This is a genomic window from Acidithiobacillus marinus, from assembly GCF_002847505.1.
In the GTDB taxonomy this organism is placed as follows: domain Bacteria; phylum Pseudomonadota; class Gammaproteobacteria; order Acidithiobacillales; family Acidithiobacillaceae; genus Acidithiobacillus; species Acidithiobacillus marinus.
Genome location: NZ_MXAV01000040.1, coordinates 1 through 52683 on the forward strand (window position 1 = coordinate 1; position 52683 = coordinate 52683).

The 52683-nt window shown below is 55.3% G+C and carries 71 protein-coding genes, 1 tRNA gene and 1 pseudogene (1 of these 73 only partly in view); 25 read left to right on the forward strand and 48 right to left on the reverse strand.

What is annotated here, in order from left to right; all coding sequences use genetic code 11:
* Positions 1–433, reverse strand: a 433-nt coding sequence (locus B1757_RS10600) for a helix-turn-helix domain-containing protein (protein ID WP_143484248.1), incomplete at its 3' end; no start/stop codon positions are given.
* A gap of 171 nt (positions 434–604) precedes the next feature.
* Here B1757_RS10600 and B1757_RS10605 point away from each other — a divergent pair.
* On the forward strand, positions 605–2407 hold the full coding sequence (locus B1757_RS10605) for a sensor domain-containing diguanylate cyclase (RefSeq protein ID WP_101538282.1): 1803 nt from the start codon (positions 605–607) through the stop codon (positions 2405–2407).
* A 40-nt stretch (positions 2408–2447) separates the two neighbouring features.
* Here B1757_RS10605 and B1757_RS10610 read toward each other — a convergent pair whose 3' ends face one another.
* From B1757_RS10610 to B1757_RS10645, 8 genes are all read right to left on the reverse strand, one after another.
* Complete coding sequence (locus B1757_RS10610) at positions 2448–2780, reverse strand: hypothetical protein (RefSeq protein WP_101538283.1); 333 nt, start codon at positions 2778–2780, stop codon at positions 2448–2450.
* 30 nt (positions 2781–2810) lie between these two features.
* Complete coding sequence (locus B1757_RS10615) at positions 2811–3503, reverse strand: glutathione S-transferase family protein (RefSeq protein ID WP_101538284.1); 693 nt, start codon at positions 3501–3503, stop codon at positions 2811–2813.
* A complete protein-coding gene (locus B1757_RS10620) occupies positions 3500–3967 on the reverse strand; it encodes an EVE domain-containing protein (protein ID WP_101538285.1) in 468 nt (155 codons plus the stop codon). The genes B1757_RS10615 and B1757_RS10620 overlap by 4 nt, the downstream gene beginning before the upstream one ends.
* A gap of 4 nt (positions 3968–3971) precedes the next feature.
* A complete protein-coding gene (gene cyaY / locus B1757_RS10625; protein ID WP_101538286.1) occupies positions 3972–4286 on the reverse strand; it encodes an iron donor protein CyaY in 315 nt (104 codons plus the stop codon).
* A gap of 84 nt (positions 4287–4370) precedes the next feature.
* Positions 4371–6179, reverse strand: a complete 1809-nt coding sequence (gene recQ, locus B1757_RS10630) for a DNA helicase RecQ (RefSeq protein WP_101538287.1) — start codon at positions 6177–6179, stop codon at positions 4371–4373.
* A gap of 69 nt (positions 6180–6248) precedes the next feature.
* The gene (locus B1757_RS10635; protein WP_101538288.1) at positions 6249–7091 is read right to left on the reverse strand and encodes a symmetrical bis(5'-nucleosyl)-tetraphosphatase; all 843 of its coding nucleotides are present in this window, start codon (positions 7089–7091) and stop codon (positions 6249–6251) included.
* Positions 7092–7095: 4 nt separating this feature from the next.
* The gene (locus B1757_RS10640; RefSeq protein WP_253253815.1) at positions 7096–7479 is read right to left on the reverse strand and encodes a DsrE family protein; all 384 of its coding nucleotides are present in this window, start codon (positions 7477–7479) and stop codon (positions 7096–7098) included.
* Between the two features lie 141 nt (positions 7480–7620).
* Positions 7621–9141, reverse strand: coding sequence for an FAD-binding domain-containing protein (locus B1757_RS10645; RefSeq protein WP_101538289.1), 1521 nt, complete (start codon positions 9139–9141; stop codon positions 7621–7623).
* Between B1757_RS10645 and B1757_RS10650 the strand changes: the two genes are divergently transcribed.
* From B1757_RS10650 to rpsT, 6 genes are all read left to right on the forward strand, one after another.
* Entirely contained in the window at positions 9140–9637 is a 498-nt protein-coding gene (locus tag B1757_RS10650) for a DUF2237 family protein (protein ID WP_253253816.1), read from the forward strand. The two genes, B1757_RS10645 and B1757_RS10650, sit on opposite strands and share 2 nt — an antisense overlap.
* 49 nt (positions 9638–9686) lie before the next feature.
* Positions 9687–10484: an ABC transporter permease gene (locus B1757_RS10655; protein WP_101538290.1), complete on the forward strand. Its 798-nt coding sequence runs from the start codon at positions 9687–9689 to the stop codon at positions 10482–10484.
* Positions 10481–11521 (forward strand): ABC transporter ATP-binding protein, encoded by a 1041-nt coding sequence (locus B1757_RS10660; RefSeq protein WP_253253817.1) that lies wholly within the window; start codon positions 10481–10483, stop codon positions 11519–11521. Before B1757_RS10655 ends, B1757_RS10660 begins: the two co-directional genes overlap by 4 nt.
* 73 nt (positions 11522–11594) lie before the next feature.
* Positions 11595–11852: an AbrB/MazE/SpoVT family DNA-binding domain-containing protein gene (locus B1757_RS10665; RefSeq protein ID WP_101538291.1), complete on the forward strand. Its 258-nt coding sequence runs from the start codon at positions 11595–11597 to the stop codon at positions 11850–11852.
* Positions 11849–12247, forward strand: a complete 399-nt coding sequence (locus tag B1757_RS10670) for a type II toxin-antitoxin system VapC family toxin (protein ID WP_101538292.1) — start codon at positions 11849–11851, stop codon at positions 12245–12247. Before B1757_RS10665 ends, B1757_RS10670 begins: the two co-directional genes overlap by 4 nt.
* 104 nt (positions 12248–12351) lie before the next feature.
* Positions 12352–12630 (forward strand): 30S ribosomal protein S20, encoded by a 279-nt coding sequence (rpsT, locus tag B1757_RS10675; protein ID WP_101538293.1) that lies wholly within the window; start codon positions 12352–12354, stop codon positions 12628–12630.
* A 73-nt stretch (positions 12631–12703) separates the two neighbouring features.
* On the opposite strand, the gene B1757_RS10680 is transcribed toward rpsT, so the two are convergent.
* Positions 12704–14686, reverse strand: a complete 1983-nt coding sequence (locus B1757_RS10680; RefSeq protein ID WP_172437682.1) for a UvrD-helicase domain-containing protein — start codon at positions 14684–14686, stop codon at positions 12704–12706.
* 30 nt (positions 14687–14716) lie between these two features.
* Positions 14717–15556 carry a prolipoprotein diacylglyceryl transferase gene (gene lgt / locus B1757_RS10685; RefSeq protein ID WP_101538295.1) on the reverse strand — a complete coding sequence of 280 codons (840 nt, stop codon included), beginning with the start codon at positions 15554–15556 and terminating at the stop codon, positions 14717–14719.
* Positions 15557–15763: 207 nt separating this feature from the next.
* On the opposite strand from lgt, the gene B1757_RS10695 reads away from it, so the two are divergent.
* Positions 15764–17014 carry an NAD(P)/FAD-dependent oxidoreductase gene (locus tag B1757_RS10695; protein ID WP_101538296.1) on the forward strand — a complete coding sequence of 417 codons (1251 nt, stop codon included), beginning with the start codon at positions 15764–15766 and terminating at the stop codon, positions 17012–17014.
* 5 nt (positions 17015–17019) lie between these two features.
* Here the strand turns inward: B1757_RS10695 and B1757_RS16105 are convergent, their stop codons facing one another.
* The 4 genes from B1757_RS16105 to B1757_RS16185 all read right to left on the reverse strand — a co-directional run bounded on the left by B1757_RS16105 (position 17020) and on the right by B1757_RS16185 (position 17819).
* Positions 17020–17157, reverse strand: a complete 138-nt coding sequence (locus tag B1757_RS16105) for a type II toxin-antitoxin system YafQ family toxin (RefSeq protein ID WP_216360862.1) — start codon at positions 17155–17157, stop codon at positions 17020–17022.
* Entirely contained in the window at positions 17097–17231 is a 135-nt protein-coding gene (locus tag B1757_RS15930; RefSeq protein WP_301179165.1) for a hypothetical protein, read from the reverse strand. Before B1757_RS15930 ends, B1757_RS16105 begins: the two co-directional genes overlap by 61 nt.
* Before the next feature lie 85 nt (positions 17232–17316).
* The gene (locus B1757_RS10705; RefSeq protein WP_101538297.1) at positions 17317–17598 is read right to left on the reverse strand and encodes a type II toxin-antitoxin system RelB/DinJ family antitoxin; all 282 of its coding nucleotides are present in this window, start codon (positions 17596–17598) and stop codon (positions 17317–17319) included.
* Between the two features lie 38 nt (positions 17599–17636).
* Positions 17637–17819, reverse strand: a complete 183-nt coding sequence (locus B1757_RS16185) for an HVO_A0114 family putative DNA-binding protein (protein WP_438263623.1) — start codon at positions 17817–17819, stop codon at positions 17637–17639.
* Between the two features lie 151 nt (positions 17820–17970).
* Between B1757_RS16185 and B1757_RS10715 the strand changes: the two genes are divergently transcribed.
* On the forward strand, positions 17971–18228 hold the full coding sequence (locus B1757_RS10715) for a FitA-like ribbon-helix-helix domain-containing protein (RefSeq protein ID WP_101538298.1): 258 nt from the start codon (positions 17971–17973) through the stop codon (positions 18226–18228).
* Entirely contained in the window at positions 18225–18677 is a 453-nt protein-coding gene (locus B1757_RS10720) for a type II toxin-antitoxin system VapC family toxin (RefSeq protein ID WP_101538299.1), read from the forward strand. Before B1757_RS10715 ends, B1757_RS10720 begins: the two co-directional genes overlap by 4 nt.
* 162 nt (positions 18678–18839) lie before the next feature.
* Here the strand turns inward: B1757_RS10720 and B1757_RS16190 are convergent.
* The 19 genes and pseudogenes from B1757_RS16190 to B1757_RS10800 all read right to left on the reverse strand — a co-directional run.
* Positions 18840–18947 (reverse strand): annotated as a pseudogene (locus B1757_RS16190) (hypothetical protein); the annotation flags it as partial.
* Between the two features lie 42 nt (positions 18948–18989).
* Positions 18990–20219 carry a glycosyltransferase gene (locus B1757_RS10725; RefSeq protein ID WP_101538300.1) on the reverse strand — a complete coding sequence of 410 codons (1230 nt, stop codon included), beginning with the start codon at positions 20217–20219 and terminating at the stop codon, positions 18990–18992.
* A 1-nt stretch (position 20220) separates the two neighbouring features.
* Entirely contained in the window at positions 20221–20529 is a 309-nt protein-coding gene (locus B1757_RS16110; protein ID WP_101538301.1) for a hypothetical protein, read from the reverse strand.
* Complete coding sequence (locus B1757_RS10735; RefSeq protein WP_172437683.1) at positions 20526–21014, reverse strand: class I SAM-dependent methyltransferase; 489 nt, start codon at positions 21012–21014, stop codon at positions 20526–20528. Before B1757_RS10735 ends, B1757_RS16110 begins: the two co-directional genes overlap by 4 nt.
* A gap of 16 nt (positions 21015–21030) precedes the next feature.
* Positions 21031–22497 carry a flippase gene (locus B1757_RS10740; RefSeq protein WP_101538303.1) on the reverse strand — a complete coding sequence of 489 codons (1467 nt, stop codon included), beginning with the start codon at positions 22495–22497 and terminating at the stop codon, positions 21031–21033.
* A gap of 118 nt (positions 22498–22615) precedes the next feature.
* A complete protein-coding gene (locus B1757_RS10745; RefSeq protein ID WP_101538304.1) occupies positions 22616–23182 on the reverse strand; it encodes a Uma2 family endonuclease in 567 nt (188 codons plus the stop codon).
* Complete coding sequence (locus tag B1757_RS10750; RefSeq protein ID WP_101538383.1) at positions 23175–23534, reverse strand: toxin-antitoxin system HicB family antitoxin; 360 nt, start codon at positions 23532–23534, stop codon at positions 23175–23177. Before B1757_RS10750 ends, B1757_RS10745 begins: the two co-directional genes overlap by 8 nt.
* A gap of 25 nt (positions 23535–23559) precedes the next feature.
* Positions 23560–23697: a hypothetical protein gene (locus B1757_RS10755; protein ID WP_216360859.1), complete on the reverse strand. Its 138-nt coding sequence runs from the start codon at positions 23695–23697 to the stop codon at positions 23560–23562.
* 4 nt (positions 23698–23701) lie between these two features.
* Positions 23702–24223 (reverse strand): hypothetical protein, encoded by a 522-nt coding sequence (locus tag B1757_RS10760; RefSeq protein ID WP_101538305.1) that lies wholly within the window; start codon positions 24221–24223, stop codon positions 23702–23704.
* A complete protein-coding gene (locus tag B1757_RS10765) occupies positions 24220–24522 on the reverse strand; it encodes a nucleotidyltransferase domain-containing protein (protein WP_101538306.1) in 303 nt (100 codons plus the stop codon). Before B1757_RS10765 ends, B1757_RS10760 begins: the two co-directional genes overlap by 4 nt.
* A 4-nt stretch (positions 24523–24526) precedes the next feature.
* Positions 24527–25042, reverse strand: a complete 516-nt coding sequence (locus tag B1757_RS10770; protein ID WP_101538307.1) for a hypothetical protein — start codon at positions 25040–25042, stop codon at positions 24527–24529.
* Positions 25039–25332, reverse strand: a complete 294-nt coding sequence (locus B1757_RS10775; RefSeq protein ID WP_101538308.1) for a nucleotidyltransferase family protein — start codon at positions 25330–25332, stop codon at positions 25039–25041. Before B1757_RS10775 ends, B1757_RS10770 begins: the two co-directional genes overlap by 4 nt.
* A gap of 5 nt (positions 25333–25337) precedes the next feature.
* Positions 25338–25826 (reverse strand): hypothetical protein, encoded by a 489-nt coding sequence (locus B1757_RS10780; protein ID WP_101538309.1) that lies wholly within the window; start codon positions 25824–25826, stop codon positions 25338–25340.
* Complete coding sequence (locus B1757_RS10785; RefSeq protein WP_101538310.1) at positions 25823–26122, reverse strand: nucleotidyltransferase domain-containing protein; 300 nt, start codon at positions 26120–26122, stop codon at positions 25823–25825. The genes B1757_RS10780 and B1757_RS10785 overlap by 4 nt, the downstream gene beginning before the upstream one ends.
* A 14-nt stretch (positions 26123–26136) precedes the next feature.
* Positions 26137–26283 carry a hypothetical protein gene (locus B1757_RS15160; protein ID WP_216360860.1) on the reverse strand — a complete coding sequence of 49 codons (147 nt, stop codon included), beginning with the start codon at positions 26281–26283 and terminating at the stop codon, positions 26137–26139.
* Positions 26284–26361: 78 nt separating this feature from the next.
* Complete coding sequence (locus B1757_RS10790) at positions 26362–26847, reverse strand: hypothetical protein (RefSeq protein WP_101538311.1); 486 nt, start codon at positions 26845–26847, stop codon at positions 26362–26364.
* Entirely contained in the window at positions 26844–27143 is a 300-nt protein-coding gene (locus B1757_RS10795; protein ID WP_101538312.1) for a nucleotidyltransferase domain-containing protein, read from the reverse strand. Before B1757_RS10795 ends, B1757_RS10790 begins: the two co-directional genes overlap by 4 nt.
* A gap of 5 nt (positions 27144–27148) precedes the next feature.
* Positions 27149–27340 (reverse strand): hypothetical protein, encoded by a 192-nt coding sequence (locus B1757_RS15165; protein WP_143484249.1) that lies wholly within the window; start codon positions 27338–27340, stop codon positions 27149–27151.
* Positions 27341–27358: 18 nt separating this feature from the next.
* Complete coding sequence (locus tag B1757_RS10800; protein ID WP_101538313.1) at positions 27359–27928, reverse strand: Uma2 family endonuclease; 570 nt, start codon at positions 27926–27928, stop codon at positions 27359–27361.
* 199 nt (positions 27929–28127) lie between these two features.
* Here B1757_RS10800 and thiS point away from each other — a divergent pair, with 199 nt between their 5' ends.
* Genes thiS through B1757_RS10825 form a run of 5 tightly spaced genes read left to right on the forward strand, consistent with a single transcriptional unit; the run spans position 28128 to position 31751 of the window.
* Entirely contained in the window at positions 28128–28328 is a 201-nt protein-coding gene (gene thiS / locus B1757_RS10805) for a sulfur carrier protein ThiS (RefSeq protein ID WP_101538314.1), read from the forward strand.
* A 45-nt stretch (positions 28329–28373) separates the two neighbouring features.
* Positions 28374–29156 (forward strand): thiazole synthase, encoded by a 783-nt coding sequence (locus tag B1757_RS10810; RefSeq protein WP_101538384.1) that lies wholly within the window; start codon positions 28374–28376, stop codon positions 29154–29156.
* Entirely contained in the window at positions 29137–29727 is a 591-nt protein-coding gene (locus B1757_RS10815; RefSeq protein WP_101538315.1) for a hypothetical protein, read from the forward strand. Before B1757_RS10810 ends, B1757_RS10815 begins: the two co-directional genes overlap by 20 nt.
* Positions 29728–29733: 6 nt before the next feature.
* Positions 29734–31128, forward strand: coding sequence for a UDP-N-acetylmuramate:L-alanyl-gamma-D-glutamyl-meso-diaminopimelate ligase (gene mpl / locus B1757_RS10820; protein ID WP_101538316.1), 1395 nt, complete (start codon positions 29734–29736; stop codon positions 31126–31128).
* Positions 31125–31751, forward strand: coding sequence for a flavin prenyltransferase UbiX (locus B1757_RS10825; RefSeq protein ID WP_101538317.1), 627 nt, complete (start codon positions 31125–31127; stop codon positions 31749–31751). The genes mpl and B1757_RS10825 overlap by 4 nt, the downstream gene beginning before the upstream one ends.
* Here B1757_RS10825 and B1757_RS10830 read toward each other — a convergent pair.
* Both B1757_RS10830 and B1757_RS10835 read right to left on the reverse strand, forming a co-directional pair.
* Entirely contained in the window at positions 31729–32535 is an 807-nt protein-coding gene (locus tag B1757_RS10830) for an ABC transporter ATP-binding protein (protein WP_101538318.1), read from the reverse strand. The two genes, B1757_RS10825 and B1757_RS10830, sit on opposite strands and share 23 nt — an antisense overlap.
* A complete protein-coding gene (locus tag B1757_RS10835; protein ID WP_101538319.1) occupies positions 32535–33641 on the reverse strand; it encodes an ABC transporter permease in 1107 nt (368 codons plus the stop codon). The genes B1757_RS10830 and B1757_RS10835 overlap by 1 nt, the downstream gene beginning before the upstream one ends.
* 71 nt (positions 33642–33712) lie before the next feature.
* On the opposite strand from B1757_RS10835, the gene B1757_RS10840 reads away from it, so the two are divergent.
* The gene (locus B1757_RS10840; RefSeq protein ID WP_101538320.1) at positions 33713–34219 is read left to right on the forward strand and encodes an LEA/WHy family protein; all 507 of its coding nucleotides are present in this window, start codon (positions 33713–33715) and stop codon (positions 34217–34219) included.
* Here the strand turns inward: B1757_RS10840 and B1757_RS10845 are convergent.
* The 7 genes from B1757_RS10845 to B1757_RS10875 form a co-directional block, all read right to left on the reverse strand.
* Positions 34158–34940 carry an endonuclease/exonuclease/phosphatase family protein gene (locus B1757_RS10845; protein ID WP_101538321.1) on the reverse strand — a complete coding sequence of 261 codons (783 nt, stop codon included), beginning with the start codon at positions 34938–34940 and terminating at the stop codon, positions 34158–34160. The two genes, B1757_RS10840 and B1757_RS10845, sit on opposite strands and share 62 nt — an antisense overlap.
* Positions 34933–35298 carry a hypothetical protein gene (locus tag B1757_RS10850; RefSeq protein ID WP_101538322.1) on the reverse strand — a complete coding sequence of 122 codons (366 nt, stop codon included), beginning with the start codon at positions 35296–35298 and terminating at the stop codon, positions 34933–34935. Before B1757_RS10850 ends, B1757_RS10845 begins: the two co-directional genes overlap by 8 nt.
* Complete coding sequence (locus tag B1757_RS10855) at positions 35295–36053, reverse strand: HesA/MoeB/ThiF family protein (protein ID WP_101538323.1); 759 nt, start codon at positions 36051–36053, stop codon at positions 35295–35297. The genes B1757_RS10850 and B1757_RS10855 overlap by 4 nt, the downstream gene beginning before the upstream one ends.
* Positions 36046–36489: a hypothetical protein gene (locus B1757_RS10860; protein ID WP_101538324.1), complete on the reverse strand. Its 444-nt coding sequence runs from the start codon at positions 36487–36489 to the stop codon at positions 36046–36048. The genes B1757_RS10855 and B1757_RS10860 overlap by 8 nt, the downstream gene beginning before the upstream one ends.
* Before the next feature lie 25 nt (positions 36490–36514).
* Positions 36515–37615 carry a lipocalin-like domain-containing protein gene (locus tag B1757_RS10865; RefSeq protein ID WP_101538385.1) on the reverse strand — a complete coding sequence of 367 codons (1101 nt, stop codon included), beginning with the start codon at positions 37613–37615 and terminating at the stop codon, positions 36515–36517.
* Between the two features lie 64 nt (positions 37616–37679).
* A complete protein-coding gene (locus tag B1757_RS10870; protein ID WP_101538325.1) occupies positions 37680–40187 on the reverse strand; it encodes an ABC transporter permease in 2508 nt (835 codons plus the stop codon).
* Positions 40184–40858, reverse strand: coding sequence for an ABC transporter ATP-binding protein (locus B1757_RS10875; protein WP_101538326.1), 675 nt, complete (start codon positions 40856–40858; stop codon positions 40184–40186). The genes B1757_RS10870 and B1757_RS10875 overlap by 4 nt, the downstream gene beginning before the upstream one ends.
* Before the next feature lie 164 nt (positions 40859–41022).
* On the opposite strand from B1757_RS10875, the gene B1757_RS10880 reads away from it, so the two are divergent.
* The 8 genes from B1757_RS10880 to B1757_RS10915 all read left to right on the forward strand — a co-directional run bounded on the left by B1757_RS10880 (position 41023) and on the right by B1757_RS10915 (position 48722).
* A tRNA-Ser gene (locus B1757_RS10880) sits at positions 41023–41115 on the forward strand.
* Positions 41116–41586: 471 nt separating this feature from the next.
* Positions 41587–41913, forward strand: a complete 327-nt coding sequence (gene trxA, locus B1757_RS10885) for a thioredoxin TrxA (protein ID WP_101538327.1) — start codon at positions 41587–41589, stop codon at positions 41911–41913.
* Positions 41910–43283, forward strand: coding sequence for a transcription termination factor Rho (rho, locus tag B1757_RS10890; RefSeq protein ID WP_438263624.1), 1374 nt, complete (start codon positions 41910–41912; stop codon positions 43281–43283). Before trxA ends, rho begins: the two co-directional genes overlap by 4 nt.
* A gap of 74 nt (positions 43284–43357) precedes the next feature.
* Entirely contained in the window at positions 43358–43564 is a 207-nt protein-coding gene (rpmE, locus tag B1757_RS10895) for a 50S ribosomal protein L31 (RefSeq protein ID WP_010639220.1), read from the forward strand.
* Positions 43565–43570: 6 nt separating this feature from the next.
* Positions 43571–44809: a malic enzyme-like NAD(P)-binding protein gene (locus tag B1757_RS10900; RefSeq protein ID WP_101538328.1), complete on the forward strand. Its 1239-nt coding sequence runs from the start codon at positions 43571–43573 to the stop codon at positions 44807–44809.
* Positions 44810–44815: 6 nt separating this feature from the next.
* Positions 44816–45868 carry an AI-2E family transporter gene (locus B1757_RS10905; protein ID WP_101538329.1) on the forward strand — a complete coding sequence of 351 codons (1053 nt, stop codon included), beginning with the start codon at positions 44816–44818 and terminating at the stop codon, positions 45866–45868.
* 217 nt (positions 45869–46085) lie between these two features.
* Positions 46086–47762 carry a dihydroxy-acid dehydratase gene (gene ilvD / locus B1757_RS10910; RefSeq protein WP_101538330.1) on the forward strand — a complete coding sequence of 559 codons (1677 nt, stop codon included), beginning with the start codon at positions 46086–46088 and terminating at the stop codon, positions 47760–47762.
* Positions 47763–47768: 6 nt separating this feature from the next.
* Positions 47769–48722 carry a LabA-like NYN domain-containing protein gene (locus B1757_RS10915; RefSeq protein WP_253253818.1) on the forward strand — a complete coding sequence of 318 codons (954 nt, stop codon included), beginning with the start codon at positions 47769–47771 and terminating at the stop codon, positions 48720–48722.
* 10 nt (positions 48723–48732) lie between these two features.
* Here the strand turns inward: B1757_RS10915 and argA are convergent, their stop codons facing one another.
* The 4 genes from argA to B1757_RS10935 form a co-directional block, all read right to left on the reverse strand.
* Positions 48733–50040: an amino-acid N-acetyltransferase gene (argA, locus tag B1757_RS10920; protein ID WP_101538331.1), complete on the reverse strand. Its 1308-nt coding sequence runs from the start codon at positions 50038–50040 to the stop codon at positions 48733–48735.
* 68 nt (positions 50041–50108) lie between these two features.
* Positions 50109–50420 (reverse strand): BolA family protein, encoded by a 312-nt coding sequence (locus B1757_RS10925; RefSeq protein ID WP_101538332.1) that lies wholly within the window; start codon positions 50418–50420, stop codon positions 50109–50111.
* A complete protein-coding gene (locus B1757_RS10930) occupies positions 50417–50719 on the reverse strand; it encodes a YciI family protein (RefSeq protein WP_101538333.1) in 303 nt (100 codons plus the stop codon). The genes B1757_RS10925 and B1757_RS10930 overlap by 4 nt, the downstream gene beginning before the upstream one ends.
* A 44-nt stretch (positions 50720–50763) precedes the next feature.
* The gene (locus tag B1757_RS10935) at positions 50764–51315 is read right to left on the reverse strand and encodes a septation protein A (protein ID WP_101538334.1); all 552 of its coding nucleotides are present in this window, start codon (positions 51313–51315) and stop codon (positions 50764–50766) included.
* A gap of 64 nt (positions 51316–51379) precedes the next feature.
* On the opposite strand from B1757_RS10935, the gene B1757_RS10940 reads away from it, so the two are divergent.
* On the forward strand, positions 51380–52243 hold the full coding sequence (locus B1757_RS10940) for an ATP-binding protein (RefSeq protein WP_101538335.1): 864 nt from the start codon (positions 51380–51382) through the stop codon (positions 52241–52243).
* Positions 52244–52279: 36 nt separating this feature from the next.
* Here B1757_RS10940 and B1757_RS10945 read toward each other — a convergent pair whose 3' ends face one another.
* Positions 52280–52683: the 3' portion of an inositol monophosphatase family protein gene (locus B1757_RS10945; RefSeq protein WP_101538336.1), read on the reverse strand. The gene runs 394 nt beyond the window's last position; only the last 404 of its 798 coding nucleotides appear in the window; its start codon lies off the right edge, out of view — the gene reads right to left on this strand; it ends in the stop codon at positions 52280–52282.

Below are 52683 nucleotides of genomic sequence, written 5' to 3' on the forward strand. Positions count from 1 at the left end.
GGGCTTCTGGCACATAGTGGTCAATCACCCGCCACAGGAGCGTGTCGGTCTCGCCGACTAGGCGGGCTACGGTCAATACCGGCATCTCCCGCACCAGGGTCATGATCAGCGCTTCGAAGAGCAGGGTGAAATGCGAGCCTTCCCGTGCCCAGGGAACAGATATCTGATGCACTCCATGCTCCTGGCACTTCACACGAGGTACGCGGGCATGGAGATAGGCTTCATGCTGGAAGAAATCCATGTGCCGCCAAGTATGGTCACGGGTATCATGTACCGGACACTCCTCACCACAGACGGAGCAAGCAAAGCGACTACCCTTGGGAAAGTTGATGTGCAGATCCAGGCGTTTCTCCTCCACCGTGAAAGTCACATGATCCACCAACCACGGCGGAACCAATCCTAACGCGAGAGAAAACAGCTCTTCAGGGACCATCAGCTAACTCCAATTCAGGGCACGACCGCTCCACAGCATTCTACCCCCTACCCACTCAATCTGACGAAGAGCCTGATTGAGAGCTCCAAGATTTTACTGGATTCCGATGGTGTTGATGGATCTGTATCCAGAACACTCAATAGCGGCAATGTGCAATGTCAGTCTTTATCGATGGATACTTCCTATCGGGGTTGGTCAATTGCAGATGACAGCGTTTTTCATACCAGTCTCAGCGTACCTTATCGCAGTCTGGATGGGGCCAAGGGCGTCATTGTTTTTTTTCTACCCAAACATGCGGAATTCGTTTCTCCCAATCATGCCTTGTGGTCGCGCCTTGCGGATGATTTTGCGGTTTATATGGAACGACGTAAAAATGCCGTCGATGTGAGTCGTATATCGAGTTATCAGTTAGCTGTAGTCGATTTGCTCAAAGATGTTTTGGAAGTGAAGGACATTTCGGCAGCACGTAATCTGGTGCTAACGATTTTAACGACGCGGGCTGAGTCTTGTTGTGCCTGGATTACTGCTGTTGGGCAACAAGAAAACAGCTTGACGCGATCGTTATTGGCGGCACGAGGGAACATGCCGGATGCCACCCTTCGCCATTGGTTGGAAAATACACCTGTGGGTCAGCGGTGGTTGGATGAGACCATCCAGCGGATGTCTGCAAGAGGGCACGCCTTTATTGATTCAGTCAGAAGCCACTCGCGTCTGGAAGCTTGGTGTGACACCCAAGCAGACATGAAAAAAATTGCAGTGATAGGCGCATGGCCATTATGGAATGAAGCGGGTCTGCAAGCGGTTTTGTTTGTCGGTAGTCATGACCCCGACTATTTCAGTACGCATATGCAGGTTTTTCTGCATCAGCTCGCAGAAATCCTGCATATGGCTGAACAGCAACTCCTTAATAAATCCGAGATTATCCGCCGTACCCGTTTGTATCAGGCGCTCTTGGATGAAGCCGATGCCGTGCTGAAAATGCAGTCAGAGCAGCCCTTGATTGAGGAGATCTGCAGAAGGTTAGTAGACAGCACGCTTTTTGAAGCGGCCTGGTTAGTACGCCCGGACAAAAATGATTGTTTGATGACGCTGGCTGTTGTTTCGTCTATACCCCGAGCCAATAACCAGCAATCTGATGAGCTGACTACAGAATCAGCACAGAATCTACTGTGGCATGTCTGGAAAACGGGTCAGGGAGTTTTCCCTTCTCCACCCCTACGGATCAAAGATGCATCCACTTTCAATTTTCCCATGGCTGTCTTGCCGGTGCTGCGTGGGTCGAGAATATGGGGAATATTGGCAGTCAGATGTCCCAGGGTGGAATACTTCAGTGCGGATGTGAACACACTCTTGCAACGGATTGTTTCTTTGTTAGGTCGTGGGCTGGATGAAATGGACCTCAAGAAACAATTGGCCAATGAACAGCATCGGCAAAGTTGGTTGGCCAGTCATGATGCACTCACAGGATTGAATAATCGTCGTGGACTTGACGCTTTTTTTGCCCATGCGGTGTTACGTGCTCAACGAAATAAGATGTTGCTAGCGGTGATGATTATTGATCTGGATGATTTCAAACCGGTCAATGATACTTATGGACATGAAGCGGGTGATCTACTGTTAGTGAAACTGGCCGAAGCACTGCAGGCAGCTGTTCGGAGTACGGATTTTCTGGTGCGTCTGGGAGGAGACGAGTTCGTCCTGTTGCTAGAGGGGTTACATAATACAGAGGATCTGCAACCGATTCTGGCCAGCATTCGCAGGGCAGTAGAAATGCCTGTATCGCTGGATGGAGGCATTGCGGTCTCCGTCGGCTGCAGTGCCGGACTCACCCTGTATCCTGAAGATGCCTCTCCTCCGGACCGGCTGTTGCGTCACGCTGATGAAGCCCTGTATGTTGCCAAACGCAGCAAACAGGAGCGCAGCCATTACTGGGTCAATTATCTGGATTTACCTGCCGCCGAAACAGATAACTAAAGTTGACTCCCCCAAGCGGGAGTCTTCAGGAGATGGCATTTTACTGTCGTTGTCGGATCAGTTCCTGATCAAAAGCGTTATCCAGCTCCTGGGAGAGTTTGAGGACCTTGCGGAACATGACCGGATCGGCGTCATCGGCCTGGGCGCGCAGACGTAGGCGCGCCAGTCCGTCAAAGCTGTGGGCCCGGTCAACGGGATCATTCACCGACTGGCACTGGTTGCCCTGATAAATTGCGTTCAGTATCTCTGCTGTCAGGGGATCATCCAGGGTATTGCCCCGGGCGGCTTCCAAGGCGGCGGCAGGACTGGATTCGTTTAGAAATGGATAGCCCAGGTGCTGGTTGAGAAATATTACCAATTCTTCATAAGTCATCATGCACTCCAAAAGTCATAGGGACAAATATTACAGCGACTGGCTCATGCCGTCGTTCAGCGAAAGCTGGCAGGCGTCGCTGACACGTTGAAAATAATATTGCAGATCCAGAGGAATGGTCACGCCATCCAGCAAGCGGAGCAAATGCAGATCTGCGGTCAGGACAATGTCTATTAAAGACAGCTGACCCGTATAAAAACGCTGACGGGCGAGAATTCTGCCCAATTCGCGCAAGCGCCCCCGGCTTTCAAGTTGTTGATAGGCTCCGTAACGATCATTGGCCAGGGCCTCCACAGACTGCTGGAAGCGGCGTTCGCACTCGTTGCGGTAGAATGCCATATCTTCTTCTTGATGACAGATTTCATCATAGGCCGGCAGAACCGGAGCGATCAATCTTTCCAGGAGCGGTGTCAGACTGCTCCGCCACTGGCAGAATGCCGTCCACTCGGCTTCGCCAATCGGGGCATGCAAGGGCAGCGTTTCCGGATAACGCTGATCCAGCGCGGCCAGTTCGGGCAGCGTGCCTTGTTGCTTGCATCCGTCGGTGTGAATCAATACAGGGAGGTCGCCATAACCGAGATCAAAAGCCGTTTCCTGATCCCGTAATGCACAGGGATGGTCCTGCCACTGCAAATTTTTGGCGCTCAGCACCATGCGCAGCATCTGCCCGGAGGCGGAAGACCAGCGGTGATACAGGTGCAGGTTGTTAGCTGAATCGATCATGATGCTTCAGTATGCTCAGCAAGCTGCAGCACATGCTGCCATTGGCTTTCTGTGATGGGCAGGATCGATAGGCGATTCCCTTTGCGGACTAGAGGGCTCTCTGCAAATTCTGGCATATGGCGCAGGCTTTCGAGGGAAATACACTGTGCGAAACTGCAACGATAGGCGACATCCACGAGATCCCAGCGCGGCTTTTCGAGACTGGAACCGGGATCGTAATAATGACTTTGCGGATCAAACTGGGTGGGATCCGGGCGGGCCGTACTGGCCACTGTGGCCGCCCCGACAATCCCCGGCACAGCAACCCGGGAGTGATAAATGAAAACCCCATCGCCTACGGCCATGCTGCGAATGAAATTGCGTGCCTGGTAATTGCGGATACCATCCCAGGGTTCCTGACCTCGCGCTTGCAGGTCTTCCAGAGAAAAAGCCTCGGGTTCAGTTTTCATCAACCAGTAAGCCATGACTTCAGTCCAGATTGACCGGTTCAGGCAAACGCCGGCTGAGCAGTCGCCCCAGCGCCGCTGTCAGAGTTTCCCCACTCTGGCTGTCCACCCATTGATCTTCCTGCGCAGAAAAACGCGCAGGGCCATCACTGCAAGCCAGCCAGATTTGCTGGACGGCTTCCTGACGGTTGATGATGATCTGGCTATCATCGGGCAGCAGCAGGGTCAGGACGCTGTCCACCAGATCACATTCCACATCAGGCGCCCGCTCTTCAATGCGGGTCAGCAGGTCGGTCAGGGTATTTTCGACAGCAACGGCAAAGCTTTTTTCATTCATTCCGGATTCCCTCAAATTTTCCCTATGATGGGGCCGGACCCGCTGCAGGGCAAGTTTTCACAACGGGCTGTTGCGGTTCATCCTTCAGGACTGCGCATCATGGCTCTGTAATATGGCGAGGAATGAGTCTCCATAAGCCGCCAGTTTGCGTTCACCCACTCCAGGGATATGGGCCAGGCCGGCCAGACTGCGGGGCCGTTGCCGGAGCATCTCCATGAGCGTGGCGTCATGAAAAATCACATAGGGAGGTACGCCCTGGGCTTGTGCCAGCTCACGACGATGCTGGCGTAAGGCTTCCCAAAGCGCCTGGTCGGCGGGCTGAATTTCCTGGTTTTTTTCCTTTTTGCGGGAAGGGCTGTTTTCATGCTGGCGCAGGGTAAGCGTTTCCTCGCCGCGCAATACAGCGCGACTCAGTGGACTGAGGCGCAGACCTCCATGCCCTTCACTGTCCACTTCTACCAGACCCCGAAGCAGCAGATGCCGGAACAATGCCCGCCAGGCATTAGCGGACAAATCCTTGCCAAGACCAAATACGGCAAGACGATGATGCCCCCATTGCTGGATGCGGGGATCATCCCTGGCCAGCAATACATCCACCAGGTATTGCACCCCAAAGCGCTGACCGGTGCGATAAACGGTGGATAACGCTTTTTGGGCGGCGATAGTCGCATCCCAGGTAGCGGGGGGGGTCAGGCAGTTATCACAGTTACCACAAGGAATGGCCAGCGTCTCACCAAAATAGTCGAGTAAGGTCTGGCGTCGGCAGGTAATGGTTTCACACAGCGCAAGCATGGCATCCAGTTTGTGTCCCTCCATTTGTTTGCGTTGCTGATCGGCTTCCGATTGTTGAATCATCTGCCGCAGCTGCACCACATCCTGGAGACCGTAATGCATCCAGGCTTCAGCGGGCAAACCATCACGCCCGGCACGGCCGGTTTCCTGGTAATAGGCCTCGATGCTTTTGGGCAGGTTCAGATGCGCCACAAAGCGGACATTGGGTTTGTCGATGCCCATACCGAAGGCAATGGTGGCGACAATAATGACCCCCTCATCGCGCTGAAAGCGTTGTTGATGACGGCGGCGCTCCTCGGCGCCCAGGCCGGCATGATAGGGTAGGGCGTCCAGGTGTTCGTCCTGCAACCAGGCCGCGATTTCTTCGACACGTTTGCGCGAGAGGCAATAGACAATGCCCGCTTCGCCATCATGGCGATCGCGGATGAAGCGCAGCAGGGCCTGGCGTGCGCCCTGGCTGCCGCTGTGAATGTGGTAGCGGATATTGGGGCGATCAAAAGATCGGCTGAATATGCGCGCCCGCTGCAAGGCCAGGCGCTCGATGATTTCCACCCGGGTTTTCGGATCAGCTGTTGCAGTCAGGGCGATGCGCGGAATGGTCGGAAAGCGTTCGTGGAGGAGTTTCAGTTGCAGATATTCCGGGCGGAAATCATGGCCCCACTGAGATACGCAATGGGCTTCATCAATGGCAAACAGATTGATAGAGCATTGCTGCAAAAGACGCAGGGTGCGCTCTTGCAGCAGCCGTTCCGGGGCAATATAGAGCAAATCCAGTTGTCCCTGGCGCAGCGCCTCTTCAGTAGCACGTATATCTTCAGCAGAAACGCTGGAATTCAGCGCAGCTGCCGCCACTCCCGCCTGGCGCAGTGCATTTACCTGGTCTTCCATCAAGGCAATCAGTGGCGATACCACCACTCCCGCACCGGGCTTCGCCATGGCGGGGATCTGAAAACATAAAGATTTCCCGCCACCGGTGGGCATCAGGACCAGTGCGTCCTGCGCCTGCATGAGTGTCTCAATCACTTCCTGCTGGGGCGGGCGAAACTGCTCGTAGCCAAAAGTGTGGCGGAGAATATCGAGGGGAGAGCGGGCGGCTTGCATGTTGCCAGAGGATAGCCGCAAAAGCGGACAGGGCCAACTGTATCTCGTGGACTTATCGGCGGGAGGTCATTATTCCTTGGTGCTGGGCTGGGCATATATGGGGCAGTCGATCTGATGAATTTCCGGAGTTTCCAGATCGATGCGGGCGGCACTCAGCTGGCGTCCCCAGACGCAGCCGCTATCCAGAGCCAGTAAACGTTCATGCACCAGCAAGCCTTGGGTAGCCCAGTGTCCGCAGATAATGGCACCTTCGTTCTGCCGTTCAAAAAACCAGGTATGCCAGGGTGCATAAGCCGAAGCACCCTCTTTGGGCAGGGTGCTGGGCCAGTTGAATTGCCCCTCGGCCGTCACATAGCGCGCGCGGGTGAACACGGCTACCCGAAAGCGCTGGGCATCGTCTTCATCGCGGCAATCTGCCCAGCGATTAGGCGCCGGTGCCGCCCACAGCATTTTCAAAAAGCGTTTCCATTGCCGCCCGCTTAAGGCGTTCTGCACCTCCTGGGCGTGGGCGGTGGCGGTGGCAATATCCCAATCGGGGTGAATGGCGGCATGGACCATAGTCCAGCCCAAGTCGCTGTCATGATGGAGCAGGGGCATCTGCCGTAACCAGTCCAGCCAGTCCCCGGCATTTTTATCGCCAAGCAAGTTGCCCAAGGTGTCACTTTTTTTGGTAGGAACGATGCCCCCCCAGCGGGAAAGCGCATATAAATCATGGTTTCCTAGCACTATTTGTAAGTGATCCTGCCACTGGAACAGTCTTTTAAGTAAAGATCGGCTGTCTGGCCCTCGATTGAGCAGGTCTCCAGCCAGCCACAAGCGATCTTCTTTAACATTAAAGTCTAATTTTTCTAGTAAGCTATTGAAAGGCGTACAACAGCCCTGCAGATCACCCATGGCATAAATGGCGGCCATGATTTTAGAGAGGGATGACCTGATCGGACATTTTCATCTGGCGGATCAGGGTTTTCATGCTGGCTGCCTCAATGCTCGCATTGAGCAGGGATTTTTCTGTCTGATGCAGCCACTCCAGCCCCACGACAAAGATCCTGGCGCCCAGCTCTTGCAACTCATGTATAAGGTCCTGCTGAACTTTTTGTTTGGCACCGGCATGTTCATCCTGAAAGGCTAAAGAAATAGCTTCTTGAGACAGAAAAATGCTGATCTCAACTTCATCCGCCAAAGCCGAAGCGGCCATGCGCAGCCCGTGAAGGACAGGATTACCCTTGGCTTCAGGGTCAGATTTAAGAAGAATAGTCCAGTGCATGTTGATGAGCTCTTTCATGTAATTTTGCCAAGACATTGTTTGTTTGATTTGTCCAGCAGCTTTAATGGTTACTTGCTAGATAATTATAGCATGATTTTCTATGGAGAAAGAATCGCTGCGAAAGTGAGTAGATTCGCCATTTTTCTGGAAGATTCTGTCTTCTTTGTTATTCGCCTTTCATTCAAATAGGGATAATTGCTGACTGGATGGCGGCGATCTCCGTGCCCTGGACTTCCGACTTCCGTGACGACCAAGAATCTCGCGACTCTGGGCGCGGGCTTGTGGATCACCATAAGCCTGGCGTAAACGTTGACGGGCGACTCTGGCGGCTTTTTCATGATCGACAATGGGCAACGGATAATCAACGCCGATACGACATTGATATACCTGTTGAATCATCTCAGGCATGCGCCAGGGCTCATGAATCCAATCATGAGGTACCTGTGCCAGTTCAGGAATCCAACGACGAATGAATTGACCTGAAGGATCCTGTTCATAGGATTGTTTGACCGGATTATATATGCGAAAGGCATTGATACCGGTACTTCCTGACTGCATCTGCATTTGGCTCCAGTGGATACCGGGTTCATAGTCAATAAAGAGGCGGGCCAAATGAAGTCCTGCCGCCTGCCAAGGCTGCCAAAGATGATAACAGGCAAAGGCTGCAAGCATGGCGCGCATGCGGAAATTGATCCAGCCAGTAGTGTGGAGCATGCGCATGCAGGCATCCACCAGCGGAAAACCGGTTTGTCCTTGGGACCAAGCAGAAAAGAGGATCGGGTCAATATGCTGCCTTTGATCTGCAAGCGCAGGATGCAGGTTGCGAAACTCCAGTTCCGGCTCGGATTCCAACTTTTGAATGAAGTGACTTTGCCAGGCAAGTCGGGCCTCGAACGCCCGGAGATTGCAAGCCCAACCCTTTGCTGCGGTAACTTCTCTATTTTTAAGGGCGTGGAAGACCTCCCGGACCGAGATTGTGCCATAAGCCAAATGCGGAGAAAGGCGAGAGCAGACCGACGCAGCGCTCAGGGGTGAAGACATGCCCCGGGCATAATTAGCAGCGCGTTGCTGCAAAAAATTCTCGAGCAGACGCATGGCCTCGCGACGTCCGCCCGCTTGGGCTTTTGCACACGCGTCTGGTCTGGTAATAAAAAGAGCCTGAACCTGCTCCTGCACCTGAGGCCAGGAATCAGAAGATAGCGGCGCGACGGTCAGATTGGCTGGCGGAGAAATCAACGCTGCTGAGGTAAACTTTTTCCAGGCTGTAGACCAGCCATTACGCGACTTCAGGCCACGAATGACTCCATTCTGTTGATATTCCCGCCAAGGGATTCCTTGTTTTTTAGTCCAGATACCGACGGACCGATCCCGGGCATAGCTCCAAGCATTTCCTGTTTCTTGATGGGACCATAGACCCAATATGGCTGTTTGGCGGTGGATGGCTTCCAATACTGGGATGATGTCCCCAACCCGCAGCACCAAGCCGCTGCCACTCCGTTCCTTGAGGGCTTGATCCAGTTCACCAAGGCTCTGCCATACGAAATGCCAATGCCGGGGTGCGGCATCTGCCTGACGCAAAGCCTCGGGTTCAACAACATAAAGGGGTAGAACCATACCCATGGCAGCAGCCTCGGCAAGGGGTTGATGGTCCGATAGACGCAAATCACGTTTGAACCAGACGACATGGATTCCGTGCATGACAGAGACCTCCACTAGTCATGATGACAAGCTCCCTGCCATTGCGCAAGGCCAGGTGTTTTGGCATCGTGGCACTATTATGGATGTCCGTCAGCTGGCGAAAAATGAGGTCTGCATGGAAAAGAATGTACTCGATACGGAATTACAGATTTGTAGCAATCGCCCCCGGACAGGATTTTACCGAGATGGTCTTTGTCGGGCCGGCGATGACGACCTGGGAACGCATACTGTTTGCGCGGTGGTCACCGAGGAGTTTCTGGAGTATACCCGGGATCGCGGCAACGATCTGATAAGTGCACGGCCTGAGTATGACTTTCCTGGTCTGCGACCCGGCGATCGCTGGTGTCTTTGTGCCCTTCGCTGGGAAGAGGCGCGCCTTGCTGGAAAGGCGCCTCTCATTGTTCTGGAAGCAACACACCAGCGAACACTGGAGCTGGTCGACTATGCCGAGCTGATTCAGTATGCCTGGCGTGGCTCTCTGCGAAGACCAGAATAGGCGGATCATACTTTGGTATTACTAGATTCATGATGTGTCTGAACAACAAATGACTGCCAGGCGTGGTAAAAAGCGACGAGAGGGTAACGCCTGGTTGAGCCGGGTTCTGGCGGTGGGTGTTTTTGTTTTTTTGCTGGCGCCGTTTGCGGCCCTGTTTTTTGCGACGGACTGGGCGGATTTTCACTTTGCCCAGGGCGATCTGGGCGCCATCCGCACATCGCTGCTCTACAGCGGGTTAGCAGTGCTCCTGGCGGTACTGGCCGGGACGCCCCTAGCCTGGTGGCTGGCGCGGGGACACTGGCGCGGCAAGTGGGTCCTTGATGCGCTGCTCATGTTACCCCTGCTGACCCCGCCCTTGGCGTTGGGCATTTTGCTCAGTAGTTTTTACGGGCCTTATTCTCCGGTAGGTAGTGTCTTCAGTCAGGCGGGTATTTATCTGACCAATACCGCACCCGCCTTCATTCTCGCCCAGATATACGGTGCCATGCCTTACTACATCATCGCCGCCCGAGCCGCTTTTGAGGGGGTTCCCCGGGAGCTGGAGCAGATCAGCCGCACCCTGGGACGCAATCGTCTGCAGACGTTTTGGCAGGTGACTCTACCCTTGGCACGCATCGGTCTTTCGGCAGGAGTGGCCCTGGCCTGGGTGCGGGCCATGGGAGAGTTTGGCATTGTCCTGATTGTCGCCTATTTTCCCCAGGGCATCCCCGTCAAATTATGGGTGAATCTCCAGGATATCGGACTCGATGCCGTGTACCCCCTGCTGTGGATATTTTTTCTGGTCGCAGTTCCTCTGCCCCTCTGGATCGGGTTGCGCGCCAGGCGTCAGACCCAGGCCCTGTTTTGAATCAGGCACCCGCAGCGCTGGACCTGCGCTGTCAACTGACGCAGCCCGTCGCTCTCGACTTGCGTCTGCAGGTCAGGGGTTTTACGGTGCTGCTGGGTGTTTCCGGGGCAGGCAAGACTTCATTGCTCCAAGCCATTGCCGGACTGCTGCCGGCCCGGGTCAGCCCGTTTGGCGATCTGCCGGTGGAACAGCGCCCCATTGGTTATCTTCCTCAGGGCTATGCGCTTTTTCCCCATCTGCGCGCCTGGGAAAACGTGGCATTTCCTTTGCCCCGTTCGGCCCGGCGCCAGACCGAAGCGTTGGCATTACTGCAGCGAGTGGGGCTGAAAGAGCTGGCAGAGCGTTTTCCTGCTGAATTATCCGGCGGCCAGAAACAGCGGGTGGCCCTGGCCCGGGCTTTGGCACGCAAACCGCAGTTGTTATTACTGGACGAGCCGACTTCGGCGCTGGATATGGCTACCCGCGACGAAGTTCTGGATGAGCTCATCCGTGAGGTACATGCTTTTGGGATTCCTCTGCTGGCGGTCAGTCATGACCCGCATCTGGCGATGCTTGCCGATCACATGGCCATTTTGCGCGAAGGCCGCATCGTTCAGGAAGGCCCCCCTGTCGAAGTTTTTGCCCGGCCCCATCACCAGACTACCGCGCGGCTGCTGGGTTTTCGTAATTTTCTGTCTGGCCATGTTGACGCACAGGAAAACGCTATCCTGCGGGTTGCCGGTGCTGGCTGGCAGTTGCAGGCTGAATCCCGCTCCAGCTTGCCCATGGGAACCCCGGTACAGTTGACCTGGCGGGCCGAAGACCTCTTTCTGGAAGAAGCATCAGGACTGCCCTGTCCCAATCGTCTGGTGGTCCGGGTGCGGGCCAGTCGTGCTGAAGGGTTGTCTACCCGCATTTACCTGGAAGGTCCCGCTCCCCTGGAAATGCTGCTTTCCCGCCAGCAGGCCGAAGCCGCGCAAATTAATCCGGGAAGCCTCCTGAAAGTCTGCGTACAGCCCCGGCATGTACAGATAATGATAGAGGAAGTCTCCAGCTAGCTTTGACATAGCTCCAGGTTTTTTTTACCTTGTGGTAAGGAATTTATACAAAGTAATACGACTCGGGGGGCTTATGCATTCATCTACATCTTCGATGACCAGTAAGGGGCAGATTACCATCCCAAAAACAATCCGTGACCGGCTCCATCTGGATCAAGGGGATAAGGTGGAATTTATTTTTAATGAAAACAATGAGGTGTTGATAAAGCCCATAACCAGAAAGGTTGCCGATGTGGCCGGAAGACTGAGCACCTATAAAAAGGATGCGGCCATCTCGACCGAGGCCATGCATGATGCGATCAAAAAACGCATCCAGAAAAAACGGTTATGAGAGGACTTGATACGAATGTACTGGTAAGATTCTTGGTTCAGGATGATCCGCAACAAGCGACCACCGTGCGTCACCTGCTGGAAGAGGCGGAAATCCAGCAAAACAGATTCTATATCAGTTTGCTGGTCGTTATGGAGCTTATCTGGGTGCTCGAAAGCGTATATGAGGTGTCAAGAGTAGACTTGCTGAATAGTCTCTCTGAGTTGATGTCCATGCCCATCCTGCAATTTGAACAGCAAGCGCTTTGCCGCAGGTTTGTTCAAGTGGCGCGGACGAATACATTTGACCTCGCTGACCTGCTGATTGGTCTTGCCGCCCAGGCTGGTGATTGTTCGAGCACTCTGACCTTTGATAAAAAAGCAGCTAAATCACCTTATTTTGAGTGGATAGGGTAATTCGATCCAATGGATAATCCATTGACAGCGTTGCAAGAAAGTGTAGAATTCCGAGCTTGAATTTTCTGCACTGACCTGCAATGCAAATACACGGAGAGTAAAACTTGGCGAATACAGCTCAGGCGCGCAAGCGCGTTCTACAAAATGAAAAGCATCGCTTGCACAATGCCAGCATGCGTTCACGTCTGCGTACCTATGTGAAAAAGGTGCTCAAGGCCGTGCATGACGGTAATCAGGAAGAAGCCCGCGTCGCGCTACGCACGGCGGAATCGGTGATCGACAAGTCTGCCGGTAAAGGCGTGGTGCATCGCAATGCTGCATCCCGGACCAAGAGCCGACTTTCTGCACGGGTCAAGGCCATGGGTTCTGTCGCCGCGCACTGAGCAGACAGCGCTGTACTGCTTCAAGCAAGGGGCTATCTTTGGATAGCCCCTTGGAGTATAGGGCTGAAAACGCTCACTGTTTCCCCAATATATCGCGTAAACGCGCAAAGGCTGTGGCCGGATCCATTTCCGGCTCCGCGCTTTGCTCACCCTGCCAGTCCAGGTGCTCCTTAGGAATCTCTTGCAGAAAGCGCGAGGCCTTGGGATTCACGTCCTGTCCATAACGCCGCCTTTTGCGGCAGCGGCTCAGGGTCAAGCGAAAGCGGGCGCGGGTCATGCCCACATAAAACAGGCGGCGCTCCTCGGCAATTTGTTCCGGGGTTTCGCTGTTGCGATGGGGGAGTAACTCCTCTTCGGCACCCACCAGAAAAACCTGAGGAAATTCCAGGCCCTTGGCGGCATGGAGGGTGGACAGGCGCAGCACATCGCGGTCATCGTCCTCCTCCCGTTCCAGAACATTGAAGAGCATCAGACGGTTGAGGATTTCCACCAGTGTTTGCGGGCCATCTTCCTGCTCCTGCAAGCGCTTTATCCAGGTCAGCAGCTCCTGGATGTTTTCCCAGCGCCGGGAGGCATCTTTTTCATCCCCCTCATTGTGCAGATACTGCAAATAGCCGATGTCATCGGGCAAGCTCTGCAAGGCCGGAAGCAGTTCAGCCTTTTGCAGCTCATCGGCCTTCAGGTTGACCCAACCCGCGAAGCTGCGCAGGGCGTTCCGGCCTTTATCGGGGATATCGAGGCCTTCTTCCCAGACCGCCGCGAACAAGGACAGGTTCTGGTTTTTGGCAAACTCCCCGAGCTTCTCCAAAGTACTGCTACCAATTCCCCGGCGTGGTGTATTTACCGCCCGCAAAAAAGCCGGATCATCATCGGGATTACTCAGCAAGCGCAAATAGGCGAGAAAGTCCTTGATTTCGCTACGCTCAAAAAACGACAACCCCCCCGAAATCTGATACGGAATGCGCGCATTGCGCAACGCCGCTTCAAAAGGCCGGGACTGATGATTGCTGCGATACAAAATCGCATAATCCCGATATTCCCCCTGACGTTGAAAACGATCACGGAGAATGGCATTGACCACCTGTTCGGCCTCGTCACTTTCATCGGCACAATTGAGCACACGAATGGCATGACCGTCTCCCAGGGTGCTCCACAGGCGCTTTTCAAACAGGTGGGGATTTTGCGCGATCACCGCATTGGCGGACTGCAGAATACGGCCTGTCGAGCGATAATTCTGCTCCAGCTTGATGACTTTCAGGGTAGGAAAATCCTGGGCCAGGCGGTGCAAATTGTCGGCTGCCGCCCCCCGCCAGGAATAAATGCTCTGATCATCATCCCCCACCGCCGTCAGATTATGACGCACCCCCAGCAGATTGCGGATCAGACGATACTGGGCGCCGTTACTGTCCTGATATTCATCCACCAACAAGTAGCGAATCCGGTCCTGCCAGGCCAGGCGGGCTTCTTCATTTTCCTGGAGCAGGCGGGTGGGCAGCAGAATCAGATCATCCAGATCCACGGCATTGCAGGCGCTCAATGCCCGTTGATAGGGCTTGTAGATGGCCGCCGCCTCCTGCCCCAGTCGATCATCGGCCTGGGCCTCCTGGGGCAGAAAACCATCATTCTTGAAGCGGGAAATGCGCGCCTGAATAGCCTCAGCCAGATCGCTGGGGCCGTTGGCATCGCGCAGCAGGTTGCGGACCATGCTCAGGCTATCGCCCGGATCAATCACGCTGAAATTGTCGCGATAGCCCAAACGGGTAATGTCCTTGCGCAAAATATCCAGACCCAGGCGATGAAAGGTCGATACCATCAGACCCCGGCTGTTCTGACCCTGCAAGGACTGGCTCACCCGGCTTTTCATTTCGCGGGCGGCCTTGTTGGTAAAAGTCACCGCGCAGATATGTTTGGGCGCGACCTGCTGCTCGCGAATCAAGTGGACAATTTTCCGGGTGATGACCCGGGTTTTGCCCGATCCGGCCCCTGCCAGCACCAGCAGGGGACCATGCACATGCCGGACGGCTTCCTGTTGCGGTGCGTTGAGTTCATCAGCCACTGGATCGCAACTCCCGTGAAGATGCAGTAATCAGTGTTCGCGGACGGTTTTGATGCTGGCGGTGGATTCTGCAGGGGAGGGGGATTCGGCAAAGCCGCCCTTATAGGCCCACCAGATGATGACCGGACCAAGAATGATCATGGGCACCGACAAGACCTGGCCCATGGTAAAAGGCCCAAATACAAAGCCCAACTGAATATCGGGCTGGCGGGCAAATTCGGCAACAAAGCGGAAAATACCGTAAAACAGCACGAACATCCCGCCAATGGCCCCGGCCGGACGGGGTTTGCGGCTGTATATGGCCAGAATCAGAAAAAGCAGGACGCCTTCCAGCAGAAACTCGTAAATCTGCGAAGGTTGTCGTGGTTGCGGCCCCCCCGCCGGAAACACCATAGCCCAGGGCAGATGACTGACCCGTCCAAACAACTGGTCATTGATGAAATTCGCTAATCGCCCCAGGCCCAGACCAATGGGCACCGCCGGGGCAATAAAATCCAGGGTCGGCAGAAAGCTGTGATCCTTGTGGGATCGGGCAAAGGCCCAGCAGGCCAGCACCACCCCCAGCAGTCCGCCATGAAAAGACATGCCACCATCCCAGATATACAGCATCTTGACCGGCTGACTGAGATAATAAGGCAGGTTGTACCAGATGATATAGCCGACTCGGCCGCCGAGAATGGCCCCCACCGCCACATAAAACTCCAGATCGACGACCTGCTCCTTGCGCCAGTGCCAGTGCGGCATTTTACCGCGCCTGATCAGCCACAGGGTGGCAATGACGAAACTGATGATTTCCAGCAACCCATACCAGTGAATGGTGATGGGGCCCAAGGGAAAGCCAACGGTATTGATATCCGGAAAATGCAGCATGGAGGTCCTCACAATTTCCCGCAACCATGGCCGAGGCACTGCTTTCTGTCAAGCGGCCTGATGGGCTGTAAACTTTCTATTCTGTCTTTCTGCTGATTGACGATGCCAGCCAAGGTCTCGCGGATGTTGCTGTAGGCAAGGTCAAGGATGCGCAGACTCGTAATATCTGCTGTTCAGTTTCCGGCCTGATTCAGGCAGAATCCATCTATGGCCCACCATCCCTCAGTCATTGTCTTAGGTGCCGGCATTGTCGGCGTCTCTATCGCCCTGCAATTGCAACTGCGCGGGCGGCAGACTCTGCTGCTCGACCGGCAGGGACCGGGGGAGGGGACTTCTTTTGGAAATGCCGGCCTGATTCAGCGCGAAGCCGTCATGCCCCATCCTTTCCCCCGTGCCCTGGCACAAATGCTGAGTTATGCCCGCAATCATTCCACGGAAGCCTATTATCGCGGCACCATGCTGCCCCGCCTCGCCATCCCGTTCATGCAGTACTGGTACAACTCCCAGCAAGAACGCCATCGCGCTATTGCCCGCCACTATGCGGCCCTCATTGCTCACTGTCTGGACGATCATTTGGCTCTGGCCGGGTTGGCCGGGGCGACGGATCTGTTCCATTCAGGAGGATGGTTACAGGTGCATGCCCATCAGGAATCTCTGGATCACGCTTTACAGGAAGCCACTTACAAGGCTGAACATTTTGGGGTGGCCTATACCGCCCTGGATACGGCGCAGGTGGCACAGATGGAATCCAGCTTGCGGCCCGGCCTGGCGGGCGGTATTCACTGGACCCAACCTCTGGCGGTGACCGACCCCCACGCTCTGACCCGTTCCTATCTGAATTACTTTACGCAGCTTGGCGGCGAATTTCGTACCGGCAATGCCCAAAGTATTCTGCGGGACCAGGCCGCCTGGCGGGTGCAAACTGCCCATGGCCCTATCGAAGCAGCGGAACTGGTCATCGCCCTGGGGGCCTGGTCACCGGATTTGACCCGCGCCCTGGGCTTTCATCCCCCGCTTTTTGTCAAGCGCGGTTACCACATGCATTACAGCCAAGCGGCCACGCCGCTCTGTCATCCGGTGCTGGATGCCGATCAGGGCTATGTGCTGGCACCCATGCAACGCGGCATTCGCCTGACCACCGGCGCCGAGTTCGCCCACCGTGATGCACCCCGCTCCGCCGTGCCCCTGACCCGCGCCGAAGCCCAGGCCCGGCAACTATTACCCGGTCTCGGTACCCGTCTGGACCCGGAAGCCTGGATGGGCGTGCGCCCCTGCACCCCCGACATGCTCCCCATCATCGGCCCCGCCCCCGGCCAGAATGGCCTCTGGTACGCCTTCGGCCATTGTCATCAGGGCCTTACCCTCGGTCCCACCACCGGCCGCCTGCTCGCCGAAATGATGGGCGGAGAAACACCGTTCACCGATCCGTTGCCGTATCGGCCGGAGCGGTTTGCGTAGTTGCTTCAAAACAGCTCAGAATGGGTACCGCAACGTACGAATACCACTAATCCGCTCTTGCTGGAGTCATCGAGCCTGTAGATTAGCAGGAAGTCTCCGCCAATGTGGCACTCACGATGGCCTGCCCAATCGCCCGCCAGCAGGTGATTGAGCCATTCAGGCGGAGAGGTCTGTCATTGGCGATGAGTAGCGTCATGGCCTTTTTCAGGCGGTTCATGTCGTACCGGCCGGAGTGGGACAGGCGCTGCCAGTCTTTGAGGAAGTTCTTTGTATAATCTGACGCGCGGGGCAGACTTGTCCGTTTACTTGCGGCTGGCTTCTTCGAGGTCATTCAGCAGGGTATCGGCGTTCGCGAAGCGGGCGCGACGGCTCTTGATAATTTGGTCGGCCTCTGCGATGGCAACGAGACTGGTGGCATTCGGCGCTTTGATAGCGAAAGGCATTTCCTTTTCGGCGACAACGCGGGTCAGGAACACGCGGATTGCATCGGATACGCTTAGACCCATCGAGGCCAGCGTTTCCGCAGCCTGCGCCTTGATGTTCTCGTCCACGCGAACGTGAATCATGGTGGTGGTAGCAGTCATGTCATCCTCCTTTTTGGCTGAATGAGATACATTGTATCTCACGCCATCCTCCGTTTCAAAATAATTTGAGGGGGGTTGCTCGAAAACCTTCTCTCCTGGTATTGCTTCGTCTTGCGGCCTGTGGCTTCGGCCAGAGCGGATATTGACTGTGGCTTCGTCTCCATGATGACCTTTAACAATGCGCGATTCTCATCCCTCAGCACTTCGGCGAGTGATTTCATGAAGGTGAACTAGACCTTGGGTTCTCCAGGTTTGGGTCTGTACTCGCCACGCGCAACCGCCAGCACCCGTGTTCGGAGTGGATTTTAATTGCGTTTTGGTATCATTTTCATACAATGGGTGCGTTGATAGATTTTTATGGAGATATATCAAATGGCAAATGTGAATGTCAGAAATCTGCCCGATGAGGTACATCGGGCCATCCGAATCCAGGCCGCCCATCATGGTCGCAGCACCGAGGCGGAAATCCGCGACATCCTGGAGCGGGCGGCTAAGCCGGAGGGGCGCGTGAAGCTTGGCTCGTTTCTGGCCTCTATCGCTCGCGAGGCGAGCGGTTTAACAGATGAAGAAGCCGCCATCTTCGAGAGCGCGCGCATCAAGACCCCAGCCCGAGCAGCGAACTTTGAATGATTCTACTCGATACCAACGTCATTTCGGAGCCGCAGCGCCCGGCTCCGAATACCCATGTCCTTAAATGGCTCGACGCGCAAGCGCTGGAAACACTTTACCTGTCTGCGATCACGGTAGCCGAGTTGCGTGCGGGTATCGCGCTGATATCGGCCGGAAAGCGTCGGGACAGCCTGCATGAAAATTTGGAAAAGCGCTTATTACCGATGTTCGCCAACCGGGTATTGTCGTTCGATATGGCTTGCACGAAAGCCTATGCTGAGCTGCTGGCCAAGTCCCGCGCTATCGGCTTGGCGATAGAAACGGCCGACGCCTTCATTGCAGCCGTCGCCCTCGCCAACGGCTTCACCGTTGCCACCCGCGACACCAGTCCTTATGAAGCTGCCGGGGTGAACGTCATCAATCCATGGGAGGCAAAGCAATCACCCGGGGTACGAAACCCCCGGCTTTAGCCGTGGGTAGGCTCAGGGCATCCTTTATCACACATGGAGCTGCGCGTCGGGTCCAGGTAACAACGCCAGACGCCCAAAGCGGTTCGTGAGCAGATCGATAAGCGTTCAGCGAACCCACCCAGCGAGTAGTTGCTGATCAGGCTAGTGCCGGATTTTTCCAGTCTGTCTCATCCCGCTGCAGGGGGTGACGCGGGAAATAGGTACACCGACCCACTGATATTGGGACTCCTGCCGATAAAGGGGCGGATGATCCACATGTTTGGCGGTCAAACTAAAGCTCCCGGCTTTGTCGGGAGATATTTACTCATTGTGCTAATCAGGTTTTGATTTTAGATAATTAATATCATTTATTATTTTTAAAGCTGAACTTTCACCAAAATACTCACTTAATATGGGTATGTTATTAACATGATCCCGATTGATGGTTAATTCATTGATGATCGCGGCGGCAAATTGCTCAGGAGTGTCTGCAATTATAAACAGATTTTTTATTTTCTCAGGCAATCCTAACAAGCTGTTTGAGCGGGCTATCATAGGTCTACCATGCTTGGCCATTTCTATATTTTTCAACTGTATTCCACCAGCGGATTCTACAGGATTTAAATATATTTGCCCATTTGAAAGTGCCAAAGAAGAGTCAGGAGGGTTTTCGTATAGTTTTATTTGTCCGTGTTTTGATATTTCGTGTATCAATTTTTTTGGGGGGTTTGATCCAGATATGATCAGGTTGACGCTACTACGTGTTTTCCAAACTATAGGCATTACTTTTGTGATAAGCCACATTATTCCGTTGACATTGTTTAAGGTATTAAGATTGCCCATAAATGAAAGGTTGAATTCTGGGGTTTCATTTATTAGGATTTCTTCATTTAGGTCTATGAAGGGAAGTATTGTTTTTCCTTTTTGATCGCCAAGGCGTTTAAAAAAATTGCAATCATTATCAGATATGTAATAATTAATATATGAATTATTGATGATTTTTAACTCAAAGGATTTTAAATGAAGGCAGCTAATTAAATTTACTATCTTTGCTCTTATGCTTTTTGCGTATCTGCCTTGGTTCTTGATATAAAGAAACTCAATATTGTGCGACCTATAAAATATCGGTGCTTTAGTTTTTTTATGAAGATGAAAAGCTAGAAGGGCACCATACCAGCCATGTAGAAATATAATATCAGGATCAAATCTTATCGTTTCTTCGGATATGGTAACTAATTGGTTTTTTTGGGGCCATCGAATGTTGGCAAACCATGGGTTTTGGAGTAAGAGGTGTGCTCGCTTTAATCTAAATAAAAACTTCCTTGATAGTTTAATAAGATGATGTATTTCGCAAACGGACAGGATGATGTTGTTATTATTAATGTTAAGCTCCTTGTCGTCCCATGAAATCATTTGTATTCGAGCGCCTGCTTTTGATAAAAGTACCAAACTATTCCACATATCAAGTTTTCCTCCATGAATAGGAGGGTATGGTGTATTATGGCACAAGACTAAGATTTTTACCTGAGAAATCTCTGTGTTTATGCTGTAATCAGTATTCATGTTAACTCTTCATCGCTATGATTGCATATACTAAATATGCTCTTGAGATATCGTTTCGCTCATCAAGTGAATAGGCTAACGGGCCAGTATAAATTATTTTAACCTCCTTAAATCCAACCCACTGTAATAGAAATACCAAATATTCCTGAGTGATTGGGCGCACATGGGTTGGGTCTGTGTAGAACGCATTAAATGCAAATTTGTTTTTTGGGTTGATGGTTTCAATGAGAATAATCCCGTCTTTTGTGAGTGAGTTGTATATTCCTTTTAGTAAATTTAAAATGTCATCGCTCGGTATGTGTTCAATCACCTCAATAAGTGAAACGCCTGAAAACTGTGTTGAATTGTTGCAAAAAACTCTAAAGCATTTGCCCTGATAACATTAATGTTATTATTTTGAGCCCTTACTACCTCTTGTTCATTTTCATCGATTCCAATAGCTTGTATTCCATTGGAAGTTAAAAAACTTAAAAATTCACCTGCACCGCAGCCAACATCGACAAAAATTTTTTTTGTGTTTCTTGGGATATGTGGTAGATATGTCTCATATTGCTGATGTAATCCGTTTTCATAACCATCTTCCCATATTTCACTAAAATAGCTATAGAACTGCTCTTTGCTTCGCTCTGGATCTGGTGGATGGCCAATGCGTGAGATAGCGCGATCCAAAAAAGGCTCTGCTAGGATAGTGGAGGTAAAAGGGAGAGGAAAGCTGCTCCTCCCCAGTAATGCTGCTAGCCATTTAACTGGTATAAAGAAAGGGGTCTTTCGCAAAATATATTTAATTTTTTTCATGTATTCAATCATCTATTCATGAGTGTTTTGATATGATGGAGGTTCTTTTCCAGAAGGATAAATTAATGCGTTGTGCCTCTGGTAGCAGGTAATATGAGATGCCTAGTGAAACTGCAAGAACCATAACTCCTGTTAAAATATAAATAGTGACTGTTAGCGATGAGGAAGCTATGATTGTGGCGGAGATAATAGGCGTCAATGTCAGGCTAGTTGCCCGTCCGAAAGTTTTGATGGTGCGGGTGGCTATAAAGCAAAAAACTGCATCTGCTCCGCTCCGCAGCGCCCAAGCTACTGCGGCACCGACAATTCCTTGCCAAGCGATGAGTGTCCATAAGATAAGTAAAAATGGCAGAAGCTCTGCAAGATAGAACTTAGTCATGAGGTCCGGTCTCCCTCGAGCAGGCATGTAGGTATAGGGTATTAATGAGGGCCCATTAATCCATATTCCTAGTAACAAAATGATGGCTACTGGAGTCATCTTCGCCGCCAAAGTTGCGCCAATCCAGAGTGTAAGAAATGGGTGTATGACCAGTATGGCAAGGACGATAAAGGGGGTCTGTAAGGCTGCGAGGGCCGTGACTGCCTGATGCAAGAGTTCTTTGGCATCTTCCTCTTTTGCTTGCGAGAACCGTGGGAAGAGGGTGGTGCTAAGGGCATAAGGCAGGTAGCTGAGGCGCTGGGTAAGATTGAAAGGAACGGTGTAAGCGGTGACTGCAATGGCACCAAGACGGCTACCAATGATCAGTCTATCAATGATAGTAAGCAACGGGATAACGGCACCGGAAACGCTTACCCAGCCACCGAATCGTAACAGAGGTCCGATTTCAGCACGATGCAGGGTAGGCCAACCCGCAAAGGGCAATCTGAGCGCGGTCAACCAGAACATGACCAACACTCCTGTTAAACGTCCGGCTAGAGCCGCTGCAATGAGGGCGGCGATACTGCCATGATCCAGGGCAACACTGAGTAGAGGGAAAGTCTGTAGGCTGATGACGCCGACGATCTGGCTCGCATTGAGGGAAAAAAATGCCTGACGGGCTTCGAGAGTGCCAGCAAGGACGGAGATTACGGCAATGAGAGGAACGATGGCAGCAAGCCACGGGATGGCCTTTTGGGCTTCGCTGCGCAACGCCGCAGGAATCTGAAAAATATCGGCAAAGAGCCAGTGACCGAGAAAATAAAGAATGATTCCTCCCAGCGCACCCATGCCTGCGCTGATAAGAAACGCGGTCCAGAAAGTCCGGTTGCGTTCTTCACTGCTTTCCTGCCGGGCGATCCGCTGAGCTACAGCCCGACCCAGCCCGAGGTCAAAGGCGCCGAAATAGCCAAGCAAGGTAAAGGCAAGGAGCAAGACTCCATAGCGAATTTCACCGATCCAGCGCAGATATAGGGGTACAGTGGCTAATGAAACTAAAGTTGGTATCACTAAACCTGCAAGATTGATGAATGTGGAGCGGGCGATGCGCGGGTGAGGGGTAGTCATGACCAGGTCTTGGAAGTTATTTTATCAAGGACTAATAGATTATCCGCTTCCAAGTGGAAACTTTCTGAATGCCGCCGGTAGATGATACCGGTATGTTTAGCGCTAATACGCATGACCTTCAATCCACCCACAGCCCAGAAAGATCAAGAGTAACAGCGGCAAAGGGATCAATGGCGACCTGATCATCCCCTGCCCAGGTTCCCAGCAGCAGCCAGTGACCATCCTGATTGATATAAGCCTCCAGAGTGCGTATGTCGGGATCAATTAGCCAGCAGTGCGCGACTCCTGCGGCAGCATAGCGCGGCAGCTTGAGGGCTCGATCAGGGCAGGCGGTAGCGGGGGAGAGCACTTCGCAGACCCAATCGGGGGCCATTTCGAACCAGGCCGTCTTGGGGAGGGCAGGCATCCGCTCCCGACGCCATCCGGCCAGGTCGGGGACGAAAATATCTGCACCCAGGTGCAGCTCGGGTTCATCCAGAATCCACCAGCCACCGGGGCCACCCGCGCCTTGGTCAAAGGGACTGCCGACCTTGTTGCCTAAGGCCGAAGAAGCGCGGACATGGCCTGGGGCGGGTCGAGGGTGGGTGTGTAGCTGTCCGTCAATAATCTCCCCTACCATGTTTTCAGGCAGGTTGAAAAGATCTTCATAGCGCGCAAGGCGTTCTGTTTTCAAGCGGCTATACATGGTGCTCCCGCCTCCCCAGACCTTCCGCAAGGAAGGTCAACACCAGGCTATTGAGGGAGACCCCCTCAGCTTTGGCTCGCGTTGTCAGTTGCGCGTGGATCGTTTTGGGCACGCGGGCGACAAACTTGCCTGACGCCACGCCGCCGCTGTTAGGTGCGGGGACCGGAAAACCTTTTGCCTCCAGTGCGGTGATCGTGGCCACAAGGGCATCATGGCCGTTGGAGATGGCTTCCTCAACGGTTTCACCGTCAGAAATGCACTCGGAAAAATCCGGATAAGAGATGAGATAGCCACCGCCCTCTGCTTCGGACAGTGGGCGAATTTCGAAGGGATACTCGTCAAGATTTTTCATGGGTATGATAGTGTTACGTGTAATATCATATGTCAACATCGATACCCCCGCCCCGCTTGCTGTCATCCACCCGCGAACCAATAAACCAAACCCGCGCCTCGGGGCCGAAGCTTTCCTCGGCGGACTGGCGGATGAGGGCGACTTGCTCGGAGCTGAGGCGCATGGGGTTATTCCTTACCCGTTAAGATCATGAGCTCAGGTTTCCAGCCGGGAATGCGCGTTGCGCGGTGCTGGAGTTCGATATAGGTGGCTTGCAGTACCGGGATGAAGTGGTGGGCTCGCTCTAGACTGGCCAGCATGACTTCTGGACCCGGCAGGTATTCGTGTACCAATCGGTTACGGAGGGCGCGCATCTCCATCCAGTCCTGGGCTTGCTCGATGATGCCCAGTGCTTCGGCACGATTAAGATGATCAATGACGCTGCCAGTGGGTTCGAGGACAGCCTGGAGATATGTCGGTAAAGCCTTACCCATGAGGGTATCCTGCATCCGTCCGAACTTGGCGCCAAAGGATTCCAGCCGGTCGATACCCTCGGGCGTGGTGAGAATGCTGTCGAGCCAGGCATCGTCGAGTCGGCTATGATCGTCGAAAAGGCGGCGGGTAACCCCTTGAAGCAGCGTGTCCTCCCGCTCCAGGGTGACCAGGATCAGAGCGAGGCGTTGGAGAACGTCGCTGGGTATGCGAATCATGTAAGAGGGATCCCTGTGCGGCGGGCGATCTGGTGGATGGCTTGGGGGGTGCTGTCTGCGGCCCGGATGACAATATCTATGCGTTGTTCTCCCAATCGGCGTTGCAGCAGGCTCCAGAACTTCAATTGTTGATCAAGGGCATCTGCGCTGGGTTGGGGGCTCTCTATATAGAGGTCGATATCCCCGCCCCGCTTGCTGTCATCCACCCGCGATCCAAAAAGCCAGACGCGGGCCTCGGGGCCGAAGCTTTCTGCGGCGGCCTGGCGGATGATGGCGACTTGCTCGGGGCTGAGGCGCATGTGGTTACTCGGTATCCGGCATGGTTTCGGCGGATGCTGCTGAGCGGTCCATGCCGGAGAGCAATCCATATTTTTGGCACACGCCTGCAAACTTCTCGACGATAGCAATCAGGACATCCATGTTGTCGTACAGTGCATTGAGGTATCTGACTGCTGCCTGTGCGTCCAGATCATAGTCGTGGGTCAGTTGATTCCTCAGCGTGCGCAGCTCCAGCCAGACTTCCGGGCTGGTAATGATGCCCTCGTGTGCCATCCAGGTGATGACGTCGAAAAAGGTCCGGTACCGCTCACCCAGCATGGTGTGGGCGTGGCGCAGGGCGCCGGCAAGCTGATCTTGCAACTTGGCGAAGCGGTCGTTGAGCGCGGCCAGTCGCTCGGCGGCTTCCGGGTCGTCGAGGTCGGTGGCGGTAATCGGCCAGCGCAGCCGACTGGCGGAAAAGCGTAAACCGTCTCGCAGGCGTCGCAGCACCGCGAGCTGGCGCCCCAGAAGTGCCTGTTGTTCTTGATAGAGCGTGGTCATGTCAGGCGTATCCCTGTCATTCGGGCGATGTTGGCAATCGGTCCCGCTTGGTGGCCCGGCGTTTGGACCACGAGATCGGTAGGCAAGCGCAGTGCGTATTCTATGCGTGCCTGGGTACGCAGCAGGGCCTGTACCGGCAGATCCTGGTCATTTTCGACAAACAGGTCGACATCGCCGCCAAGCTTGTCATCATCCACCCGCGAACCAAACAGCCAGACGCGGGCCTCGGGGCCGAAGCTTTCTTCGGCGGCCTGACAGATGATGGCGACTTGCTCGGGGCTGAGGCGCATGGGGTTCAAGACCAGGAAATGAGGCCGCGCTTGGCCAGGTCATTCAACAAGGCGTGGGCGGCGTCGGTAAGGATGTGAAGATGCGCGTGAGCGGTCTGCAGAGCGTTCGCGAGCACCATGGGGTCTTCTATATAGTCGTGGATCATCTGGTTGCGGAGTTGCCGTAGAGTGAGCCAGAGATCGGCAGAATCGATGAGGCCCAGCCGTTCTGCCCGATCCAGATTGTCGGTCATGGTGGCGGGATCTTCGCCCACGGCGCTGCGCCATGCCGGGAGGAGTTTGTCACCCACCGTATCCTGCAGGCGCCCGAAGCGGCTGACAAAAGCGTCCACCATTTCCGCGAGCTCGGGGTTGTCCTCAAGACTGCGTGCATTTTCCACCGTGAAGCCGGAGACAAAAAGACGTTGATCGGTGCTTCGCAAATGCAGGGTTTCGCGATCGACCACCCGTGCCAGAAATTGGAGGCGCTCCTGCAACTTGCGGGGGATGCTCATAAAAGCAGACCTTCGCTCTTGGCAATATCGTGGATGGGAAGGTGACGGAGATTGGGTGCAAGGAGCAGGACATCGACCTTGCGTCCGTGCATCCTTCGCTGCAAGCGAGCGGATAGGTTGGCGGCGAGAAAGGCGGGAGCGTCGATAGGGCTGCCTGATTCCACCATAATATCCACGTCGCCGCCCCGCTTGCTGTCATCCACCCGCGAACCAAACAGCCAGACGCGGGCCCCGGGGCCGAAGCTTTCTGCGGTGGCTTGGCGGATGATGGCGACTTGCTCGGGGCTGAGGCGCATAATTTTTAGTCCACCTATAGCCCGGCGAGGGCGAGGGTGCCAGCATGGCCAGACGTCGGTCGGAGATGGGTATGTAACTGGCCGTCAATAATCTCCCCCACCACATTTTCAGGCAGGTCGAAAAGGTCTTCATAGTGCGCAAGGCGTTCGGCGGCAGTCATGGGACTAGCGTAGGAGGTGCCGAGGGATGCTGTCAATGTTTTGGGTGACATCGCTTGTGAGTGAGATGCACTCAGAAATCATGCGGTTAAGTCCGGGAAATGCTGTTCGATTTTCCGGGAAAGCGCCTCCAGAATTTCCAGCGCTCTTTGAGAAGCGTTGAGCGCCATTTGCAGTCGGGCGAAACGTTCCGCGACGGTATCAGGGTAATCATGGGGGAATTCATTGCGAATGCGGCGAAGATCCGACCATTCGTCGGCTGACGGCAGCCAGCCGAGTTGTTCCAGGCGGTTGAGACGATCCGCAACGGACATTGTGGCGATGTCTTCTTCCATGGCCCGCAGTATGGCGGGCAGGAGCCTTGCACCGATGTCGTCTTGCAGGCGGGTGTAGCGATAGGCGAACTGGTCGAGGATGCGCCGGTCCTCCTTGGAAAGATGGGAGATGTCCTGAATCTGGAGGTTCCGCAGTTGCAAATCGGCCAGGGCTTCGCCCAGGATCTGGGCATGGCCCCGACAACTGGCATACGTTTGTTGCAGCGCGAGAATCTCCGGTTTCTGACTCATAACCGGACCCCGGTATGATGGGCGACGCGAACAATGGGTCGCGTGTCGCCGGGATTTTCGATAACGACATCGATCTTACGCTCACCCAAGGTTTTTTCCAGTTTGCCCAAGAAACGGATTTTCGCCATGAGGCCGTTCTCCGCAGACAGCTTGTCCACTTGAATCAGCAGGTCGATATCCCCGCCCCGCTTGCTGTCATCCACCCGCGAACCAAAAAGCCAGATACGGGCCTCAGGACCGAAGCTTTCCTGGGCGGCCTGACGGATGATGGCGACTTGCTCGGGGCTGAGGCGCATGTGGTTCAGTCCATCCACAGTCCTGCGAGGGCGAGGGTGCCAGCATAGCCAGGCGTCGGCCGGAGATGGGTATGTAACTGGCCGTCAATAATCTCCCCGACCATATTTTCAGGCAGGTCCAAAAGATCTACATAGCGCGCAAGGCGTTTGGCGGCAGTCATGGGGCTAGCGTAGGAGGGCGGATTGAATGCTGTCAAGCGGGGTGGGGCTGTTCATTACGCACGCTCGGCATCGTAATAAATATCGTCCAGGAATAGATCCATATCCAGGCATTGCAGGTGGATGCTGCCTTCGACGTAGCTTTCATGTTGCCAGCCATCCGTTGTGCGGCGATACAGGTCTAGCTGACGATGGTCCTGGGCTATCAACAGGTATTCTTGCAGGCTTGGCAGACCACCGGTGTAGGCATAGAGCTTCTCGCGCCGGTCGATGCGCTCGGTATTTTCCGACAGGACTTCGATAATCAGGCAGGGTCGGGTGCTGAAATAGGTTTCCCGATCTTCGGGGTCACAACTGAGCAACAAATCAGGATAATAGTAGCTTTCTTCACCGGCTTGCTGGATACGTACTTTCATGTCATTGTTGAAGAGCTGAGAATCGTGCTTTCTGGCCTCGGGACCCAGCAAGAGGGTAAGGGCAGTGACCATCAGCGCATGGCGGCGACTGGCACCAGCCATGGCATAGACATTGCCGGCAACATATTCATGTCGAAGCTCGCCGTCTCGTTCCCCAGCAAGATAGTCATTGACGCTCAATCGGGGATGTGCTGCACCCAAGGGGGTCATGAAAACCTCCATATTACGCAAGACATTCTTCATTATTCATGATGTTAGCCTGAGAGTACAGGATGCAGCTGTCAATACATAGGCTGTGAATGGTTTGCACGCTTTGAATCAAGGTCTGTTGAAAGTCGCAAATGGGTATTCGTGCAAGTAGTGGCCTGCGGGATTGACGCCCCTGCGGGGAGGTTCTAGCATCGCAGGGATGCAAATACAGGTAAATGGTGCGGCCCGCGAGGTGCCGGAGCAAATCACAGTGCTGACCCTGCTGGCTGAACTGGGCTGGGCTGACCGTCGGGTGGCGGTGGAGCGTAACGGCGAAATCGTCCCGCGCAGTACCCATGCCCAGGCCGTCATCGAAGCCGGGGATCGTCTGGAGATCATTCAGGCGGTGGGCGGTGGTTGATGCACCGGCCCGATTATCCTTGTTGAGGTGAAATAAATCATGACGATGCAAAAAGATCCCCTGGTCATCGCGGGGCGGGCGTACCAGTCCAGATTGTTGGTGGGTACGGGCAAGTACAAGGATTTTGCGGAAACTCGGGTGGCAGTGGATGCGGCGGGCGCGGAAATCATTACCGTGGCTCTGCGCCGGGTGAATCTGGGCCAGGACAAGGACGCGCCCAACCTGCTCGATGTCCTGCCCCCGGATCGCTTTACCATTCTGCCCAATACGGCGGGTTGTTATACGGCGGAGGACGCCGTGCGTACCTGTCGTCTGGCCCGCGAGCTGGGCGACTGGAAACTGGTCAAGCTGGAAGTCATCGGTGATCCCCAGACCCTCTACCCCGACATGCGGCAAACCTACGAGGCGGCTAAGGTGCTCATTGCCGAGGGTTTTGAGGTGATGGTGTACAGTGTCGATGATCCGGTGGCCTGCAAAACCTTTGCGGAAATGGGCTGCGTGGCGGTCATGCCTTTGGCGGCACCTATCGGTTCGGGACTGGGTATTCGCAATCCCTATAATTTGCGCATCATTCTGGAGCAGGCGACGGTGCCGATTCTGGTGGATGCCGGGGTGGGTACGGCCTCTGATGTAGCTGTCGCCATGGAACTGGGCTGCGATGGGGTACTCCTGAATACCGCCATCGCCGCCGCCAAAGACCCCATATTGATGGCCGAAGCCATGCGTTTGGGAGTGGATGCCGGACGCAAGGCTTTTCTGGCAGGGCGGATGCCGCGCAAGCTCTATGCCAGTGCCAGCAGCCCGGTGGATGGAACCTTCTTTGAATAGCCAGGACGCGCTGGAAATGGCCCGGAGTGCCGCCCTCGATCAACGCTATCTGGAGCAGGTCGAAACCCTGGTCATGGGTTCTCCTCCGGGGAGTCCCATTCCGGATTACGCCGAAGACTGGGATGAGGCAGAACGCCTGATTGCCCGCCTGGGCGATCAGGGGGTCGGTGTGCGCCTCGAATTCATGTCTGATGAAAAAGGCCAGCGCTGGCATGTGTATATGGACTGGCAGGAAACGATCAGTCATGAGTGGCAGTTGACCGAGGTGGAAGAGGCGACAGCCGCCCAGGCCATTACCCGGGGTGCCCTGGTCTGGTATTTTCAGCAGGAACTGGCTGCCGCCAGCGCCCAGCCCCCCGACGGTTGGGCCTATTTCGAGGTGGTGGAGCGTCTGGGCATGGCCCGGGACATGCTCGCCCGATCCCTCGACGATCATCCGGTGCTGGCCGAAGAAGAGGCGCTCATGAGCCACTATCAGGAGTTGCTTGAAAAATTTACGGCCATGTTTGAACTGGCCAACCAGATGCTCGACCAGCGTTTGGGCGCGCCCTCCCGCAGTACCATGCATTAACTACCCATGCATATTCATGTCCTCGGAATCTGCGGGACTTTTATGGGGGGCATTGCCTTGCTGGCCCGGGCGGCCGGGCATCGGGTAACTGGTTCAGATACCCACACCTATCCCCCCATGAGCGATCTGCTGGCCCGTGAGAGGATTGTGGTGCATGAGGGCTATGACCCCGAGCAGCTGCAGCCTGTCCCGGACCTGGTGATTATCGGCAATGCCCTGTCCCGGGGCAATCCCTGTGTGGAAGCCGTTTTGGATCGGCAAATCCCGTATGATTCCGGTCCCGGCTGGCTGTATAGGGAAATACTGGCCAATCGTTGGGTGCTGGCGGTGGCGGGTACGCACGGAAAAACCACCACCACCTCTATCTTGACCTGGATTTTGCAGGAGGCAGGCCTTAATCCGGGTTTTCTGATTGGCGGCGAAGCCCGCAATTTCGGGGTGTCAGCGCGTCTCACCGATAGTCCTTTTTTCGTGATCGAAGCTGATGAGTACGATACGGCTTTTTTCGATAAGCGCTCCAAATTTGTGCATTATCATCCCCGCACCCTGATCCTGAATAATCTGGAATATGATCATGCCGATATATTTCCAGATCTGGCGGCCATCATCACCCAGTTCCATCATTTGGTCCGCACTGTGCCCGGAACTGGCATACTGCTGGTGAATGCCGCAGCCTCCGCCTTGCAGCAGGTGCTGGACAAGGGCTGCTGGACGCCGGTACTGCGCTTTGCCGGAGGAGAGAGAGACACTGGCGATGCGGACTGGCAGGTGCGCCTGGATAGCGCCGATGGCAGGCGTTTCAGCGTCCTGGAGCAGGGTCAGCTGCGTGGCCGGGTGCAATGGGAGATGGCCGGGGTTTTCAATGCCGAAAATGCTCTGGCGGCCTTGCTGGCCGCCCGCCATGCTGGGGTGCCTTTGGACGTGGGTTGCGATGCCTTGAGCCGTTTTCAGGGCGTGCGCCGGCGTCTGGAGTTGCGTGGTACGGTGGCCGGGGTGGCGGTATATGATGATTTTGCCCATCATCCGACCGCCATTGCTGCTACCATTGCCGCCCTGCGCGGGCGTATGGGTGATGCTGGTCGTTTGATTGCTGTCTTGGAGCCGCGTTCCAACACCATGAAGCTGGGGGTGCATCAGCAGACTCTGGGTGCCAGTCTGGAAGGGGCGGATCAGGCTTTGGTGTTTGCTCCTGGGGATATCGGCTGGGACGTGGCTACAGCCTTGGCGGGGAAGGCGGCGGTATACGCAGACATGGACGCGCTACTGCAAGATCTTGTGCAGAGTCTGCAAGCGGGTGATCAGGTATTGGTGATGAGCAACGGGGCTTTTGCAGGCATTCACGGTCGCATCTTGGCGGGACTGGCGCACCGGGAAGCGGAAATGACGGGAGAATCAGCATGAAAGAACGACGCGCCCAGTACCGGGACCGGATTTGTGTAGCCATGACCGGGGCATCAGGAGCCGCCTATGGTATACGCCTGGTGGAGGTGTTGCTGACTGCCGGGGTGCAGGTGTACCTGCTGATTTCCGACGCGGCCCGGGTGGTCTGCCGGGAGGAGTTGGGGCTGGATTTGCCCGAAAAGCCCGAGGCGGTGGCCCAGTTTCTGCATGCCCATTTTGGCCTGGAAGAGCCCGGTCTGCTGTCTGTGTATGCCCCCCATGACTGGTATGCGCCAGTGGCTTCAGGCTCCAACGCCCCCCGGGCCATGGTGATTTGTCCCTGTTCCGGGGGTACTCTCGCCGCCATAGCCCATGGCTTGTCCGACAACCTGACTGAGCGGGCCGCCGATGTCATGCTCAAGGAAGGGCGCAAACTGGTGCTGGTGCCCAGGGAGAGCCCGGTGTCCACCATTCACCTGGAAAACATGCTGAGTCTGGCGCGGATGGGGGTGCGCATACTGCCTGCCAGTCCGGGTTTTTATCACCGTCCTCAGCGCATTGAAGATCTGGTGGATTTTATGGTGGCGCGGGTGCTGGATCAGATTGGTATCGCCAATCAAATCAGCCAGCGCTGGGGAGACTAGGCAGCTCACCCGAAGCGCGTAGGCTGTTGAGCAGTCTTTCGCCGCGTTCGCCATGAAAAAATGCGCGAATATAGGGGTGATCGACGGCTTGAACTTCACGGAGTGGCCCCACGGTCAGCACCTGATGATCGGCGAGTACCGCTACCCGGCTGGCGGTGGCGGCCAGGCTGTCGAGGTCATGGCTGACCATGACGACGGTAAAGCCAATATCGGCATGGACCTGACGGAGCAGGGCGTCAAAATCCGAGGCGGCAATGGGGTCGAGCCCGGAAGTGGGCTCGTCCAGAAAGAGAATTTCCGCTTCCATGGCCAGGGCCCGGGCCAGCGCTACCCGTTTGATCATGCCTCCCGAGAGTTCTGCCGGGAGTTTCCAGGCATCGCTGGGTTTGAGTCCTACCATCTGTAACTTGAGAGTGACCAGATCATTGATTTCGGTGCGGGTCAGGTGTCCCCATTCGCGCAGGGGAAAGGCAATATTTTCGAAAACCGTCAGGGCGCTGAACAGGGCACCTTGTTGAAAGAGCACCCCCCAGCGCTGACGCAGGGCGGTTTGTGCACGCAGGGTCAGGGTTTGGGGGTTTTCGCCGAGTATGGTCAACTGCCCTTCAGCAATGGGAACCAGCCCCATCATGGCCCGTAATAGGGTGGTTTTGCCGGTGCCGCTACCGCCGACGATGGCAAGAATTTCGCCGCACTGCACCTTGAGATCGAGATGGCGATGTATCCAGTAATCCCCGAAGCGGGTACCGATATTATCCATGATGATGGCGTCGGGACGTTCCATCAGGTGATTCCTGTATTGGCGAATGCCAGCGCCAGAATGGCATCAATGAGAATGACCAAAGTAATGGAAAACACCACCGAATTAGTGGTTTCCCGACTTAGGCTGGTGGTGTTGGGTTGGACTTTCAGGCCATGAAAACCGGCAATCCACGCAATCAGAATCCCGAAAAGAGCCCCTTTGACAATGCCCAGCCACAAATTGAAGCTGGGTACGGCGACGGGCATTTCCTGGATGAAAAAGTGATAACTGATGCCCAGGTTGGCTTTGGCCACCAGCATGGCTCCAAGAATGCCGACCATGTCTGTCCACAGGACCAGCAGGGGGACGACGATGGCGAGGGCGATGACCTTGGGCAGCACCAGACGGCGAATGGGGGGGATGCCAAAGGTGCGCAGGGCATCCAGTTCTTCGGTGACGCGCATGGCCCCAATCTGGGCGGTAAAGGCCGAACCCGAACGCCCGGAAAGAATGATCGCTGTGATCAAGGGACCAAACTCCCGCAAAATACTCAGCCCGGCAATATTGACGATGTAAATGTTGGCGCCATATTGCGCCAACGTCGAGGCCGACTGAAAGGAAATCACAATACCGATCAGAAAGCCGATGAGGGTCAAAATGGGCAGGGAACTGGGGCCGGTGTTGACAATGGTGGCGGAAATTTCCCGCCAGGGAAAACTGCGGGGATGACGCAGACCACGTCCAAATTCCAGAATCAGCGCCCCCATCAGCAGAAAAATGCCCCAGAGGTCACGGCCAGTTTCGATGAGAAAGGCGCCGAGCGCATCCAGAAACTGAAAAGGATGGCGCGGGGGATGGGCCAGGGGCTGCAGATCGGCCAGTCGGGAAAATACCGCCCGATGGTGATCATTCAGTTCCAGTTGTTCGGGCAGGCGATTACCCCACACCTGCCAGAGCAGCAGCGCGCCGGCACTATCCATCGCTTCCACAGCGCGTAAGTCCCAGACCAAATTACCCTGTATATTGCGCAGCATGGCTTGCTGGCGGGCAAAGTTCCCGCCCAGCCGACGCAGAGTCCAGCGTCCACTCAGGGTGATGGTCTGATCCTCAAGCTGCCAGTGAGGTTGTTGCGGTTTTTTTTCGGTCATGCGCGATTTCGGGCTTTTATGGGGTATTCCTTGGGTTATACTCGGTCACGGACATTTTCTGGAGTGGACTGATGGGTATTGTGACACGAAGTAATGCCTTGTCCCAAAGTTTTTGGCGTTGGCCCCTGTTGACGCTGATGGCTTTGCTCTTGTCTGCCTGCAGTGCATTTCCAGCCCACGCTCCGCAGGTACAGTTGGAGAATATTCATCCACAAACGCTGGGTTTGGTTTCTCAGACATTTGTTCTGGATCTGAAAATCAGCAATCCCAACAGTTCGGCGCTGAGCGCCAAGGCGGGTGAGGCACGGCTCTACGTGCAAAACCGGCAGGTAGCTTTTGGTTTGCTGAGCAAACCGGTACATATTCCTGCCTATGGCAGCCGCATGGTTTCTGTCCCGGTCACCGGTAATCTTTTACCCCTGCTGGGCGATCTGGGCAGTGTGGGTAGCCAGCAGGGATTACCTTATGCAGTCAAGGGGTATCTGGTGACGGGAATGCTCAACACGCGGATCCCTTTTAAGGTGACGGGTGCCTTGCATCTGCCCCTGTCTGCGAATGCCAGCGCAGCCGCGCCTTGAGGGCCAGATGATCAGAAAGGGGGGTGCCGATACTTTCGATTTCGGTGAATTCCAGGTCCGGGCTGCAGAAAATATGATCAAAGGAAAAACGTGGTGACCAGCTCGGAAAGGTGGGCGGATTCCAGGGTGGCGCCTGCAGGCCACTTTCAGCCAGCAGCAGGCGGATTTCCGGAGAGCGCGCCGTGCAGTTCAGATCACCCATGAGAATGAGGGAGTGGCGCTGACCCAGGCGCTGGGCCAGATCGCGGATTTGACTGAAGCGAGCATGTCGGCTTAATCCCAAGTGGGTTATGACCACAGTCAGGGGACGTCCGTTGACATCGGTGCGGGTTTCCAGCATGCCCCGGCCTTTCATGAAGCTCGGCAGGGAGTGCGGTTTGCTGTGGGCAATGGGCCAGCGCGACAACACACTGTTGCTGTGCTGGGCCAGCTCGCCAAAATCCCGGGTACGTTGCTGGGCCCAGTAGGGAAACTGGGCGCGTTCGGCCAGAAAACCGGCCTGATTCACATACTGACTGCGAAAAGAGCCGGCATCCACTTCATTCAGACCGGCGATGTCGGCTTCGCGGAGAATCTCGGCAATACGTTCCAGATTGCGCAGACTCTGGCCGTGGGGCATGACATATTTCCAGCCATGCAGAAGCATGTGCCGGGCGCGGTGCGAGCCAATACCGACCTGAATATTGAAGGACATGACGGAAAAATCGTCGCGCTCAGTCATTGTCCAGCACGATGAGGTTTTCCTGCCAGTCCTGTCCGCTGTCCCGGGTATAGGCGCGCAGAACAATCACCCCACGTATGTCGGTAGCCAGCCGGAGCTGATAGGGTGGATCAAGAGGGGATGGGGCGGTTTGCGGCAGGGTCGGGGTGGGATCCTGGGGCGCTGCCGCGTAGCAGGCAAACAGATTTTCGCCCCGGCTGGTCAGCATTTCCAGGGCGCTGACTTGTTGATCACCCTGCGCCGGATACACCGAGCAGGGGCGTCCGTGCAGAGATCCCACCAGGCCTTCGCCCTGACCCGATTGCAGATCACTGAGCAGGGCATTGGCGAGGGTGCGAGGTAGACGGAGAGTACTCATGCGCAGACTTCGCAGGCCGGATCGCGACGCAGTTGTACCTGTCGCCACTGCCAGTGGAGGGCATCCAGCAGCATCAACTGTCCGCTCAGGGGGGAATCATGCCCACTGAGCAGGCGGATGGCCTCAACGGCCTGCATGCTGCCGAGGATGCCCAGTACAGGACCCAGAACGCCGTTACGGGAACAACTGTCTTCCGTGCTGTCGGTACTTTCTTCAGGATAGAGGCAGGCGTAACAGGCCGTATCGGTCTGGCGAAAATCAAAAACGCTGATTTGTCCTTCCCAGCGAATGGCAGCGGCGCTGATCAGTGGCTTACGCGCCGCACGGCAGGCGCGGTTGATGAGATGGCGGCTCTGGAAATTGTCGGTGCAATCCAGCACCAGATCATGGGTCTCCAGAGCGATTCCCAGGGATTCGGCCTGGGCATGCTCGGTCCAGGCACTCACGCGAATCTGGGGATTCAGGGCCAGCAGGCGTTCCCGGGCGACGTTGGCTTTACTGCGGCCTGCATCCTCTTCGCGATAGAGAATCTGGCGTTGCAAGTTGCTGGATTCGATTTGGTCACCATCACAAAGCGTCAGCTGCCCGATCCCTGCTGCAGCCAGATACTGGGCAGCGGGGCATCCCAGTCCGCCCAAGCCGATAATGAGCACCCGGCTGTGCAGCAGTTTTTCCTGACCGGCCAGGTCTATCTCGGGCAGCAGTATCTGACGGGAGTAGCGCAACAGGCTGGCATCATCGAGAGTCTCAGTCATTGTTGAAATCATAGTCGATGTCATTGTCCTCCACCGCCATTCCCGGCACAGCTTGATACGTCCCTTGCTGACGATCCAGGCGGACGTGATAGCGTTCGCGGATGGCGTCCAGCATCCAGAGAATCTCGCTGGGATGTCCGGCGTGGGTACCATGCAAGAGATGGCGCAGATAGAGGGCGTCGGCATCGACTTTGATGAGCAGCGGTAGGGGCAAGTCGAGAGGCAGAACATGCTGGTGCACGACCCATTCGATGGGGGTCGGCGGATGGCTTGGAGCTATACGGGTGTCTATCCGAAAATGCCCGCCGCCACCGGGTTGCTCCAGCAACTCCTTGAAATACTGATCCGGGAACCCGCGATGGACGATGAGCGTACGTCCATTGAAACGCTTCAGAAATTGTTCTTGCAGATGTATAGGCGATATGGAGTTAGGCATATTTCAAGTGTAGCAACGCAAGGCATTATCGGCCACTGTTGGTCTCTCCCAAGGCCAGACGGCCACCATAACCGGTCATCTCCAGATAGCCCTTACCCAGCGTTTTTCCCTGATGGATGGCGCGGACAGCACCTTCCCAGTAGAGGGTGCCGCTGCTATGGCTGGCATTGAATTCCTGGTCATCCATCAACGGCGCGATGGTAAATTTCTGTTTCCCTACCTGAATGCGCCAACGCACCGGATAGCGGATGCCGGTTTGGGGAGAGTGCCACCATCCGGTGGCCTGCATGTGAATCTGGTCGCCATGAAAATACTGCACCTGACCATTGCCCAGACGTTGGGTGGCTGACAGCCAGAGCGGGCTGCCGTCGGCCCGGCGCATCATGAAGACCATCAGTGCGCCACCATGGTCGAGATTGAGCCCCAGCCAGTCCCAGCCGACCGCCGAGGGCGGCAGATAAGCCGCAGACCATTCATGATCCAGCCAGGCTTCGCCTTTGACAGCTTCGGTTTTGCCCTGAATGCGGAGTTGCCCGCTGACTTGCAGGTGCGGGATGCTGTAATAGTAACTGGCATTATGGGGATGGGGACCTTTCTGGCTGATGCCCAGGGGACCTTCCAGCAGGGGCGGCTGTGTCTGGTGGAATTGTAGGGCATAACCCATGTTTTTCCCCTGAATATCGGCGTGGTAGCCATCAGGAGTCTGGCGCAGAAACCAGTGACGAATCCAGACCTGGGTATGGTCGCGGTCAGCTCCGGCCAGCCCCAGTCCGGCCCTGGCAATACGCTGGGCGGTCAGCAGATGACCAACATCCGGATCGCTGATGGCGGCTTCGGCAAATATCAGCTGGTGCGGGTTGAAAGCGCTGGGATTCGCCCAGATCTTGTTGGGCCGCACCCGGAAAAAAGTCAACTGAAAGCCGAGAGGATGCCCTGCACGGTTCGTGAGCCAACCAGTGATATACCACCATTCGATAGGAAAATGTGGGTGACTGCCATAGGCATTGGGAAATTGCAGGGGATGCTGCGGCGTCACTTGCACCTGGGGCGTGGGCTGCAAGGGCAGCACGGCGGGCGGCAGCCCGGCAGCCCGGACCGTCATGGGGCTCAGTAGCAGAAGCGTCATCAGAAGAAACACATGTCCAGTGTTGTGTCCCCTGTTTTGGCGTAAGGATGTCAGCAAATGCAGTTTAGTCATCGCGTATCACCGCCGAGCTGTGGCGCAGAGCTCGGCGTCCGGCGAGGATCATGGTGCCGGTGCTCGCTATCCACAGAATGAGACTGAGCAGTCCCAACAAGGACCAGGGAGGCTGGAAGCCCATGTGCCAATGAAAGGATTCAGGGTTGACCACCATAATCAGGATGATGCTGATGGCGAGGCCCAGAGCGCCGCCGATGACAATACCCGACAGGGAGAGAACACTGCCTTCGGCAAAAAGAATGGTCAGCAGATCGCGCTGCCGCAGGCCAATATGACGGAGCATGGCAAATTCGTTGCGGCGCATCAGCGTTTGCGCGCCAAACCCACTACTTACGCCGAGAAGGCCGATGACCATGGCAACTGCCTCCAGAGCATAGGTCGCGGCAAAACTCTGGTTGAATATCTTCAAACTGCGCTGCCGAATTTCCCGGGGCGTGGCGATCAAGAATTGTCGGGAATCAGGAATTTGCTGATGCAGTTGCGTGAGTGCCGCAGCTATTGACACATGGGGGCGCAACCACAGGGCGACACCATTGACGCCCTGGTCATGGGACCACTGGCGATATTCCTGAATGGGCATGGAAATGGATCCTTCCTGATAGGCATAGTCTCGATAAATACCGGCGATACTGACGCTGCGCTGCTGTCCGCCCAAGGGGATCTGCACCTGCTGACCCAAATGCCAGTGACTAATGCCTGCCAGAATATCCGATATCCATACCGGTGGCGCGCTCAGACTTTTGAGCGGAACAGCGCTGATGATCTGGATTTCCCGTCCGGGATTGTGCAAATTCATGCCACGAGCCAGTAAAGTGACGGGCGGATGGCCGGGCAAAAGATTGATACTCACCCGACGCAGCGGCGAGCATTGACTGACAACCGCAAGCTGGCAGAGAGACTTGGCACTGTCCGCCGGGAGCAGCGCGTCCTTGTTCATCCCTGCCTGCACATACAAATCAGCACGGAGAATATCACCGAGCCAGTTGGCGACAGAATCCCGAAAGGATCCCACCATGATCGCCATGGCCACTACCAGACTGAAGGCAACTACCACCGCCGCCAGGCTTTGCGCTGCCCGCCCCGGAGCCCCGCGTAACTGTTGCAGCGCCAGGCGCCATAAAGTCGCTCCGGGGAGGGGGATGAGATGAATGATCAGGCGGAGTAAGGGGGTCAATAAAAAAAGCAGGGCAAAAAGTAGACAGGCAATGGCGCCGTAAGCCAGGTAGGGAATACCGTGGATGGCAGGTGCCAGTGCCCCCATGAGGGCAAGGAGCAGGAGCAGGAAACCCATATAGGGATGTTGCCGATGTAGGGTGGACTGTTCTTCGGCACCGGCGCGCAGAGCTTGAGCTGGCATGGCCTGACTGGTTTCCCAGGCGGGTAGAAACGCACCGATTAACGCAGCAGTGAGTCCTGCTGTAAAAAACAGCAGCATCAGCAAGGGGTGCCAGTGTAACTGCAGGGCCGATCCGCTGAAATAACCGGCCCCCAGATCACCACCCAGATGCGCCAGCGCCAGCCCGGCGGTGAGTACCCCCAAGGGCAAGCCCAGCAGGGCGCCGGGAATCCCCAACGTCAAACCCTGCAACATGACCGCAAAAATGATTTCCCGGCGGCGCAAACCCAACACCCGTAAAAGGGCGAGCTGTTGCCGCTGGCGTACAACCCCCATCGCCAGGGTGGCATATACCAGAAAGGCGCCGGTAAACAGAGCGACCAGAGAAAGTACCAGCAGATTGACGCGATAGGCTCGGGACGCATCGGCAGCAACCCGCCCCTGTTGGACCGGAGTTTCCAGCAGCGCACCGGGCGGCAGCAGGGGCCGCCATTTTTGTTCAAAGGCAGCATTGCTGATACCCGGTCGCAGTCGCAAGTCGATCTGATTGATCTGATTTCCCCGTCCCCATAACCATTGGACAGCGGCAATATCCATGACGCCTATGGCACCGATGCCGGGGATATCCGGCAGCTCGCCGATGATATGAAGACGGCGTGGGTGACCAGCAGCGTTGACAGTCAACGTGTCGCCCACCTTTAAGCCCAAGGTCCGCATGGCGGAGGGGCTCAGCACCATACTCAGGGGATTCAGGAGTGCCAAGGGGCTATGTAGATGGAGAGGAAGCAATGGCTGTCCCATGCGGACTGCCTGAAAGGCGTCTATCCCCAGAATGTGCAGCGGGGCTTTACGAGCCGGCTGGATGATTGCCGCCTGCAGGTGGATTTCCGGCGCGGCGACAGCCACTCCCGGCGCCATGCTCAGACGGGTATACCAAGAATCGGCGAAGCCTGGTCCGGGAGCACTAAGCGTCAGATCGGCCTGCCCTGCCATGCGCCGCAGACCGGCCGAAAAATCGCTCACGGCCTGCACGTTGATGAGCGCTATGGCCAGACCCAGAGCTACCCCCAAAGCGATTCCCACGATGGCGAGGATGGTTGCGCCGGGACGTTGTCGCAGCGGGCGCCAGACCGCTGCCTGCCAGGGAATGCGCGTGATCACTTTGAATGAAACCCCTGGGCATCAAAACGCAGCAGACGTTGGGCCCGCTGGGCAGCGGCTGGAGAGTGGGTAACCAGCAGGACCGCCGGTCCTTCGTTTTCCAGGGCGGTATAAAGCAGGGTCATGACCGATTCAGCAGACTCTGCATCCAGGCTTCCCGTGGGTTCATCCGCCAGAATCAGGGCAGGGCGATGGACAATCGCCCGAGCCACGGCCACTCTTTGCATTTCCCCCCCCGACAGCTCCCTTGGCCACGCCTGTAGACGGTCAACTATCCCCAATTGTTCGGCAAGCTGCTGAACGCGCAGGGACAACTCCTTGCGCGGCAACCCATTGAGACGCCAGGGCAGAGCGATATTTTCCGCCACGTTCAGTTGCGGGATCAGATGAAATGCCTGAAACACAAAGCCCATTTGCCGACGACGCAGTAGGGTGCGGCTATCGTCATCCAGCGCGTTCAGGTTCTGGTTCTGAAAATGCATTTGGCCTGCATCGGAACGTTCGAGCCCGGCGATAATGTGCAGCAAGGTACTTTTCCCGACCCCGCTTTCTCCCATGATAGCCACAAAATCACCCGAGTAGACTTCCAGGCTGGCGTCTCGAAACAACCACTTATCCGGAGCTCCGGGAAGACGTTTGGCTAAATCCTGTAAAACCAGAAGGGCTGTCACGAGAGCTTTTCTCCAAGGACTGGACGGAAATAGATTAGCATATTGCAATACTACATGTTCAGACGCTCAAAGCTCTGGAAAATTCGTTGTGGGATCCATGGCTGTTCTGGTGGGCTCTTCAGTCTTTGACCTCCACCCGAACAAGGGAGTATTATCTGCCCATCGGAGAGATGGCCGAGCGGCTGAAGGCGCTCCCCTGCTAAGGGAGTATGGGGCTAAACACTCCATCGAGGGTTCGAATCCCTCTCTCTCCGCCACTTCATGTTATTCGTGATTCAATCCTGTCCGTGGTCTGATCAATACTTCACTAAATGGCATGGTGTCATTCACTTTTCTCGAGTTTGAGGTGAATAGCGGCAATGAGCTGGAGCTTGTTGCTCCCCACGTCAAACACAGACTTGTCACCCAGCTTGAACCCCACAGCAAAGCAGGCTTTCACTGCAAAAATCACATTAATATGCCGCCCAAGCCGACAGCAGGCCAGCATTGATCGGGCCATGCTTCTCGAACAAAAAAACCATGGTTCACGCATTCCAAAGCCGGTGTCTGGGCAACTTACTTGCATCCTATGCTTAAAGTGCTATGCTTTCCTCACCTTCAATTGAAAGAAGAGCAAACCTGCAAGCGCCGTCCGGTGCGATAGAGTTTGGGATTATCCCACATGAACCAAAACTGATGACTTTCCACCCTAGGCGCTATACCAATCTGAAACAGAGGAGCTATCTCCCATGAGCGATGCTATTATGTATGTGTCTGACGACAGTTTCGAGACGGATGTACTGCAATGTTCCAAACCGGTTCTGGTCGATTTTTGGGCAGAATGGTGTGGTCCTTGCAAAATGATCGCCCCGATTCTTGAAGAAGTAGCGGTTGAATATGCTGAAAAGTTACAAATTGCTAAGTTTAACATCGACGAAAATCCCAACACCCCTCCTCAGTATGGTATTCGTGGTATCCCTACCTTGTTGCTGTTCAAAAATGGAAAATTGGAAGCAACAAAAGTGGGTGCCTTGAGTAAAGCCCAGCTGACGGCCTTTCTGGATAGCCAACTTTGAATACACCACGTCCCCGCCGTAAATCGCCCCGTACACCCAAGTCCTTTCCCAACGAAGATATTCTGATCGAAGAAGAAGAGTCTTTGCTGTTGCCCAACCCGGGTGCGTCAGCTATGAATCTCACTGATTTGAAAAGAAAAACTGCCGCTGAACTGGCTATCATTTGTCAGGATATGGGGCTGGATGGCACTGCCCGTCAGAAAAAACAGGAAATTATTTTCAATATCCTGAAAGCCCATGCCCGCAATGGCGACGCGATTTATGGTGAGGGCGTGCTGGAAATCCTGCAAGATGGTTTCGGGTTTTTGCGAGCAGCCTCAGGGTCTTATATGGCTGGACCCGATGACATTTATGTTTCTCCTTCGCAAATTCGCCGCTTTCATTTGCAGACTGGTGACACGGTATCCGGACAAATTCGGCCACCCAAGGAAGGGGAGCGCTATTTTGCTTTGCTCAAAGTGGAAAGCATCAATTTTGAATCTCCCGAAGCGACCCGCAACAAGGTCAACTTTGATGATTTGACCCCTTTGTTTCCCGATGAGCCCCTGCGTTTGGAGTATGACGGAGTGGCTTACGGGGAAGTGGCGCCGCGCATCATTGATCTGGTGTCGCCCATCGGCAAAGGGCAGCGCGGCTTGATTGTGGCACCACCGAAAACCGGTAAGACGGTATTATTACAGCAGATTGCCCACGCCATTACGGCCAATCATCCTGAATGCTACCTGATTGTGTTGCTGATTGATGAACGCCCCGAAGAAGTGACGGACATGCAGCGCTCAGTCAAAGGGGAAGTGGTTTCCTCCACTTTTGACGAACCGGCCACCCGCCACACTCAGGTCGCTGAAATTGTGCTTGAAAAAGCCAAGCGGCTGGTAGAGCACAAGCACGATGTGGTCATTCTGCTGGATTCCATTACCCGCCTGGCCAGAGCCTTCAATACCGTGGTGCCGTCATCGGGTAAGGTGTTGACGGGTGGTGTGGACGCCAATGCTCTGCAGAAGCCCAAGCGTTTTTTTGGTGCCGCTCGGAATATTGAAGAGGGTGGTAGCCTGACCATTATCGCTACGGCTCTGGTTGAAACCGGTTCCAAGATGGACGAAGTGATTTTTGAGGAGTTCAAGGGTACCGGCAATATGGAAGTGCATCTGGATCGCCGCCTGGCGGAAAAGCGCACCTATCCGGCCATTAACCTCAATAAATCCGGAACACGTCGGGAAGAACTGCTGGTCCCGGCAGACTTGCTCAGCAAAATGTGGGTGTTGCGCAAACTGCTGGCGCCTATGGATTCCCTGGAGTCCATGGAGTTTCTGCTGGACAAGGTCCGCGCGACCAAAAATAATGCGGAGTTTTTTGACTCCATGAACCGCTGAGGATTGGCTGGACGCCTGCCCCCTCTATCCCTATAATTCGCCTCTTTGTATTCAGGCCCGAGAGTAGCTTAACTATGAAATCCGAAATTCATCCCAAGTACGAAGAAATCACGGTCACCTGCAGTTGCGGGAATGTGTTCAAAACCCGTTCAACTGCCAATCGTGATCTGCACATCGATTTGTGCTCCGAATGTCATCCGTTTTACACCGGCAAGCAGCGTAATGTGTCCGCCGCTGGTCAGGTTGAAAAATTCCGCAAGCGTTACGGCGGCGGTCAATAAGTTTTCATGGAAGCCACGGAAGCCCAGGCAGAATTGCGACGGAGGGCCCTGGAGTATCATTCCCGGCCCCCCGCTGGCAAGCTGGCGGTCATTCCCAGCAAGTCTTGCAAAAGCCAGGATGATTTGTCTTTGGCTTACACGCCGGGAGTCGCGGCCCCGGTGCGGGAAATCGCCGCCAATCCGGAAAAAGCCTATGACTATACGGGCAAAGGTAATCTGGTCGCTGTGGTCAGTAATGGTACCGCCGTGCTGGGGCTGGGCAATGTCGGCCCGCTGGCTGGCAAACCGGTCATGGAAGGCAAGGCGCTGTTGTTCAAACATTTTGCCGATATTGATGCTTTTGATATCGAAGTCCAGACGCGTAATGCCGAACATTTGATTGATGTGGTTGCTGCCATTGCGCCGGGTTTTGGTGGGATCAATCTGGAAGATATTGCCGCTCCCCTGTGTTTCCAGGTGGAAGAAGCCCTGCAGAAAATGCTGGATATTCCGGTGTTCCATGACGATCAGCATGGTACTGCCGTGATTGTGGCGGCGGCTTTGCAAAATGCCCTGGAATTACAAAACAAGACGTTCAATACCATCAAGGTCGCTATCGTCGGCGCCGGAGCTGCCGGTCTGGCCATAGCGCGTATGCTGCGTGCACTGGGAGTTACGGCTGTTTATTTGAGTGATGTCCACGGAGTGTTGCATGAAGGGCGGAATGATCTGACCCATTGGCACCATGCTTTTGCTACAGCCCCGGCGCACTGGACATTGGATGATATGTTGGAGGGCGCTGATGTGCTGATTGGTGTCTCCGTGCGCGGCGCGATTCCCGAAAGTGCTTTGCCCGGATTGGCGCCGCGACCAGTGATATTTGCCCTGGCAAATCCTGACCCGGAAATTGATCCTGCCGTTGTCAAACACCTTCGCCCTGACGCCATCATGGCAACCGGACGCTCGGATATGCCCAATCAGGTCAATAATGTGCTGGGCTTTCCCTTTTTGTTTCGGGGTGCTCTGGATTGTCGGGCCCGGCAGATCAATCAGGCGATGCTGCTGGCTGCGGTGGATGCCCTGGCCCGCCTGGCCAGAGAACCTGTGCCGGACGAAGTCCAGCAGGCTTATGGGTTTTCAGAACCTGCAATACTGCAATTCGGTCCGGAGTATTTTATTCCCAAACCCTTGGATCCGCGTCTGCGACAATGGGTGGCGGGTGCAGTGACTGCTGCCGCGCGTAAAAGCGGCGTCGCCCGGATTTAGCTGCATATGCGCATCGCGGATCTGACGGTTCGCGATCTGCGCCTCGCCTTTGGGCAGCTATTCGCGGCGCTGCTGTTTTTTGTTCTGGTCTGGAAAATTCTTTCTCCCTTTTTACCGGCGCTTGTCTGGGCGGCTATTCTGGTATACGCAACCTGGCCTCTGACCCTGTCATTGCGCCGTCACTGGCCGCCCTTTCTGGCTGCTGGCGGGGCCACCTTGATGCTGGCACTGATTTTTATTCTACCCGTATTGTTTCTGAGTATTACCTTGGGTACGGAACTGCATCATGTGCTGACGAGGCTGGCGCAGCACGACGCGCAAACCCTCATCAGCCAGTCATTGAGCAATCACGCCTGGCTTCAGGATCTCTTCAAACAGCTACCCGCTTCCTGGAGGGCTCAGTGGCGCCCCGCCGCTCTGTCACCGGATTTGTCGGCCTGGGCGGGACGTATCGGTATGCTGGCAGGGAGTGTTGGCCGGCTGGCAGCCCTGTTGATGCTGGTGCTGATTACGGCGTTTTTCTTTTATCGCTATGGGCTGGAGCTTCTGGAACAATTGCGCCGCTTCGTGCATCAGGTATTGGGACAGCGTGGGGACGCCTATCTGCAAACCGTAGCCAGCACCATTCGTGCGGTCATTTATGGAATTCTGGCCACAGCGGTGGCCCAGGGTGCCCTGGCAGGGCTGGGCTATTGGGCGACGGGCCTGCATGCACCGGTGTTGCTCGCGGTGGTGACACTATTGTTTTCCTTTTTGCCTTTTGGAACGCCCCTGGTCTGGGGTTCAGCCAGCATCTGGCTGCTGGTCCAGGGGCATACCTGGGCGGGAATAGGGCTGGCCTTGTGGGGAGCTTTGGTGGTGAGCTGGATTGACAATCTTATTCGCCCACTGGTGATATCCAGTGCGGTGCATATTCCTTTTCTGCTGGTGCTTTTTGGGGTACTCGGCGGCATTCTGGCATTCGGGTTACTGGGACTGTTTCTGGGGCCGGTCATTCTGGCGATCCTGCTGGCTATCTGGCGCGAATGGCTGCAGCCTGCTCAGAAGAGCGAGGTCTGACCTTGGCCCTGCACCCCTTGCCCTGCAACTGATTGCGGCGGGATGCCGCTCTCAGGGGAGATAACCGCACGGGTGGTTGCGCCTTGGCCTCAGGGGCGCTTGGTTCTATACTCGACAGACACTGACTGAATGGCGGGCTGGAGATCTATCCTCCTGTCGTGTCGTTTCCGGGTCTCGTCGCCGGATAGGGCCCCCCTGAATATACCCCGAGGTTGATATGCGCTCTGATATGATCAAAAAAGGTTTTGAACGGACTCCCCATCGCTCCTTGCTAAAGGCTTGCGGGATTACTGACAGCGACATGGACAAGCCCTTTATCGGTGTGGCCAATTCCTACATTGATATTATTCCCGGTCATGTGCATTTGCAGGAATTTGGCCGGATCGTCAAGGAAAATATTCGTGCAGCCGGGGGTATTCCCTTTGAGTTCAATACCATTGGCGTGGATGACGGCATCATCATGGGTCATGATGGCATGCGCTACTCGTTGCCAAGCCGGGAGTTGATTGCCGATTCCATTGAAACCGTGGTCCAGGCCCATCATCTCGACGCGCTGATTTGTATTCCCAACTGCGACAAAATCGTCCCGGGAATGATCATGGGTGCTTTGCGTTGTGACGTGCCAACGGTATTTGTTTCCGGTGGTCCAATGGAGGCAGGCAAGCTTTCCGACGGAACTTCCATTGATCTGGTGACGGCTTTTGAAGCGGTGGGACAGTTCAAGCGCGGCCAGATTACGGAAATCCGCCTCAAGGAAATCGAAGACAAGGCTTGTCCTACTTGTGGTTCCTGTTCGGGTATGTTCACCGCCAACAGCATGAACTGTCTGATGGAGGTGCTGGGTATTGCCCTGCCGGGTAATGGTACCATTCTCGCCACAGCGGCAGGGCGTCGCGATCTGGTACGACAGGCCGCAGATCGGGTGGTAGCGTTAGCTATGGCCGGTGGTCCCACCATGCGCCAATTGGTCGATTTTGAAGCCATTGATAATGCCTTCATCCTCGACATGGCCATGGGAGGTTCTACCAATACGGTATTACATACCCTCGCCATCGCCCGCGAAGCCGGTATCCAGTATCCCCTGGCCCGTCTCAACGATCTGGCCCAGCAAGTGGCTTATCTGGCCAAGGTGTCACCAGCCCTGTCGACAGTGCATATTGAGGATATTGGACGAGCGGGGGGTATTCCCGCCATTCTCCATGAAGTCCACAAGCGCAATCCCGATGTGCTGCATCTGGATAAGCCCACCGTCAGTGGCCAGAGTCTGCGGGAAATTGTCACAGCAGCCAGTGTCAAAGACAGTAAAATCATTCGGTTGGCCAATGATCCCATTGCGCCTACCGGTGGCCTGCGGGTGGTTTTCGGGAATCTGGCGCCGGAGGGTGGCATTGTCAAAATTGGCGCGGTGATACCGGAAATGCGGCGCTTCTCCGGCCCGGCAAAAATCTTCGAAAGCATGGATAGTGCCGCTGAAGGCATCCTCGCCGGTGAGGTCAAGGCCGGTGATGTGGTGGTCATTCGTTATGAAGGCCCCAAGGGGGGGCCCGGTATGCCGGAAATGCTGACGCCTACGGCCAACATCATGGGCATGGGGTTGGGAGAAAGCGTAGCGCTGATTACCGACGGACGCTTCAGCGGTGCGACACGGGGTGCCTGTATAGGGCATATTTCGCCGGAAGCGGCGGAAGGTGGACCAATTGGGCTGCTGAAGGCGGGAGACATCATTTCACTGGATCTGGATAATGGTAAAATTCATGTGGATCTCAGTGATGAAGAACTGGCCGAACGGCGTAAACATTGGGTACCCATTGAAAAACCATTGTCTTCATCCTGGTTGCGTCGCTATCGCAAACTGGTCACCAATGCGGCCAACGGTGCCATTCTGGAGTCATAACTATTCATGAGTAATGGTGAATTGCATATTGGCGTGTATGTGGATGCGGAAAATGTCCGTTATAACGGTGGCTATGCCATGCGTTATGACGTGCTGCGTCGTTTTGCCGCGCGTGAGGATCAGGCCCGTCTGCTGCGTCTCAATACCTATATGGCTGTCGATGGCGAACGAATGAAAAGTGACCGCGAATATCGGGAAGGTATTCGCAGTTATCAACAGGCGGTGCGTGATCTTGGCTGGAAAATCATCGAAAAGCCGGTGCGCTGGTTTGTGGATGACGAGGGTAACCGGGTCTCCAAAGCCAATGCCGATCTGGATCTGGCCGTGGATGTCATGCTTCAGTCCGAACGCCTCGATCAGTTACTGCTGGTGACCGGAGATGGAGACTTCCTGCAGGTCGTCAGAGCCTTGCAAAACAAGGGCTGTCGTGTGGAAGTTTTGGCATTTCGTAATGTTTCTAGAGAATTGCAGCATGAAGCGGATGCTTTTTATTCGGGTTATCTGGTGCCGGGTTTGTTACCCACCCGGGGAGATATGCGCGTTCCCTGGGGAGAAATGGGCTCGCGTATTCGTGGTATTTGCATCCGCTGGGAAGCCGATCGTGGATTTGGTTTTATTCGCTTTTTGACTGGTATTTCGGCCCGTCTCTGGGTTACCGATACTCGGCATGAAGATTCTCCTTATGACTCGGCTTTTGTGCATATATCTGATTTGCCACGTGAACTGGATACGGACGATCTGCCCAGCCGGGATATCATTCTGGAGTTTGATATTGAACCCAGCGAGACCGAAAAAGGGGGATTTATTGCCCGGCGCTGCAGTGTCGTCAATCGTTATGATGGCCGCAATGGTGGGATGAGCAAACTCAGCGACAGACCGACGGCAGCGGATGAGGAAGAGGCCGCTGTGGAGATTCCCGAGCTTGACGCAGCGCCTCTGGAAGTAGAGACAAGCGCATAGACTGGTGAACTCAGAGATCCTGAAAAAATACCTGGCTGCGGCGCTGAAAATTATACAGTTGTTGCCGGGGTACCGGCAGTTCTGCAAGTGTTCCCTGGCGGAATTTACGTTCCAGAAACCAATGGGTTGTTTGCGTGCTCAGGACAAAAATCCGGGATAACTGCCTCTCCCTGGCCCAGTTCTCACAGAAAGCCAGCAGGCTCTCACCGCGTCCTTGCCGGCGATAGAGGCTGTCTACGGCCAGGCAGGCCACTTCTGCCATGCCCTGTTCTGGGTAGGGATAAATGGCGGCGCAACCGATAATCTTGCCATCGCGCTCCATGACCACGAAATGATCAGCTTCCATTTCCAGTCGTTCCCGATTGCGTTTGACCAGAATCCCTTTTTTTTCCAAAGGGCGAATCAAGGCGAGGATGCCGGGAATATCGGTGACCGTGGCCATGCGCATATGTTCAAAGGAATCCCGGGAAATCAGGGTGCCCAGCCCGTCACGGGTAAACAGTTCGCGGAGCAGGGCACCATCCACATGCCGGGAAATCAGGTGGACGCGTTCAACGCCCTTGGCACAGGCCGTTGCGGCACTATGCAGGTGCTCGTGGACCTCTGCAGGTAGGTCCGGGCGCTTTTGCAGAGTCGGAATTTCTGAAGCGGTGAGCTGCCGCAACAGATTGCCTTGTGCATCGAAAATGCCCTCTGCATCCATATAAAACACCAGCTTCGCAGCTCCCAGCGCAATGGCGGCCGCCACCGCTACTTCCTCGGCACGAATATTGAACAAGGTACCTGTTGGCGACACGCCAATGGGTGAGAGCAGTACAATTTCGTCGGCAGCGAGATGGCGTTCCATGGCTTCGCTGGCGACCCGCCGGACCTTGCCGGTACTTTGGTAATCCACCCCGTCCAGAATGCCCAGAGGCTGGGCGATGATGAAGTTGCCGCTGATCACCTGTAGTCCGGCATGAGCCATGGGCGAGCCCATCTGCCCTTCGGACAGGGCCGCTTCCACGACCAGGCGGGCACCGCCCACAGCTTCGCGCAGCACCTGCATGGCTTCCGGGCTGGTGATGCGTTTGCCATGGATGCGTTGAGTTTGTAATCCATGGAGTTGCAGAGCTGCATCGATTTGCGGTCCGGCACCATGCACCAGTACCACATTAATACCCAGACTGTTGAGCAGGGCAATATCATGGGCGAGCACACGGATGCTGCCATCGGCAATGGCATCGCCGCCAAAATTGATGACGAAGGTCTGCCCCCGGAAGCGGTGGATGTACGGGGAGGATTCGCGAAAACTGCGCACAAAACTATCGGCCGGCATGCGTTTATCCTGCCAGTTCTAGGGCAAATGGGGCGTGCGGCGCAATCAATACGGTTTGTCCGGGCGCTTTACTGGGTATTGAGGGAGATGGTTCGGCGCGGAGCTTTGGGCTGATTCAGCGCAGCAAATTCTTCGGGCGTATAGGCTTTTACGGCCAAAGCATGCATCTGGTCACGAACCGACTCGGTGGCGGCATTGACCAGTCGATGCCGGGCCAGGGGTGCCATCCCTGCAAACTGGGCGCAGACAATGCGGAGCTCATAGTGTCCACCGCCATCGGACTGCTCATGTTCACTATGGGCTTCCGTACGATCCTTCACTTCCATAAATTCGGGATGGAGGGCATCTTCCAGTAATTGTTCCAGTTGTTGCTTGTTCATGGCAAAAATACTCCTTTATAGGGGCGCACGCTGACATCGGCATAGACCCCGGCGCTGAGATAGGGTTCGGCAGCCGCCCAGGCGTGGGCTTCGTCCAGGGAATCAAAGCGGGCAATAATCAGGCTACCGGTGAACCCCGCTTCACCGGGTTCTTCCGTATCCAGGGCAGGGAAGGGGCCTGCGGTCAGTAGTCGTCCTTCGGATTGCAGCTGATGCAGGCGTGCCAGGTGATCGGCGCGGGCCGTCTGTCGTTTGCTCAGGGAATGGGGGTTGTCGGTACCAATGATGCAGTAATACATAGTGTTGTCCTGTCAATAAAGAGAGTCTGGCCTCTGTACAGTAGTCATGAGTCACCGTCTTTCACTTCCTGGGGTAGCGCCCGAGAAATGAGCACCGCCTGGAACAGTACAAAAATGATGGTAATGCCCAGCATACCGAATAGCTTGTAATCCACCCAGATGCCCGTGGAAAAACTATAGGCTACCACCAGATTCAGTATCGCACTGAAAAGAAAAAAAATGATCCAGTATGCGTTGAGACGGCGCCAGAATGACTGGGGCAGGGTTGCGGGCAATTGCCCACCCATGAGGCGTTCCAGTAAAGGCTTTTCTCGCCAGTGGGTGAAAAGCAGTACTCCCGCAAAAAGCAGATAGAGAATGCTGGGCTTTACCTTGATAAAGGTGTCATTATGAAAATAAAGCGTCAGTCCACCAAAAACAAGGATCAATAGGGTGGATACCCAGGTCATGGTCTCGATGTGCCCGCGACGCCACCACTGCCAGGCCATGAGGATAATGGCGGCCACAATCAGCACTTCCGTGGCCGTGTAAATGCCATGAATCTTGTAAGCAATAAAAAACAGGATAATGGGTAGAAAGTCGGTAAACAGTTTCATGGCAGGACGCAGTTAAGATAAAGTAGTTCAGAACTATCTAATCACAGAAAGGAGTTTAAGGACAGTGGAACGTCAGCATTTACTGGAAGGTTTGGCTGCGCTGCTGGGAGATAGCAGTAGTCATCCGCTGCCCGATTTTGCTCAGGTGAAGGCGGCGCGTTGGCGCCATTTGCCGCTGGGCGGGCGGCTGGAAGGCGTGACCCGGGTGGATTTGCCGGAAATGGACGAGCTTCTGGGTATCGATGAAACCAAGGCGGCCCTGGATCTGAATACACGTCAGTTTGTGGCGGGATATCCTGCCAATGATGCCCTGCTCTGGGGCGGCAGAGGGACGGGAAAATCTTCTCTGGTCAAAGCCCTGCTGCAGCGTTACGCCGAGCAGGGGCTGCGCCTCATTGAAATGGATGCCGATGGCATTCTCGATTTACCGGAGATTTTGGCGGCATTGCAGGCCGCTGATCCGGAACAACGCTATCACTTTGCCCTGTTTTGTGATGATTTGTCTTTCAGTTCCGACGATCCAGGTTACAAGGCGCTCAAATCCCTTCTGGATGGCGGTGTCGAGGCGCGTCCTGATAATGTCCTCCTCTATGCTACCAGTAACCGCCGTCATCTCATGCCCCGGCACTTTTCCGACAATGAAGAATATCATCGCCACGGGGAAGAGATTATTGCCGGGGAAACCGCCGAGGAAAAAATCAGCCTGTCCGAGCGCTTTGGGCTATGGTTGGGTTTTTATCCCTTCGATCAGGCCATGTATCTGGATATTTGTGCGATCCATCTGCGCCGCCTGGAGGTGACTGCAGATGCCGGAGAGTGGCGGGAAGAGGCCTTGCGCTGGGCTCTGCAGAGAGGATCACGCAGTGGTCGGGTGGCACGGCAGTTTGCCCGGCACTGGGCCGGGTCGCGGGCATTGGCGGCACAGTAAGCATCAGAAACGCTGACGGCCTCGACGCGCTGCTGTTCAGGCTTGGGGTTTGTTGATTTCCTGGCTGATAATGTGGAGCATTTGCGCATGTACGCGGAGATTCCCGGCGATAATGTTGCCGCTGTCCAGATACCCTTGTTCACCGGTGAAGTCAGTGGCAATGCCACCCGCTTCCTGTACCAGTAATGCTCCCGCTGCCAGATCCCAGGGCTTGAGATTGAACTCCCAGAATCCGTCATAGCGTCCGGCCGCGACATAAGCCAGATCTAACGCAGCGGAACCAGGGCGGCGGATACCTGCAGTCTTGAGCATGAAGGCCTTGAATGTCGCCATATAGGTGTCGAGGTAGGAAAAATCCCGGAACGGAAAACCAGTCCCGAGCAGAGCACCCTCCAGATCCTTGCGCTGGGCAATACGCAGGCGGCGGTCATTGAGGTGGG

Excerpts from the sequence above, each read along its gene's own strand:
- B1757_RS10605 (WP_101538282.1), top strand. The coding sequence starts at position 605 with ATGGATACTTCCTATCGGGGTTGGTCAATTGCAGATGACAGCGTTTTT.
- B1757_RS10610 (WP_101538283.1), bottom strand. The coding sequence starts at position 2,780 with ATGACTTATGAAGAATTGGTAATATTTCTCAACCAGCACCTGGGCTAT.
- B1757_RS10615 (WP_101538284.1), bottom strand. The coding sequence starts at position 3,503 with ATGATCGATTCAGCTAACAACCTGCACCTGTATCACCGCTGGTCTTCC.
- B1757_RS10620 (WP_101538285.1), bottom strand. The coding sequence starts at position 3,967 with ATGGCTTACTGGTTGATGAAAACTGAACCCGAGGCTTTTTCTCTGGAA.
- cyaY (WP_101538286.1), bottom strand. The coding sequence starts at position 4,286 with ATGAATGAAAAAAGCTTTGCCGTTGCTGTCGAAAATACCCTGACCGAC.
- recQ (WP_101538287.1), bottom strand. The coding sequence starts at position 6,179 with ATGCAAGCCGCCCGCTCTCCCCTCGATATTCTCCGCCACACTTTTGGC.
- B1757_RS10635 (WP_101538288.1), bottom strand. The coding sequence starts at position 7,091 with ATGGCCGCCATTTATGCCATGGGTGATCTGCAGGGCTGTTGTACGCCT.
- B1757_RS10640 (WP_253253815.1), bottom strand. The coding sequence starts at position 7,479 with ATGTCTTGGCAAAATTACATGAAAGAGCTCATCAACATGCACTGGACT.
- B1757_RS10650 (WP_253253816.1), top strand. The coding sequence starts at position 9,140 with ATGACAGAGACCTCCACTAGTCATGATGACAAGCTCCCTGCCATTGCG.
- B1757_RS10645 (WP_101538289.1), bottom strand. The coding sequence starts at position 9,141 with ATGCACGGAATCCATGTCGTCTGGTTCAAACGTGATTTGCGTCTATCG.
- B1757_RS10655 (WP_101538290.1), top strand. The coding sequence starts at position 9,687 with ATGACTGCCAGGCGTGGTAAAAAGCGACGAGAGGGTAACGCCTGGTTG.
- B1757_RS10665 (WP_101538291.1), top strand. The coding sequence starts at position 11,595 with ATGCATTCATCTACATCTTCGATGACCAGTAAGGGGCAGATTACCATC.
- B1757_RS10670 (WP_101538292.1), top strand. The coding sequence starts at position 11,849 with ATGAGAGGACTTGATACGAATGTACTGGTAAGATTCTTGGTTCAGGAT.
- lgt (WP_101538295.1), bottom strand. The coding sequence starts at position 15,556 with ATGCTGCATTTTCCGGATATCAATACCGTTGGCTTTCCCTTGGGCCCC.
- B1757_RS10695 (WP_101538296.1), top strand. The coding sequence starts at position 15,764 with ATGGCCCACCATCCCTCAGTCATTGTCTTAGGTGCCGGCATTGTCGGC.
- B1757_RS15930 (WP_301179165.1), bottom strand. The coding sequence starts at position 17,231 with ATGAACCGCCTGAAAAAGGCCATGACGCTACTCATCGCCAATGACAGA.
- B1757_RS10705 (WP_101538297.1), bottom strand. The coding sequence starts at position 17,598 with ATGACTGCTACCACCACCATGATTCACGTTCGCGTGGACGAGAACATC.
- B1757_RS16185 (WP_438263623.1), bottom strand. The coding sequence starts at position 17,819 with ATGAAATCACTCGCCGAAGTGCTGAGGGATGAGAATCGCGCATTGTTA.
- B1757_RS10715 (WP_101538298.1), top strand. The coding sequence starts at position 17,971 with ATGGCAAATGTGAATGTCAGAAATCTGCCCGATGAGGTACATCGGGCC.
- B1757_RS10720 (WP_101538299.1), top strand. The coding sequence starts at position 18,225 with ATGATTCTACTCGATACCAACGTCATTTCGGAGCCGCAGCGCCCGGCT.
- B1757_RS10725 (WP_101538300.1), bottom strand. The coding sequence starts at position 20,219 with ATGAATACTGATTACAGCATAAACACAGAGATTTCTCAGGTAAAAATC.
- B1757_RS10735 (WP_172437683.1), bottom strand. The coding sequence starts at position 21,014 with ATGAAAAAAATTAAATATATTTTGCGAAAGACCCCTTTCTTTATACCA.
- B1757_RS10740 (WP_101538303.1), bottom strand. The coding sequence starts at position 22,497 with ATGACTACCCCTCACCCGCGCATCGCCCGCTCCACATTCATCAATCTT.
- B1757_RS10745 (WP_101538304.1), bottom strand. The coding sequence starts at position 23,182 with ATGTATAGCCGCTTGAAAACAGAACGCCTTGCGCGCTATGAAGATCTT.
- B1757_RS10750 (WP_101538383.1), bottom strand. The coding sequence starts at position 23,534 with ATGAAAAATCTTGACGAGTATCCCTTCGAAATTCGCCCACTGTCCGAA.
- B1757_RS10755 (WP_216360859.1), bottom strand. The coding sequence starts at position 23,697 with ATGCGCCTCAGCTCCGAGCAAGTCGCCCTCATCCGCCAGTCCGCCGAG.
- B1757_RS10760 (WP_101538305.1), bottom strand. The coding sequence starts at position 24,223 with ATGATTCGCATACCCAGCGACGTTCTCCAACGCCTCGCTCTGATCCTG.
- B1757_RS10765 (WP_101538306.1), bottom strand. The coding sequence starts at position 24,522 with ATGCGCCTCAGCCCCGAGCAAGTCGCCATCATCCGCCAGGCCGCCGCA.
- B1757_RS10770 (WP_101538307.1), bottom strand. The coding sequence starts at position 25,042 with ATGACCACGCTCTATCAAGAACAACAGGCACTTCTGGGGCGCCAGCTC.
- B1757_RS10775 (WP_101538308.1), bottom strand. The coding sequence starts at position 25,332 with ATGCGCCTCAGCCCCGAGCAAGTCGCCATCATCTGTCAGGCCGCCGAA.
- B1757_RS10780 (WP_101538309.1), bottom strand. The coding sequence starts at position 25,826 with ATGAGCATCCCCCGCAAGTTGCAGGAGCGCCTCCAATTTCTGGCACGG.
- B1757_RS10785 (WP_101538310.1), bottom strand. The coding sequence starts at position 26,122 with ATGCGCCTCAGCCCCGAGCAAGTCGCCATCATCCGCCAAGCCACCGCA.
- B1757_RS15160 (WP_216360860.1), bottom strand. The coding sequence starts at position 26,283 with ATGACTGCCGCCGAACGCCTTGCGCACTATGAAGACCTTTTCGACCTG.
- B1757_RS10790 (WP_101538311.1), bottom strand. The coding sequence starts at position 26,847 with ATGAGTCAGAAACCGGAGATTCTCGCGCTGCAACAAACGTATGCCAGT.
- B1757_RS10795 (WP_101538312.1), bottom strand. The coding sequence starts at position 27,143 with ATGCGCCTCAGCCCCGAGCAAGTCGCCATCATCCGTCAGGCCGCCCAG.
- B1757_RS10800 (WP_101538313.1), bottom strand. The coding sequence starts at position 27,928 with ATGACCCCCTTGGGTGCAGCACATCCCCGATTGAGCGTCAATGACTAT.
- thiS (WP_101538314.1), top strand. The coding sequence starts at position 28,128 with ATGCAAATACAGGTAAATGGTGCGGCCCGCGAGGTGCCGGAGCAAATC.
- B1757_RS10810 (WP_101538384.1), top strand. The coding sequence starts at position 28,374 with ATGCAAAAAGATCCCCTGGTCATCGCGGGGCGGGCGTACCAGTCCAGA.
- B1757_RS10815 (WP_101538315.1), top strand. The coding sequence starts at position 29,137 with ATGGAACCTTCTTTGAATAGCCAGGACGCGCTGGAAATGGCCCGGAGT.
- mpl (WP_101538316.1), top strand. The coding sequence starts at position 29,734 with ATGCATATTCATGTCCTCGGAATCTGCGGGACTTTTATGGGGGGCATT.
- B1757_RS10825 (WP_101538317.1), top strand. The coding sequence starts at position 31,125 with ATGAAAGAACGACGCGCCCAGTACCGGGACCGGATTTGTGTAGCCATG.
- B1757_RS10830 (WP_101538318.1), bottom strand. The coding sequence starts at position 32,535 with ATGGAACGTCCCGACGCCATCATCATGGATAATATCGGTACCCGCTTC.
- B1757_RS10835 (WP_101538319.1), bottom strand. The coding sequence starts at position 33,641 with ATGACCGAAAAAAAACCGCAACAACCTCACTGGCAGCTTGAGGATCAG.
- B1757_RS10840 (WP_101538320.1), top strand. The coding sequence starts at position 33,713 with ATGGGTATTGTGACACGAAGTAATGCCTTGTCCCAAAGTTTTTGGCGT.
- B1757_RS10845 (WP_101538321.1), bottom strand. The coding sequence starts at position 34,940 with ATGACTGAGCGCGACGATTTTTCCGTCATGTCCTTCAATATTCAGGTC.
- B1757_RS10850 (WP_101538322.1), bottom strand. The coding sequence starts at position 35,298 with ATGAGTACTCTCCGTCTACCTCGCACCCTCGCCAATGCCCTGCTCAGT.
- B1757_RS10855 (WP_101538323.1), bottom strand. The coding sequence starts at position 36,053 with ATGACTGAGACTCTCGATGATGCCAGCCTGTTGCGCTACTCCCGTCAG.
- B1757_RS10860 (WP_101538324.1), bottom strand. The coding sequence starts at position 36,489 with ATGCCTAACTCCATATCGCCTATACATCTGCAAGAACAATTTCTGAAG.
- B1757_RS10865 (WP_101538385.1), bottom strand. The coding sequence starts at position 37,615 with ATGACGCTTCTGCTACTGAGCCCCATGACGGTCCGGGCTGCCGGGCTG.
- trxA (WP_101538327.1), top strand. The coding sequence starts at position 41,587 with ATGAGCGATGCTATTATGTATGTGTCTGACGACAGTTTCGAGACGGAT.
- rpmE (WP_010639220.1), top strand. The coding sequence starts at position 43,358 with ATGAAATCCGAAATTCATCCCAAGTACGAAGAAATCACGGTCACCTGC.
- B1757_RS10900 (WP_101538328.1), top strand. The coding sequence starts at position 43,571 with ATGGAAGCCACGGAAGCCCAGGCAGAATTGCGACGGAGGGCCCTGGAG.
- B1757_RS10905 (WP_101538329.1), top strand. The coding sequence starts at position 44,816 with ATGCGCATCGCGGATCTGACGGTTCGCGATCTGCGCCTCGCCTTTGGG.
- ilvD (WP_101538330.1), top strand. The coding sequence starts at position 46,086 with ATGCGCTCTGATATGATCAAAAAAGGTTTTGAACGGACTCCCCATCGC.
- B1757_RS10915 (WP_253253818.1), top strand. The coding sequence starts at position 47,769 with ATGAGTAATGGTGAATTGCATATTGGCGTGTATGTGGATGCGGAAAAT.
- argA (WP_101538331.1), bottom strand. The coding sequence starts at position 50,040 with ATGCCGGCCGATAGTTTTGTGCGCAGTTTTCGCGAATCCTCCCCGTAC.
- B1757_RS10925 (WP_101538332.1), bottom strand. The coding sequence starts at position 50,420 with ATGAACAAGCAACAACTGGAACAATTACTGGAAGATGCCCTCCATCCC.
- B1757_RS10930 (WP_101538333.1), bottom strand. The coding sequence starts at position 50,719 with ATGTATTACTGCATCATTGGTACCGACAACCCCCATTCCCTGAGCAAA.
- B1757_RS10935 (WP_101538334.1), bottom strand. The coding sequence starts at position 51,315 with ATGAAACTGTTTACCGACTTTCTACCCATTATCCTGTTTTTTATTGCT.